The sequence below is a fragment of the Streptomyces sp. NPDC004788 genome, from assembly GCF_053601115.1.
The window spans coordinates 1-51,153 of record NZ_JBSGBF010000057.1; the positions used below are offsets into that span (position 1 = coordinate 1).

36 protein-coding genes and 2 pseudogenes are annotated in these 51,153 nt (G+C 71.4%); 13 read left to right on the plus strand and 25 right to left on the minus strand.

Annotated features, from left to right (window positions below; all coding sequences use genetic code 11):
* The first annotated feature begins 759 nt into the window (after positions 1-759).
* Positions 760-951, plus strand: coding sequence for a hypothetical protein (locus ACWEJX_RS23535; protein WP_451609383.1), 192 nt, complete (start codon positions 760-762; stop codon positions 949-951).
* Between the two features lie 4 nt (positions 952-955).
* Here ACWEJX_RS23535 and ACWEJX_RS23540 read toward each other — a convergent pair.
* A pseudogene (locus ACWEJX_RS23540) lies at positions 956-1,237 on the minus strand (mobilization protein); the annotation flags it as partial.
* Positions 1,238-1,463: 226 nt separating this feature from the next.
* On the opposite strand from ACWEJX_RS23540, the gene ACWEJX_RS23545 reads away from it, so the two are divergent.
* Positions 1,464-1,988 carry an AAA family ATPase gene (locus ACWEJX_RS23545; protein ID WP_451609384.1) on the plus strand — a complete coding sequence of 175 codons (525 nt, stop codon included), beginning with the start codon at positions 1,464-1,466 and terminating at the stop codon, positions 1,986-1,988.
* A gap of 510 nt (positions 1,989-2,498) precedes the next feature.
* Here the strand turns inward: ACWEJX_RS23545 and ACWEJX_RS23550 are convergent.
* The 4 genes from ACWEJX_RS23550 to ACWEJX_RS23565 all read right to left on the minus strand — a co-directional run bounded on the left by ACWEJX_RS23550 (position 2,499) and on the right by ACWEJX_RS23565 (position 7,136).
* A complete protein-coding gene (locus ACWEJX_RS23550; protein WP_451609385.1) occupies positions 2,499-2,999 on the minus strand; it encodes a universal stress protein in 501 nt (166 codons plus the stop codon).
* A 5-nt stretch (positions 3,000-3,004) separates the two neighbouring features.
* Positions 3,005-4,261 carry an SLC13 family permease gene (locus ACWEJX_RS23555; RefSeq protein ID WP_451609413.1) on the minus strand — a complete coding sequence of 419 codons (1,257 nt, stop codon included), beginning with the start codon at positions 4,259-4,261 and terminating at the stop codon, positions 3,005-3,007.
* Between the two features lie 436 nt (positions 4,262-4,697).
* Positions 4,698-5,090, minus strand: a complete 393-nt coding sequence (locus tag ACWEJX_RS23560; protein ID WP_451609417.1) for a hypothetical protein — start codon at positions 5,088-5,090, stop codon at positions 4,698-4,700.
* Between the two features lie 153 nt (positions 5,091-5,243).
* On the minus strand, positions 5,244-7,136 hold the full coding sequence (locus ACWEJX_RS23565) for an APC family permease (protein WP_451609386.1): 1,893 nt from the start codon (positions 7,134-7,136) through the stop codon (positions 5,244-5,246).
* 373 nt (positions 7,137-7,509) lie between these two features.
* Here ACWEJX_RS23565 and ACWEJX_RS23570 point away from each other — a divergent pair, with 373 nt between their 5' ends.
* Positions 7,510-8,973 (plus strand): glycosyltransferase family 2 protein, encoded by a 1,464-nt coding sequence (locus ACWEJX_RS23570; RefSeq protein WP_451609387.1) that lies wholly within the window; start codon positions 7,510-7,512, stop codon positions 8,971-8,973.
* A 275-nt stretch (positions 8,974-9,248) separates the two neighbouring features.
* Here the strand turns inward: ACWEJX_RS23570 and eno are convergent, their stop codons facing one another.
* A complete protein-coding gene (gene eno / locus ACWEJX_RS23575; protein WP_451609388.1) occupies positions 9,249-10,529 on the minus strand; it encodes a phosphopyruvate hydratase in 1,281 nt (426 codons plus the stop codon).
* A 183-nt stretch (positions 10,530-10,712) separates the two neighbouring features.
* On the opposite strand from eno, the gene ACWEJX_RS23580 reads away from it, so the two are divergent.
* Entirely contained in the window at positions 10,713-11,135 is a 423-nt protein-coding gene (locus tag ACWEJX_RS23580; RefSeq protein ID WP_403788531.1) for a MarR family winged helix-turn-helix transcriptional regulator, read from the plus strand.
* 129 nt (positions 11,136-11,264) lie between these two features.
* On the opposite strand, the gene ACWEJX_RS23585 is transcribed toward ACWEJX_RS23580, so the two are convergent.
* Positions 11,265-17,438 carry an RHS repeat domain-containing protein gene (locus ACWEJX_RS23585; RefSeq protein WP_451609389.1) on the minus strand — a complete coding sequence of 2,058 codons (6,174 nt, stop codon included), beginning with the start codon at positions 17,436-17,438 and terminating at the stop codon, positions 11,265-11,267.
* A 229-nt stretch (positions 17,439-17,667) separates the two neighbouring features.
* The gene (locus tag ACWEJX_RS23590; RefSeq protein ID WP_451609390.1) at positions 17,668-21,786 is read right to left on the minus strand and encodes an FG-GAP-like repeat-containing protein; all 4,119 of its coding nucleotides are present in this window, start codon (positions 21,784-21,786) and stop codon (positions 17,668-17,670) included.
* A gap of 88 nt (positions 21,787-21,874) precedes the next feature.
* Here ACWEJX_RS23590 and ACWEJX_RS23595 point away from each other — a divergent pair, with 88 nt between their 5' ends.
* Positions 21,875-22,276 carry a hypothetical protein gene (locus ACWEJX_RS23595; RefSeq protein ID WP_451609391.1) on the plus strand — a complete coding sequence of 134 codons (402 nt, stop codon included), beginning with the start codon at positions 21,875-21,877 and terminating at the stop codon, positions 22,274-22,276.
* Positions 22,277-22,350: 74 nt separating this feature from the next.
* Here ACWEJX_RS23595 and ACWEJX_RS23600 read toward each other — a convergent pair whose 3' ends face one another.
* Entirely contained in the window at positions 22,351-28,773 is a 6,423-nt protein-coding gene (locus ACWEJX_RS23600; RefSeq protein ID WP_451609392.1) for an RHS repeat-associated core domain-containing protein, read from the minus strand.
* Between the two features lie 180 nt (positions 28,774-28,953).
* Here ACWEJX_RS23600 and ACWEJX_RS23605 point away from each other — a divergent pair, with 180 nt between their 5' ends.
* Positions 28,954-32,802 (plus strand): FG-GAP-like repeat-containing protein, encoded by a 3,849-nt coding sequence (locus tag ACWEJX_RS23605; protein WP_451609393.1) that lies wholly within the window; start codon positions 28,954-28,956, stop codon positions 32,800-32,802.
* A gap of 325 nt (positions 32,803-33,127) precedes the next feature.
* On the plus strand, positions 33,128-33,517 hold the full coding sequence (locus ACWEJX_RS23610; RefSeq protein WP_451609394.1) for a hypothetical protein: 390 nt from the start codon (positions 33,128-33,130) through the stop codon (positions 33,515-33,517).
* Positions 33,518-33,623: 106 nt separating this feature from the next.
* Here ACWEJX_RS23610 and ACWEJX_RS23615 read toward each other — a convergent pair whose 3' ends face one another.
* The 9 genes from ACWEJX_RS23615 to ACWEJX_RS23655 form a co-directional block, all read right to left on the minus strand.
* Positions 33,624-33,758, minus strand: coding sequence for a hypothetical protein (locus ACWEJX_RS23615; RefSeq protein WP_451609395.1), 135 nt, complete (start codon positions 33,756-33,758; stop codon positions 33,624-33,626).
* Between the two features lie 30 nt (positions 33,759-33,788).
* A complete protein-coding gene (locus ACWEJX_RS23620) occupies positions 33,789-34,811 on the minus strand; it encodes a hypothetical protein (RefSeq protein WP_451609396.1) in 1,023 nt (340 codons plus the stop codon).
* A gap of 371 nt (positions 34,812-35,182) precedes the next feature.
* Positions 35,183-35,536, minus strand: a complete 354-nt coding sequence (locus tag ACWEJX_RS23625) for an ArsR/SmtB family transcription factor (protein ID WP_451609414.1) — start codon at positions 35,534-35,536, stop codon at positions 35,183-35,185.
* 370 nt (positions 35,537-35,906) lie between these two features.
* Positions 35,907-36,320: an STAS domain-containing protein gene (locus ACWEJX_RS23630; protein ID WP_451609397.1), complete on the minus strand. Its 414-nt coding sequence runs from the start codon at positions 36,318-36,320 to the stop codon at positions 35,907-35,909.
* Positions 36,321-36,357: 37 nt separating this feature from the next.
* Positions 36,358-36,576, minus strand: coding sequence for a hypothetical protein (locus tag ACWEJX_RS23635; protein ID WP_451609398.1), 219 nt, complete (start codon positions 36,574-36,576; stop codon positions 36,358-36,360).
* Positions 36,573-36,986, minus strand: a complete 414-nt coding sequence (locus ACWEJX_RS23640) for a pyridoxamine 5'-phosphate oxidase family protein (protein ID WP_451609399.1) — start codon at positions 36,984-36,986, stop codon at positions 36,573-36,575. Before ACWEJX_RS23640 ends, ACWEJX_RS23635 begins: the two co-directional genes overlap by 4 nt.
* Positions 36,983-38,704 carry a SulP family inorganic anion transporter gene (locus tag ACWEJX_RS23645; protein ID WP_451609400.1) on the minus strand — a complete coding sequence of 574 codons (1,722 nt, stop codon included), beginning with the start codon at positions 38,702-38,704 and terminating at the stop codon, positions 36,983-36,985. The genes ACWEJX_RS23640 and ACWEJX_RS23645 overlap by 4 nt, the downstream gene beginning before the upstream one ends.
* On the minus strand, positions 38,701-39,042 hold the full coding sequence (locus tag ACWEJX_RS23650; RefSeq protein WP_451609401.1) for an ArsR/SmtB family transcription factor: 342 nt from the start codon (positions 39,040-39,042) through the stop codon (positions 38,701-38,703). Before ACWEJX_RS23650 ends, ACWEJX_RS23645 begins: the two co-directional genes overlap by 4 nt.
* A gap of 129 nt (positions 39,043-39,171) precedes the next feature.
* Positions 39,172-39,528, minus strand: coding sequence for a zinc ribbon domain-containing protein YjdM (locus ACWEJX_RS23655; protein ID WP_451609402.1), 357 nt, complete (start codon positions 39,526-39,528; stop codon positions 39,172-39,174).
* Positions 39,529-39,838: 310 nt separating this feature from the next.
* Between ACWEJX_RS23655 and ACWEJX_RS23660 the strand changes: the two genes are divergently transcribed.
* Complete coding sequence (locus tag ACWEJX_RS23660; RefSeq protein WP_451609403.1) at positions 39,839-40,717, plus strand: GNAT family N-acetyltransferase; 879 nt, start codon at positions 39,839-39,841, stop codon at positions 40,715-40,717.
* A gap of 71 nt (positions 40,718-40,788) precedes the next feature.
* Here the strand turns inward: ACWEJX_RS23660 and ACWEJX_RS23665 are convergent, their stop codons facing one another.
* Complete coding sequence (locus tag ACWEJX_RS23665) at positions 40,789-42,243, minus strand: alpha/beta hydrolase family protein (RefSeq protein ID WP_451609404.1); 1,455 nt, start codon at positions 42,241-42,243, stop codon at positions 40,789-40,791.
* 6 nt (positions 42,244-42,249) lie between these two features.
* Here ACWEJX_RS23665 and ACWEJX_RS23670 point away from each other — a divergent pair.
* Both ACWEJX_RS23670 and ACWEJX_RS23675 read left to right on the plus strand, forming a co-directional pair.
* Positions 42,250-43,779, plus strand: a pseudogene (locus tag ACWEJX_RS23670) (DUF7134 domain-containing protein); the annotation flags it as partial.
* 78 nt (positions 43,780-43,857) lie between these two features.
* Positions 43,858-44,520, plus strand: coding sequence for a response regulator (locus ACWEJX_RS23675; RefSeq protein WP_451609415.1), 663 nt, complete (start codon positions 43,858-43,860; stop codon positions 44,518-44,520).
* 128 nt (positions 44,521-44,648) lie between these two features.
* Here the strand turns inward: ACWEJX_RS23675 and ACWEJX_RS23680 are convergent, their stop codons facing one another.
* The 4 genes from ACWEJX_RS23680 to ACWEJX_RS23695 are packed head-to-tail and all read right to left on the minus strand — an operon-like array spanning position 44,649 to position 46,706.
* Complete coding sequence (locus tag ACWEJX_RS23680) at positions 44,649-45,131, minus strand: N-acetyltransferase family protein (RefSeq protein ID WP_451609405.1); 483 nt, start codon at positions 45,129-45,131, stop codon at positions 44,649-44,651.
* A 53-nt stretch (positions 45,132-45,184) separates the two neighbouring features.
* The gene (locus tag ACWEJX_RS23685) at positions 45,185-45,601 is read right to left on the minus strand and encodes an arsenate reductase ArsC (RefSeq protein ID WP_451609406.1); all 417 of its coding nucleotides are present in this window, start codon (positions 45,599-45,601) and stop codon (positions 45,185-45,187) included.
* Complete coding sequence (locus ACWEJX_RS23690) at positions 45,598-46,317, minus strand: aquaporin (RefSeq protein WP_451609407.1); 720 nt, start codon at positions 46,315-46,317, stop codon at positions 45,598-45,600. The genes ACWEJX_RS23685 and ACWEJX_RS23690 overlap by 4 nt, the downstream gene beginning before the upstream one ends.
* The gene (locus ACWEJX_RS23695; protein WP_451609408.1) at positions 46,314-46,706 is read right to left on the minus strand and encodes an ArsR/SmtB family transcription factor; all 393 of its coding nucleotides are present in this window, start codon (positions 46,704-46,706) and stop codon (positions 46,314-46,316) included. The genes ACWEJX_RS23690 and ACWEJX_RS23695 overlap by 4 nt, the downstream gene beginning before the upstream one ends.
* 89 nt (positions 46,707-46,795) lie before the next feature.
* Here ACWEJX_RS23695 and ACWEJX_RS23700 point away from each other — a divergent pair, with 89 nt between their 5' ends.
* Positions 46,796-47,233: an ArsI/CadI family heavy metal resistance metalloenzyme gene (locus ACWEJX_RS23700; RefSeq protein WP_451609409.1), complete on the plus strand. Its 438-nt coding sequence runs from the start codon at positions 46,796-46,798 to the stop codon at positions 47,231-47,233.
* On the opposite strand, the gene ACWEJX_RS23705 is transcribed toward ACWEJX_RS23700, so the two are convergent.
* On the minus strand, positions 47,208-47,966 hold the full coding sequence (locus tag ACWEJX_RS23705) for a pyridoxamine 5'-phosphate oxidase family protein (RefSeq protein WP_451609416.1): 759 nt from the start codon (positions 47,964-47,966) through the stop codon (positions 47,208-47,210). The two genes, ACWEJX_RS23700 and ACWEJX_RS23705, sit on opposite strands and share 26 nt — an antisense overlap.
* 77 nt (positions 47,967-48,043) lie before the next feature.
* Entirely contained in the window at positions 48,044-49,354 is a 1,311-nt protein-coding gene (locus ACWEJX_RS23710; RefSeq protein WP_451609410.1) for a globin domain-containing protein, read from the minus strand.
* A gap of 475 nt (positions 49,355-49,829) precedes the next feature.
* Between ACWEJX_RS23710 and ACWEJX_RS23715 the strand changes: the two genes are divergently transcribed.
* Positions 49,830-50,606: an AfsR/SARP family transcriptional regulator gene (locus ACWEJX_RS23715; protein WP_451609411.1), complete on the plus strand. Its 777-nt coding sequence runs from the start codon at positions 49,830-49,832 to the stop codon at positions 50,604-50,606.
* 2 nt (positions 50,607-50,608) lie between these two features.
* Positions 50,609-51,153, plus strand: a 545-nt coding sequence (locus tag ACWEJX_RS23720; RefSeq protein WP_451609412.1) for a thioesterase II family protein, incomplete at its 3' end; no start/stop codon positions are given.

Here is a 51,153-nt window from a genome sequence, read left to right on the forward strand (position 1 = left end):
GCAAGCTGGGTGATGAAGGCCGGCATCCACTCGTCCATCATGAGCGGCGACACCTTCGTCTGCCGCTCGCTGTCGGCGTAGGCGGCGCGGGCCGACGAACGTCACACGCAGACGTACAGTGCGCCACACCTGTACCCGTGCGGGTGCGAGGGCAGGCGGCTGTCCTCCGCGGTGCCGATGGGCTGACGGAAGGTCGGTCTGGGCCAGAGAGCCGGAGCGCCGAGCGGATCCGGTGCAGCAGTTCCCGGAGTACAGCTCCAAGGGTGCGGAGCCGTTGGCGATCTGAACCGAGAGGGCCGGCTGGGTCGGCGTGTGGCACGCTCCGCCGTCGCCGAGGTCGACCTTGGTCACCTCGCCCGTCCCAGTGGTGCCCGAGGAGATATACGCGCCCTCCTGAAGCGGAGGCCGGCCGGCAGCGTTCGCCGCTCCGGCGCCCGCGACCCGCGCGTCGTCCAGGTGCTCTGCAGCCAGTCGACGACTGTCGCACATCCTGCTCGGGTGTTCATCCTGAGAAAGTGCGCCCTGCCCCCGCTGGTTCACCTTCTCCTTTTCGTACGCGGTCCCTGTTCGGGCGGCCGGAACACGTTTCGCACACACCACGCTGCTCCGAGCCTCCACCCGACATGTGCGGCACAGACATGTGTCAGCCCCACATCGCGTCACCGGCTTGACAGGTGACGTGGGCTGGTGCACGCTGACAGTACTCGCCGCAGGCGACCAGCAGGACACGATCCACGAGCGACGAAGTGGAGCACGGTCATGAAGAAAGAGATCGTCACGGACGCCGCCGCGGCGGCACGGCACGCGCGCTTCGGCAAGCTCCCCGAGCGGATCCGCTTCGAGGAGATGACCACCGAGGCGGACGTCGACCCGGGCTCGGGCGGCGCCGCGTACAACCCCGAGAACGCATGGAAGTACTACTCGTGCTTGGCCCTCGACCTGGGCCTTTAGCCCTCGTCCGGCTTTGGGCCCCGGGGAGAGCTCGGCCCTGGTCGTGCAGCAACAACATCGGCGTAGTAGCGGCCTGATGACAGGCAGTTCGCAGATGCTCGGCGGCCTGTCGGGACGTGTAGGCGTGCCGGGTGTGACCGCGAGCGGAGTGCCAGCGGGCGGCGGCGGAGGCGACGAGCACCAGGGTGGAGAAGATCATGGCGGTGGTGCCGCAGTCCTCACCCCGGCCGACCGCGCCGCCGGCCTGGACGATGCCTCGGGCGGCCGAGCGGAGCGCCCTGGTGTGGAGGCCGGCCGGCGGGCTTCGACAAGGAGAGATACGAGCGCCGCAACGAGGTCGAGCGCACGATCAACTGACTCAAGCGCTTCCGCACCGTGGACACACGCTACGACAAGCGCCCCTTCGCCTTCCATGGCACTGTCACCGTGGCCTCCATCCGCCTGTGGCTCAGCCCGTGATCGGGCAGATAAAGCGGTGGTCGTCTGATTGGCTTCTCTGCCACGATCTGGTTGTGACCACGTTATTCCTGATGGTCGGCCTGCCCGGGGCCGGGAAGACCACGCGGGCTCGAAAGATCGCCGCGGAGCACGGCGCGCTCCGCCTGACGCCCGACGACTGGATGATTCCACTGTTCGGCAAGGCGGAGGCGGACGGGAAGCGCGACGTGCTGGAAGGGCGCATGCTCTGGCTCGCCCTGGAGGCGGTCAAACTGAGCACCAACGTCGTCGTGGACTACGGCTGCTGGTCACGGAACGAACGGTCTGCGATCCGCTCGCTGGTGGAGGCCGAGAAGGCGTGCTTCCGCATGGTCTACCTGCCGGTGGACGAGGAGACCCAACGCGCCCGTATCGCCCACCGCTGGGCGACCGCCCCCGAGGAGACATTGCCGATGTCGGAGGCCGACATCCTTCACGGGCGCGCCCATTTTGAGGAGCCCGACGCGGCGGAGCTGGAGGGCCGCAGGAGCGCCGGCCCGCCGCCCGGCTGGGTCGACTGGCGGGAGTGGGCCGCCGACCGGTGGCCGTCGTTCACATGACTGATGCGGCCCACGACACAGCCGTACCGGGAGTGCCTGCACTGGCCCGAGAGGATGCGCGGACAGCCCCTAAGCGTCAGGTTGGACGGGCCCGACGATCTCCCGGCGACTGGGCCCGTGACCGCAAGACGTTCCGCACCTACGGAACGCGCTGACATCGTCGGCAGGACGCGAGAGCACGAGCCACCCACCTGCCGGCCCGCAGCACCCACGACACCTACGTCGTCGAACCGCCGTGGGATCCCGCCTTCACCGCAGCCGGCCTCGACCCGACCCGCACCTCGCCGCCCGTGCCGGAGATCCTCGCCGACATCCGCCGCTTCCGGGGCGGCCTGCCCTGTCACGTCGCGATCAAGACCAACGACCAGATCGCCCACGACTCCCTGGCCCGCTCAGCACTTCCCTTCGCGGACTGCTGGCGAAGCTGGCCTGGCCGTCGCCATCGCCATCGCCATCGCCATCGTCGTCGCCGACGGGGGCGACACTGCGGAGCAACACGCGGCCGGTGCACTAGCGGTGGTGCGGAGGGTGGGGTGGTGGCGGCGGGATGGTGGCCGTGCCGGGGGCGGTCCCTGGCCAGACCAGGAGGACGGGGCAGGGGGCGTGGTCGACGACGAATCGGCTGGCGGGACCGAGGCTGCGGGGGCCGAGGTGGGAGCGGTCGCCGTCACGGGCGAGGACGAGCAGGTCGGCGCCTTCGGCGGCGGCCACGACTTCCCGTTCGACGCGGCCCGAGCGCTCGCGCCGGGTGCACGGGCGTCCCAGCCGCTCGGCCGCGCCCGCCAGGAGCTGTTCGCCCGCGGCGGCGGCCAGGTGCTCCACGCGGGTACCGGGATCGCGGTCGGGGCGGGCGCGGCCGAGCAGCCCGGCGTAGGCGCCGTGCGCGGCGCCCGGCGCCTCGGGGCCGGTGACGTGGAGCAGCACCACGTCGGCGCCCTCGGGCGCGTGGGTGCGCGCGGCGTCGACGCAGGCGGGCCAGGTGCCTTCCACGATCCAGACGATGACGGTCATCGTGTTCAGCCTCCGATCGTTTGGAGTGACACCCACAGTGCCACCGCCGAGAGCAGCAGCGCGGTGGGCACGGTGAGCAGACCGAGCCGGGTGAACTCGCCCAGCTCCACGTCGGTGTCGTGTTCGCGCACGATGCGTCGCCACAGCAGGGTGGCCAGGGATCCGGCGTAGGTGAGATTCGGGCCGATGTTCACGCCGAGGAGCACGGCCAGGACGGCGCCGGGCCCGGTGGGGGCGGTCAGCGGCAGCAACACCAGGACGGCGGGCAGGTTGTTGATGACGTTCGCCAGTACGGCTGCCAGTGCCGCGACGGCGAGGAGGGCCGCCAGGTCGGTGCCGTCCGGAACCAGGTGGCCGAGCGCGTCGGCGAGGCCGTTGTCGACCACCGCCCGGACCACGATGCCCAGCGCCAGCACGAAGGCGCAGAAGGGGAGGGACGCGGCCCGCACGATCGCCATCGGGGTGGTGCGACGTCGGACCAGGGCACGGATCGCCAGCACGCCCGCGCCCGCGGCCGCCGCCCAGGCCGGGTCGATGCCGAGCGCCGAGGTCAGCACGAAGCCGGCCAGGGTGCCCGCCACCGTGAGCAGGGCGAACAGCGGCAGTTCGCGGGGCTCGGGGGCGGGCGGCGCCTCGGCGCCCGCGTCCAGGTCGGTGGCGAAGAAGCGGCGGATCACGACGTACTCGGCACCGATGGCGACCAGCCAGGGCAGCGCCATCAACGCCGCGAAGCGGGTGAAGCTCAGGCCGCTCGCGGCGAACGCCAGCAGGTTGGTGAGGTTGGAGACCGGCAGCAGCAGCGAGGCGGTGTTCGACAGGTGGGTGCAGGCGTAGACGTGCGGTTTGGCACGAGCGCCCAGCCGGGCGGCGGTGGCGAAGACCACCGGGGTCAGCAGCACCACCGTGGCGTCCAGGCTGAGCACCGCGGTGATCAGCGAGGCCGTCACGAAGACGAGGACCAGCAAGCGGCGGGGCCGGCCGGCCGCCCGGCGGGCCATCCAGGCACCACAGGCATGGAACAGCCCCTCGTCGTCGCACAGCTGAGACAGGACCAGGACGGCCGCGAGGAAGCCGATCACCGGGCCCAGCCGGGCGGCCTCGTCCGCCACGTGGTCGAGCGAGATCGCGCCCGTGGCGATCACGATGCCGGCGGCGGGGACGGCCACGGCCGCCTCCGGCCAGCCCCACGGCCGGATCACCGCGCAGGCCAGCACCGCCAGGAGCAGGACGACGGACAGTGCTTCGGCGAGTGAGGCGTTCAGGGCCGGAGCCTTCCGAGGGGTTGCGGACGAGAAACGTCATACACCTTCGCGCACTCTCCTGCACGTCACGGTCATGGTCACGGTCACGGTCACGGTCACGACATCATCCACGCCTGGCAAGGATCTGCAGGCCTCCGAAACGACTCGGCGTCAGATGTCACCCCTCTGTCCCCGATCCCGCGCCGGTGGTGCCGGCGGCCTCCGGCAGAACGGGGAAGCCGATGCCCCCGAGGATGACCGCGGCGGCGATCGGAAGGGTGACCAGGGATCCATCCTGGTCCGTGGAGGACGTCATCCGCGATCGGGCGGCGTTCGCCGGGCAGGTCGCGAAGGGGGCGGAGGCGAGCCTCTCGGGTCAGGGGCCTTCGCCGAGGGCGGCGGGCGCCTGCGCACATTGCTCCGCCGGGCCCGGGGACTCGGTGGCCACTGGTGTCGGTCAGTTCGGGTCTGCGTGGACGGTCGGGTCGGGGAGCTCCAGGCCGGTGCAGCCGCGGCGGTCGGCCTGGTCCGTCGCGAACGCGTTGAGCAGGCTCCGCACGTCGCTCATCGGCAGCACCGACCGGGAGCTGTCCGAGGCGTAGCCGTTGGCGAGGAAGTTGGCGGATTCGCCCGCGCACCGGGCCTTGGCGCGGCCGAATTCTTCGCCGAGCAGCGCGTCGCGGGAGCTGTGTCCCTCCGGGATGCGCATGTTGGCTTCGAGCAGCCTTGTGAACGGCGCGTCGGCCCAATCTCCGTACCATCCCGAGAGATGCACGGCGGGCTTGCCCGTTCCGGAGTCGATCAGCGAGCAACTGGTGATCGTGGCCTGCTCGTCCGTGGGTGCGACCACCTGCCACTCCTTGCCCGGGGACGGAGCTCGGGAAGATCTGCGGCGTTCGGTTGCGTTCGGCGATGCCGAGGACGACGACGTCGGCCGAGGCGCCGAACCGCCTCCTCGACCGCCAGGGCCGTGTTCCACACGGCAGGGCGCCGTGGCCGGCGGTCAGTGCGCCTCGGTGTCTCCCGGCCGCAGAGCGTCGTCGAGCTGGTACGGAACGCTGGTGACCATCACTCCGGGCATGAACAGCAGCCGGGTCTTCAGCCGCAGGGCGCTCTGGTTGTGCAGCAGTTGCTCGTACCAGCGGCCCAGCACGTACTCGGGGACGATCACGGTGACCACGTCGCGGGGGCTTTCGCGCCGGATGCGGCGTACGTAGTCGAGGACCGGCCGGGTCACCTCCCGGTAGGGGGAGTCGAGTACGACCAGCGGCACGTCCAGGTCGTGCTCGTCCCACTGGCGCTTCAGCTCGTCGCTCTCGTGCGGTTCGACGGAGACGTTGAGCGCCTCGACGTCGTCCGGATGGATGGAGCGCGCGTAGCCGAGGGCACGCAGGGTGGGGGCGTGGATCTGGGAGACCAGCACGATCGCGTGGTTGCGGGACGGCTGCTGAGGGCGGGTGTCCGGGGGGACCGCGAGTTCTCTCGAGACGCGGTCGTAGTGGCGGCGGATGCCCTGCATGGCGAGGAACAGCAGCGGCATGGCGATCGTGACGATCCATGCGCCGTGGAGGAACTTCGTCGCGAGCACGATGATCAGCACGACGCCGGTGAAGAACGCTCCGACGGCGTTGATGGCCTGTGACCTGCGGATACGGTGCCGGGCGGCCGGGGCGGTCGTCTCGGCGAGTTCCTTGCTCCAGTGCCTGACCATGCCCGCCTGGGAGAGCGTGAAGGACACGAAGACGCCGACGATGTAGAGCTGGATGATCGAGGAGACGTCCGCGTCGAACGCGATGATCAGCCCGATCGCGGCAAGCGCGAGCAGGATGATGCCGTTGGAGAAGACCAGCCGGTCGCCGCGGTTGTGCAGTTGGCGGGGCAGAAAACGGTCCTGGGCCAGCAGGCCGGCGAGCAGCGGGAAGCCGTTGAAGGCGGTGTTGGCGGCGAGGACGAGGATGCCCGCGGTGAACGCCTGCACGTAGTAGAAGAGGAACGTGGCGTCGCCGAACGACGCCTTGGCGATCTGGGCGAGCGCGGTGGGCGTGGAGGCGTCGGCGGGCAGGCCCAGCTCGGTGGGACTGTTGGTGACGTGCACGTCGTAGAGCAAGGCCAGCACGGTGATGCCGGCGAACATGCTGATCGACATGAGCCCCATCACGGCCAGCGACGTCGCGGCATTGCGGCTCTTGGGCTTCTGGAAGGCGGGCACACCGTTGCTGATCGCCTCCACGCCGGTCAGCGCGGTGCAGCCGGAGGCGAAGGCCCGCATGCCGAGGAAGACCAGCGCGAAACCGGCGTAGGTGCCGGTGGCCTGGATGCTCAGGGAGGCGGACTCGGCGCGGATCGTCTCACCGCCGGCCAGGCGCACCGCGGCGAACGCGAACATCACGTAGATGCCGAGCACGAAGCCGTACGTGGGGATGGCGAAGACGCGACCGGACTCCTTGACCCCGCGCAGGTTCATCAGCGTCAGCAACCCGACGGCGGCCACGGACAGCTCCACCGCGTAGCCCGACAGCGAAGGTGCGGCCGACGTGATGGCGGCGACTCCGGCGACCACGGAGACGGCGACGGTCAGCACGTAGTCCACCAGCAGGGCGCTGGCCGCGGTGAGGGCGGCCGTACGGCCGAGGTTGTCCGCGCTGACCGCGTATGCTCCGCCGCCGCTGGGGTACGCGTGGCAGGTCTGCCGGTAGGAGGAGATCACCACCACCAGCAGCACGATGATCGCGGCGGCGACGTACCACGCGACGTGCAGCAGCTGGGTGCCGCCGAAGGCCAGGATCAGCAGGATCTCCTCGGTGGCGTACGCGACCGAGGAAAGCGGGTCGCTGCAGAAGACCGGGATGGCCAGCCGCTTCGGCAGCAGGGTCTCGGTGAGCTGGCTCGTCCGCATGGGACGACCGACGAGCATGTGTTTGGGCAGCAACCTCACACGTCGCGATGGTACGAGCGCCGTCGGCGCATCAGGCTGTGCCACACCTCAGAGAGCCATATTTTGAGAGCATCGAAACGCGCGTTCTGCTTCGTGGTCGTTTCGGCGGATTCCATGGCTGCTTCCGGGCGGTCGTTCCGCCGGTCGACGAACTCCGTACGTGGCGAACGTGGGAGGGTCTCGTAGCCGCCTTCCGTCGGGGCCGGCAGACGTGCCCTGCGAAGCGCTCCACCGCCCTCCTCCTCACCGCTCACACAGCGCCCTCGCCCTTCCGCGATCTGACTGATCATTACACTGGCCTTGATCATTTGCGCGCCGAGGAACGGGTGGCACGGTGGAGACAGTCCGCGCGGGCGTGGACGCGATCGAGGAGCTGGCAGGCCGCGGGCCCGAGGCGCAGGACCGGTTCCTGACGGAGCGGTCGTCGGTGGTGGCCGACGTGATGGCCAACGGATTCACCCGCCGGTACCCGGACCTGGCGGCGAAGCCCGGCTTCGCGCGCTGGCAGCTCGTGGCCCTGGCGGTCGCCGTCACCGCCGTCGCGGCGGTGGTGGTGTTCGCGCCACTGGTCGCCCTGACGCTGCTGACCGCGGTGGTGACGGCCTACAGTCTGCTGCACGCCCTCATCGCGGTGGCCGGCCTGCTGCACCGCAGGCCCGGAGCGGCTCCGGCGGATCCGCCGGTCCCCGACACGGAACTGCCCTCCTACACCGTGCTGGTACCCGCCTACCAGGAGGCCGAGGTGATCGGCGGCCTGGTGCGGCACCTGGCCGGACTCGACTACCCGCCGGACCGGCTGGAGGTGCTGATCCTGGTGGAACGGCACGACCCCGAAACCCGCCGGGCCGTACTCGCCGCGGATCCGCCGCCGTTCGTCCGCATCGTCCAGCTGCCGCCCGGACCGCCGCAGACCAAACCCCGCTCGGTGAACCTCGGCCTCATGCTGGCCCGCGGCGAGCTGCTGGTGATATTCGACGCCGAGGACCGCCCCGACCCCGCCCAACTGCGGTGCGTCGCGGCACGCTTCGCCGCACGCGACGGGCGGACGGCCTGCGTCCAGGCGCAGCTGCTGTTCCGCAACGCCACCGGGAACTGGCTGACCAGGCAGTTCGCCATGGAGTACGCCCTGCGGTTCGGGCTCGCCCTGCCCGGCCTTGAGCGGCTGCGGCTGCCGATCCCGCTCGGCGGCACCAGCAACCACTTCCGCACCGACACCCTGCGCGAGCTGGGCGGCTGGGACGCCTGGAACGTCACCGAGGACGCCGACCTCGGCATGCGCTGCGCCGCAATGGGCTACCGCACCGAGACCATCGAATCGGTCACCTGGGAGGAGGCCCTCGACACGGTCGGCCCGTACGTCCGGCAGCGCACCCGCTGGCTCAAGGGCTTCCTGCTCACGGCCATGGTCCACACCCGCCACCCCGGCCGGACCCTGCGCCGGTTCGGCGCCTCCGGGACACTCGTGCTGCTCGGTGTCGTCGCCGCCGCTCCCGTGACCGCCCTGCTCCAGCCCGTACTGAGCGCCCTCACCGTACTCGCCCTCTCCGGCCCGGTATGGTCCTCGACCGGCGCCGGGCTGGTCGTCCCCGCCCTTGCCGCCCAGGGCGTCTCGATCGCGGTGTGGATCGCCATCACCTTCGTCGCCGCCCGGCGGGCGGGACTGGCGGCGCCCTGGCACGCGGTGTTCAGCCCGCTCGTCCCGGTGCTGTGGTCGGTCGCCGCGTGGCGGGCCGCGCACCAGCTGGCGTTCTCCCCGTTCAGCTGGGAGAAGACCCCGCACCGGCCGAACACGGACTGAGGATGCCTGCCGGAAGGCATCCACGAACCGCCGCCGGTGCCCACCAGCCGGTCGGCGGACTGGCCGGACAGGATGGCGTGGGGAGCTCCTGGGCGAGCGGCGGTGAGGCGGAACCGCACGCCGGCGGCGGTCGGCACCGGACTGGCCATCGCAGGGCCCGACCACGATCGCGCCCACCTGCGGTACGAACGGGAGGGCCAGGCCGGCAGCCACGGCAGCTCCGGCCTTGACGTCGGTGAGCGCGGTCATGAGAGGAACGATCCGCCGGACGGTCTCTAACGGCGTCGCAGTGCTTCCGCGCCCGCGTACCGCGCGCTGCCCCCCAACTCCTCCTCGATGCGGATGAGCTGGTTGTACTTGGCGGTGCGGTCGGAGCGGGACAGCGATCCGGTCTTGATCTGGCCGCAGCCCGTCGCCACTGCCAGGTCCGCGATCGTCGTGTCCTCCGTCTCTCCCGAGCGGTGCGACATCACGACCGTGTAGCCCGCCCGGCGGGCAGCGCTGACCGTGGACAAGGCCTCGGTCAGGGTGCCGATCTGATTGACCTTCACCAGCACCGAGTTGGCGACGCCGGAATCGATGCCCTCGCGCAGCAGGGTCTCGTTGGTGCAGAACACGTCGTCACCGGTGAGCTGGCAGCGCACACCGACCCGCGCGGTCAGGTTTCGCCACCCCGTCAGGTCGTCCTCGGCCATCGGGTCCTCGATCGACACGATGGGGTAGGCGTCGATCAACTTGACCAGGTACTCGGCGTGTTCGGCGGGTGTACGTCGCACCCCTTCCCCGGTGTAGTCGTAGACGCCGTCGCGGAAGAACTCGGACGAGGCCGGGTCCATGACCAGGCCGATGTCCGTGCCCGGCCGGTAGCCCGTCCGCTCGACGGCGGCCACCACGAAGTCGAGGGCCTCCTCGGCGGTGCGCAGGGCGGGTGCGAAGCCGCCCTCGTCGCCCACTCCCGTCGAGTGCCCGGCGGCGAGGAGGTCGCGGCGCAGGGTGTGGAAGATCTCGGATCCCATCCGCACGGCCTCGGCGAAGGTCTCCGCGCCGATCGGGGCGATCATGAACTCCTGGAAGTCCAGCGGGTTGTCGGCGTGCGCGCCCCCGTTGACGATGTTCATCATCGGTACGGGCAGCAGCCGGGCGTCGGAGCCACCGACGTAGCGGTAGAGGGGAAGGCGGTGGGCCGCGGCAGCGGCCTTCGCGGCGGCCAGGGACACCCCGAGGATCGCGTTGGCGCCGAGCCTCGACTTGGTCGGGGTGCCGTCCGCGGCGACGAGTGCGGCGTCGAGGCCGGCCTGGTCCTCGGCCTCACGCCCGACGACGACGGCCGCGAGCTCCGTGTTGACGTGCCTTACCGCCTGGTCGACACCTTTGCCGTGCCACCGGGCCGGGTCGCCGTCGCGCAGTTCGACGGCCTCACGGGCGCCGGTCGAGGCGCCGGAGGGAACCGCGGCCCGGCCGAGGGATCCGTCCGCGAGCTCCACATCCACTTCGACGGTGGGGTTGCCCCTGCTGTCGAGGACGCGGCGGCCGGTGACGGAGGCGATGGCGGTCATGGGAGTCCTCCCCGTTGTCGCATACGCGCCGGGTTCGGGTGCGGCGACGGTGGCGCGGGACCCGGCAGAGAAAGACTCTACAGCAATGCTGCACAGTTCTGCTGTTCAGTTACGCTGCACAGCCTCGCTGCACAGCCTCACTGCTCAGTCCCGCTGCGCAGGTGAGCTGCGTTAAAATCCGGTATGCCCCTTCCGGAATCCGCCACCATCGCCGCCGAGCTACGCACCGTGATGGGAAAGCTCACCCGGCGCATGAAGCTCGAGGACCAGATGCCGCTCGGCCAGGCGTCCGTGCTCGGCGCGCTGGACCGCAGCGGTGCGATGACGACCAGCGAACTGGCCGTCGATCAACGGGTGCGCCCCCAGTCCATGGCCCGAGCCGTCGGACTGCTCATGGACCAAGGGCTGATCACGCGCCGTGCGCACCCGACCGACGGCCGCAAGAGCCTCGTCGAGCTCTCCCCTGCCGGGCAGGCGCTGCTGGAGGAGGAGCGGGGGCGCAGGGCGGATTGGCTCGCGCGGGCGATCGAGGCGGAACTCACGGGCGAGGAGCGGGAGTTGCTGGCCCGAGGGATCGAGCTGGTGGAGCGGCTGGCGGCGCACTAGTCCTTCCCCGGACGGTCAGCAAGGCCGGTGGGTGGGCGTCTGGACGGGGGGCCGGGCATGCCGATGCCCCGGCGGGTCTCCCGCCGGGGCATCGGTTCGTGCGTCCCTCTCAGGAGGCGGTCGCGCGCGTCAGCATCCCGACACGCAGCGCCCGTCCGTCCAGGTCTTGTTGATCGTCGGGCCCCAGAAGGGGGCCGAGTCCATGCCGGTCTCGCTCGCCATGCGGTCCGTGGCGATCACGCGCGGCGCCTGGTTGGTCCGGTACTGGACGACCTCCATGTCCGGGTAGGCGTCGCCCGTCCGGTTGACGGTGACGGACGTCTCCGTCGCCTTGACCTTGATCGTCTGGTCGACGGCGAAGAAGTTCATCAGGCTGTTGACGGCGTGCACGCCGACGTCCAGCTGATCGGAGTTCGTCGTGTGCCCGAGGTTGGTGGTGTCCACGACGTTGTCGCCGCCCCAGGTGTCGCCCGGCCATCCCTCGAGCACCAGCGGGTTGGCGGGGAGCATCTTGCTCGGAGTGCCGGGGACCATCTTGCTGGGACCGCCGATCCGGCTGAGGACACCGGGCTGATCGACGTGGGCCGGCCCCGGCGTGGTGTGGGACGCGGTCACCGTGAAGGTGCAGTCGCCCGACTCGGTGTTCCACACCAGGGACATCCGGTAGGGCTTGTGCGGGTCGATGGACGCGTCACGGTCGTCGCCGAGGAGCGCGCCGAGCGCGGCCACCTTCGTGTGGATGAAGAAGGTGACGCGGATGATTCCGCGGTTCGGTCCCTTGCCCACGTTGAAAGGCTTGCGGACCGAGCCGTCGGGCATCTTGCCCCAGCCGGCGTCGAGGACGTCGTCCATCATGTCGTCGACGATCGGCTGAGGATCCGGGTCCTTGGGCGTCTCGTCCATCACGGGCCTGCCGCCCTTGCAGGCGATCGTGCCGTTCCAGCACTCCTCCAGCATCCGGCCGGTCGGGTCGCCGTTGGTGGCCGGGTTGTTGTTGCCGTAGGTGTAACCCTGGGACTGCTGCGGGTCGTTGAGGTCGATCTCGGGGTCGACGCTGATGAACCGCCCGGTGGTCGGGTCGTATTCGCGCGCCCCGAGGTGGACGAGCGCCGTGGGCTCGTCGTTCGTGCCTCCGACGAAGCCCTTGTCGCCGGTCCAGCCGGTGGGCCCGGTGCCGCGCGTGGCCCCGAAGGGGGTGGTCTTGCGGCGGGTGACGGTCTGTGCGGCGTCGGCGGTCACCTGGGTGGTGCCGGTGCCGTGGTGGTCGGCGAAGGTGAAGGTGAGCTTCCCTCCGGTCCGGATGGCCACATTGCGACCGTCGGCCGTGTAGTACCGGGTGCCCGTGGCGGTGGTGGCGCCCGTGGGCAGGTGCAGCTCGTTGCCGAAGGAGAGGTAGAGCGTCGTGCCGGTGGCGTCGTGCTCGACGAGCCGCTGCCCGTCGGTGTCGTACACGTAGGAGACCTTCTGGTTGGTCCCCTCCCGCACCGCCGCGAGGTGTCCCTCGTCGTCCCAGGTGAAGGTCTCGCCCGGGGCCGCGCCGCGGGTCCGCGTCTCCAGGTTTCCGGACTTGTCGTAGCCGAAGAGCTCCTGGTGCGGGTCGGTGCCGCTCTGCGTGACCTTGGTCAGGTCGTGCTTGCCGGCCGTCGGCGCGTCATAGCCGCGCACGGTGTCGGCGGCCGCGCCCGTCGCGGCCTTGTGGTCGGTCTCCGTCCTGCGGTTGCCCACCGCGTCGTAGGTGTACGAGGTCCAGTAGGGGTCCTGGCCGCCGACGGCCGCGTCCGAGGGCGCGGCGGAGCAGGCCGTGTTCTTGTCGGTCCACGCCTCGGTGACGCGCCGCAGGGCGTCGATGCCGAAGCACTGGGTGTCGGTGGTGCGGGCCGCGTCCTGGCCGTACGAGGTGGAGACCGACGTGACGTTGCCCGCCGGGTCGTACCGGTAGTGGGCGTCCTCGACGCGCTGCGGCGCGACGTCCCGGTCCAGGTAGCTGTCGGTCAGGGAGCCGGTGTGCTCGTCGTAGACGTACGAGGTCGTCAGCGTCTTGCCGAACTCGCCGTACTTCTCGATGATCCGGCGCCCGTAGTGGTCATAGGTGGTGTCGTTGACCAGCGGGTCGGTGCCCGCGCCGACCGTGGTCAGCAGACCGGCCTGCGCGCTGTAGGTGTTGGTGATCTTCTCCGCCGGCAGTCCGCCGATGGCGGGCTGCTGGGTCCACATCGCCTGGCCGGAGTTGGGGTTGTAGGAGGTGGTCCACTTGTACGTGCCCGCGAGGGCGCCCTCCGAGACCGGGATCGTCGTCTGGGTGACGACGGGCTGGTAGAGGCTGTTGTAGGTGGTGACCGCCGACACGTACGCGTTGCCGTTCACGTACCGCGTGGACTTGGAGACCTGCCCCTTGGCGACGGTGTCGTACTCCCACGCGGCGAGGGTGACGCCGTCCTTCTTCAGGGCGGTCCGGCGGCCGAGCTCGTCGAAGTCGGTGTGCAGGGTCACGCCCCGGGCGTCCTGGACGTCCGTGATGCGGTCCCCGTCGTCGAAGGTGGACTTCACGACGCCCTTGTCGGGGTCGTCGGTCTGGATCTGGCGGCCGCGGACGTCGTACGTGTACCGCCAGGTGGCGCCGGACGGGTCGGTGACCTGGGCGAGCCGGCCATGGTCGTCGTACGTCCGCCGGGTGCTCTGGGACGTGGTCCGCGCCGCGTCGGTGTACTGCCGCACCTCGACGGTGCGGCCGAGCGCGTCGGTCACGACCGTGCTCGCGATGCCGCCGGCGGGCGGGATCGTGGTGGTCGTGTCACCGGTGTAGCGGGTGGTGGTGCGCTTGGTCTCGTCGCCGAAGCGCTTGGAGATCACGGCGGTGACGCGGCCGGCGCCGTCGTACTCGGTGTCCGTGGACGCCGGGTAGTTCAGTTCCTGGCCGGTGACCAGGACGGGCTCGGGCGCGCCGGAGGCGAAGAAGATCCCGGAGTTGCGCCAGGCGAGACCGCGGGTGTCGTAGAAGGTCTCCGTGACCAGCCGTCCGGCGAGGTCCGGGGAGGGCTTCTGGGTCTGCCGCTCGCGCAGCATGCCGTCGTGGATGGAGTACGAGACGGCGTACTTGGCGTCGTGGGTGAGGGTCTTCGTGGTCACGACGAGCGGGCCGTCGTTGCGCACGAGGTACTCGAACGCGATGCTCGGCGAGTCCGGGTACGTGACGGCCGACCGGGTCGGCTTCCAGACCTTGACGAGCCGCCCGAGGGCGTCGTACACGGTCGTGGTGACCTTCCCGTTGGCGTCGGTGATCCGGGTGGACTGACCGCGCAGCGGCTCCGTGTCGGTGGTGACCGTGTGGCCCTTGGTGTTGGTGACCACGTTCTGCGTCGGCACCTCGCCGGTGGCGGGGGTGTACGCGGTGCGGGTCACCTTGCCGTAGGCGTCGGCGACGCTGAGCGGACGGCCGTAGATGTCGTAGTCGGCGACGGGCGTCGACTGGACGGTGGCGTATCCGGTGCCGGAGCCGTTGATGCGCTCCTTGCGGGTGACCAGGCCGCGGCTCGGGGCGTCGCCGGGCTCGCCTCCGTCGTAGGCCGTGCGGACGTCGTCGATGACGTCACGGGGCCGGGACACCGGGGCGCCGCAGGGCACGGCCACGGTCTCCACGCGGCTGACCTTGTCGACGATCGGGCCGGTGCCGCGGGCGTAGGAGGTGGTGGTGCACTGCTCGTCGCCGGACTTGGCCGTGTCGCCGCTCTCCGAGACCTGGTCGACCATGCCGTAGGCGTCGAAGTGGCGGGTCTTCTCGGTGGTGCGGACGCCGCCGTTGACGGTGGTGCGGGTCGACTCCTTCTCCGTGCCCGTCTTGTACGACACGAGGTCGGGCAGGCCGGGACGGGTACGGGTGTTGCCGGGGTCCGAGCGCCACGGGGTGTACGAGGTGGCGGAGACGAGCTTGCCCGTGTCGTCGCCGTCGTAGGTGGCGTCCTCGCGGACCATGCCGGCGAACTGCTCGCGGTCGGTGGCCGGGACGCCGGCCGAGTCGTTCACCGTGGCGCCGTCGATCCCGCGGAAGAAGCGCTTCTCCTCCAGGGTCCTGGCGTCGAAGGCGGCACCGGCGCGGATCTGGACCCGCTCGTAGCCGCGGGCGACGGAGTAGGTGAGGTCCTCGGGCTTGGCGAACTCGTCGGTGCTCTTCGCCCAGCCGGCTCCGCCCAGGTACGCGTAGGAGGTCACCTTGTCCGGGGACTCGGCCAGGTTGTCACCCTCGACGACCTGGGTGACGACGTACTTGTTGAACCAGTCGAGCTTGGCCGTGTCACCCTCGTACGCCCACTTGACCGGGTAGCAGAGGGTGGTGTTGGTGGCGTCGGGGGCCGGCAGGGTGGTGTCGGTGCACTCGGGCTGCGAGTAGCTGACGCCGATGGTGCCGCCGGTCTCGGTGGTGATCTGGTAAAGGCGCAGGCGGATGAACGCGGCCAGGCCGTCGCCGGTCTTGTCGACGCGGTTGGCCCGCTGCTCGCCCGCGAACGTCACCGGCGGCAGGGGGATCGAGCCGCCCGCCTTGCCGGTGCGCTGGATGGACTTCAGCCACATCGGGGTGGAGATGCCGTCGCCGGAGGCGGGGAAGTCCTGGTCGAGGGTCCAGCTGTCGACGTCCTGGTAGGTGCCGCCGGTGAGGATCCTGGTGGTGATGGAGGTGAGGCGCTTGCGCGACCAGAAGGTCGGCGAGTACTTGTCCTTGCACTCGGTCGAGCCGTCCGCGCAGTACTGGTCGAACGGGACGTCCGGCCAGTTCTTGGCGTGGGCCTCGTCGAAGGTGCCGCAGTCGGTCAGACAGCGCTCGGAGACGCCGAAGTCGACCCGGCCCATCGCCTTGCCGCCGTACACGGCGTCGGAGCGCAGACCGTAGTCGATGTGGTCGAGCCAGCCGCCCCGCACATAGGGCGTGACCGTGGCCTTGCCCGTGGTGGCGTCGACGTTCCGGCCGTAGTTGTTGGACTCGGTGTTCCAGTAGAAGGCCATGGCGTCGCCCTGCGGGTCGACCACGTAGTCGAGCTGCCAGCGCCATGCCTGCTGGCACCAGCCGTTCGCGAACGAGGAGTTGTAGCAGGGCTCACCGGCCTGGTTGCCGAAGACCGGCACCGTCCACGCGGAGTTGGTGACCGGGTCGTCGGCGGCCGCGCCGTGGTCGCTCCAGCCGGGCAGCCGGTTCAGGCCGAAGAAGTACTGGGTGCCGTCGGTCGTGGTGACCTTCCAGTGCTCACCGTTGTCGTCGCCGTTGGCGGCGCCGGTCAGCTTCTCGACCTTCTCGCCCGAGTCGCTCGCGGGCACCCAGCCCTTGCCGTCCTGGTAGACCAGTTCGGTGTTCTTGCCGCCGAGCGACAGGGTGGCGTTGTCGTTGTACCAGCACAGGTCGCCGACCTTGGTGGTGTTGGTGCCACCGGTCTTGTCGAGTTCGCACGGCTTGTAGCGGCGCTCGATGAAGCCCGGCTCCCAGTCCCAGCCGTCGCCCAGCCAGGACGGCTGGTTGTTCGAGGCGGCCGTGCGGCCGTCCACCGACTGCGAGTTGTAGCCGAGCTGGATCTTCGGCGCGAGGTTGCCGGGGACGCCGGGCACGCCGATCGGATGGGACCAGGTGAAGGCGCCGGTGGACCCGCCCGCGCTCCACGAGCCCGAGGCCTGGAGCCCGGTCGCCTTGTAGTCGCCGGTCGGGCCGGCGGCCCCTGCGGTCGCCGCGAGGACGGTGGCGCCGGACGCCATCATCGTACGGGCGGACAGCGTGCCGGCCTTGACGTCGTTGGTCGTCGGCAGCGGCTTCGCCGTACGGCACTGGGGATCGCGCGGTGTGGTGAGCGCGCAGGCGGGCAGCTCCACGAGCCGCAGCCGGGCGGCCCAGTCGCCGCCGTACGCGCCGCGGAAGGACGCGTAGTCGACGCCGACACGGGCCGGGGTGGGCTTCTTCGCCCCGTCGGTGCGGCCGAGCGTCAGGAGCACGCCTTCGACCCCGGCCGCGCGGGCGGCCTTGCGGGAGGCGAGGGCGACCTTCACCTTCACGGGCGCGGCAGCCTTCGCCGGTGCCTGGCTCTTCGCCGGCGCCTGGTTCCCGGGCGCGGCCGGGACGGCCTTGCGCGGCTTCGCGGTGTCCGCGCTCACCGTGACCGGGAGGGTTCCCGCCCGGCCGCCGGTCGCGAGCGACACCTCGGCGGCGCCCGGAGCGGGCCAGCTCACCTTCGGGGCCTTCTTCGCCCAGGAGTTGGCGGCTGCCGCGTCCGGTCTCTTCTTTCCGCCCAGGGCGACTCTCTCGACGGGGACGGCCTTCGGCTGTCTCACGTCGGGAGGTCGTGTCCCGCCGTCCGCTCCTGCGGCGAACGCGGCGCTGGGAATCACGCTCGCGAGTACCGCCGTGGTGACGAGAATCGGCAGGCCGAGCTTGCCGAATCGTTTCACTTCTTCCCCCTCCAAAAACAGGTGATCGAATGTGCGCGGTGCGCATGCCTCCCGGCAGGTGCGGAGGTCCGCACCTGCCGGGAGGAGAACTTCGGGGTGGGGCGCCCGGAGGTCAGAGGATGACGTCCAGGGGGCCCCAGCCGGAGCCGATGAACTCACGGCCGCCGGGGAGGTAGTCGTACAGCTCCCCGCCGTTGGTCACGCCCACGGACTCGGCCGCACCGTCGCTGTCCAGGTCGGTGGCGAACGGGTTCCAGTAGCCGTTCCACCAGCCGTTGCCGTTGAAGTAGCGGGGGCCGAAGCTGATGGCGTCAGGGCTCGTCGTGGTGTTCGGGTAGACGAAGAGGTCGCCCCCGTCGGTACGGCCCATGATGTCGACCTTGTGGTCGCCGTTCATGTCGGCGAACCGGATCGTGGTCCAGGAGGCCGGCCACCAGCCGTTGCCGATGAAGACCCGAGGGCTCAGGGTCTCGGTGCCGGTGCCGCCCGAGTGCGGGTAGACCCAGAGGTCACCGTTGCCGTCCCGGCCGATGACATCGGTGCGGCCGTCGCCGTTGATGTCGCCGAAGCCGAGGGTGTCGTACATGTTCCAGCCGATGCCGACCAGGACGGGGCTGCCGAAGGAGTAGGGGTCCGTCCGGCCGGTGCCCGGATAGAGGACGAGGTTGCCGTCCTTGTCGCGTCCGACGATGTCCGTGTTGCCGTCGTTGTTGAGGTCGGCGGTGTAGGCGTTGGTCCAGTAGTCCCGCCACCAGCCGTTGCCGACGAAGTAGCGGTTCCCGAGCCTGCTGGTACCCGAGCCCGCGGTGCCGGGGTAGACCCACATGTCACCGTTGCCGTCACGGACCAGCACGTCGGTGTAGCCGTCGGCGTTGTAGTCGGGCCGGCTCTGCGAGCCGCTCGTCCACTGGCCCTGGCCGAGCGCGTTGTAGATGACCAGGACACCGCGTCCGAGCAGCACGGCGTAGCCCTTCGGCTTGCCGTTGGTCCCGCTCGCCCACAGCGCGGTGGAACCGTCCGCGGTGTAGACGACGAAGTTGCCGTCCGTCTGCATGCGCGCGAAGGCACCGGTGTGACCGTTGGTGTGGGTCGCCCACACCCGCTTGTCCCGGGTGAACAGCACGAGGTCGCCGTCGGTCTGCATGACCAGCCTGGAGTCGCCGCTGGTGTACGACTGGCCGGAGGCCAGCGTGGTTCCGGAGGGGATCCGGGCGCCGGCCACGCCGTCGATCTGGAACCCACCGGAGAAGGAGTTCACGCTCCCGTCCCACGCCTGCCCGTACCAGCCGAACATGGTGTTGTCGGCCTGGCGGGCCCACAGGTCCGTCACCCCGTCACCGGAGAGGTCACCGGACGAGCCGACCTGCGGGTAGAGGGCCTTCGTGACGCCCACGCCGACCCGGGTACGGGGCTCGGCGCCCCAGGTGGCCAGGTCGACCGTCTTGCCCTCCGCGCTCTTGCGGCCGTAGCTGCGCAGGATGTCGCCGTTCGCGTCGTCCCGCAGCCAGAGGTCGGGGATCGCGTCGCCGTTGAGGTCGCCGGGGGTGATGACGGTGTACTTGTCCCAGTCGTCGCCGCCGACGAGCACGGGCGCGCCGTGCGTGTCCAGGGTCAGGCCGGCGCGGTCGCCGAAGTAGGCCCAGAGCCGCTTGCCCTGCTTGACGAGCAGGTCGGACTGGCCGTCGCCGTTGAGGTCACCGGCGCTGAGGATCTGGGAGGCTCCCTGCCAGTGGTCGTCGCCCTCCTCCGTACAGCCGCTGTCGGGGTCCTGGACCGGGCAGGAGACGGTGATCTGCACCCGCTTGCGGGCCTGGACGTAGCCGAGGCCGTTGTTGGGGTACATCCACAGCTTGTCGGACTTGTCGACCGTGTCGTTCTCCAGCGTGACCAGGTCGTTGTAGCCGTCCTGGCCCCAGTCGCCGGAGACGACGGCCTGCGAGCCGCCCAGGCTGACGCCGCCGTTGGTGACCGAGGAGAAGGTGGCGTTGCCCTGGCCCGCGTACGTCACGAGCGTGCCGAAGGAGTCCTTGCTCCAGATGTCGCGGTTGCCGTCGCCGTTGACGTCGTAGGCCACGTCCCGGGTGAGGGAACGGCCCGCGTAGAACAGGTAGGTGGCGGTGTCGGAGCGGTTGCCCGCGGCGTCCTGGCTGAAGGCGTAGACGAAGTGCGGTCCGACGCCGGGCGGGGTGAGCGAGACCGAGGTCTGTCCGCCCGCCGCCACCGTGACGGTCTTCACCTCGGGGTTCCAGTCGGTGTAGTACGCGTAACGGACCACATCGGCGACGCCGTTGGCGGAGAGGGTGAACGAGCCGGGCGTGCGGGCCTTGCCGGTGCCGGCGGGCCAGCCCGCGTCACCGTTGGGGAAGTCGGTCGAGTCGACCTTCGGTGCCTTCTCGGGCCGGGTGCGGTCGACGGAGAAGGTGCAGGTCTGGCTCCAGTCGGAGTACTCGCTCTGGTCGTACGCCCGGACCCGCCAGGTGTAGCTGCCGGTGGGAAGTCTGTCGTCGGGGACGACGAGCGTGGAGACCCGGTCCCGCAGGCCCGGGATCCACGAGTCGACGACCATGTTCCCGTCCTTGAAGACCTGGAACTGGGCGGATAGGTTGCCCGCGTTGGGGTCGGTGACGAAGGCGTAGAGGCTGATCGTGGTGTTGCCGATCAGGCCACCGGCGGAGCAGTCCGTCCGGGGGTTGGTGCCGAGGCCGGTCGGGGTCGCCGGCGGGTTGTTGTACTCCGTCTCCAGGACCGCGGTCTTCGGGTCGAACTTCTTCCAGCCGTACGTGTCGCTCTCGTTGGCGGCGTACAGACCGAGGGTGATGCTGGAGTCGCCGGCCGCGGCGACACGCTGCATCTTCCAGGTCAGGTCGAACTCGAGGTTGCCCGCGGCGCAGGACGAGCTCCAGCCCTTGGACTCGTTCACGTCCGCCAGCCAGTCGATCTTGTCGGGCTGGTTGTTCCAGGTGGTCTTGTTGTTGATGCCCTTGGTGTGCCACAGCTGGACGGTGCGGGGCTGGCAGGACCAGGACCAGGTGTTCTTGATCCGGAACGTGGAGCGGGTCACCTTCGCCCAGCGCACGTTGGAGGTGTCCATCTCGAAGAACGAGCGCGACAGGCCGCCGGTCTCGTTCTCGTAGCCGACCCGGGCCACCTCGTTGGCGTTGAGGAAGTTCTGGTTCGGGTACTTCTTGAACACCCGAGTCCAGTTGTTGCGGCCGCCCCAGGCCCAGGAGGGGTCGATGTACACCGGGTAGGTGGTGTCGGCCGCCTTCAGCAGGGTCTGGTCCGGGGTGATCTGGAGGCTGTTGCCGCTCACCGTGGTCGGCATCACGGCTTCCTTGGCACCGGCGGGCTGCTCGAAGGCGCTGCCGGGGGCGGGCGCGGGGTCCGTCGCGGTCGTCTCGTACGAGGCGAAGGAAGCCGTGGTGGCGGTCGTGGCGGGAGCCGTGGTCGGCGGCTCGGTGGCCGTGGTGGAGTCCCACATGACCGGCGACGGGCTGGTGAAGACCGTCTGCCCGGCGGGGTCGGTCGCGGTGACCGCGCCGGTCGTGGAGTCGGTGCTGACCGTCACGCCGACCGTGGACATCGTGTACTTCAGCGTCGCCAGCTGGGGGTTGGCGGCCGCCTCGGGCGTCTTGACGACGATCAGCTGCGAGAAGCCCTCGACCTCGGACTTCAGCTGGAGGTCGACGCCCGGCAGCACCTCGGCGTACGTGGCCACGTTGCCGTTGAGCGTGGGCTTCGGGAGCGCGGTCGGCCAGGACAGCGACAGCGTACGGCCGTTCTTGACGCCCGTGAGGATGGGGCCGGTGCCTCCGCCGGAGAACGAGACGACGACCGAGGTGGCCTTGGGGCGCACCGATCCGTCGGCGGCGAACTCCAGCGTCGGGTCGGTGGGCACCCAGGCGCCGTCCCGCATGATGCGCACCGGAGTGCCGTACCGCTTGACGACGAACGTCCCGTTGGGGTTGACCCAGGTGTCGGACAGTTCGGTGCGGTCCTTGGTCAGCTCCACCGGCTGCCCGGTCGCCTTGGCGTCCTGCAGCGCCTTGTCCTCGGGACTGACGCTGCCGTCGTCGCCGGTGACGGCGACCGACGGCACGACGGCGGACGCCGTCGGGGCGATCGCTCCGGCGGAACCCAGGGCGGCCACGGCGACGAGGACCGTCGCCCGGCTCAGCGCCCGTCTCCAGCGGCCTGAGCCGTGGTTGGTGTACGTGCTTCTTGCTGACACTCTCTTCTCTTCCTCTGTTCTCTGTCTGTTCGAATGAACCGGCGGGCCGGGTCCATGTGGGTCACGGCTCGCCGGGATACTTGGGCGCATGAGCAGATACACCGAGGTGATCGTGCTGGCGCGAGGGGCGGAGGAGGTGATGGAGCCGCTCACCCGGCCCGACGAGGAGCGCGCCTGGCACCAGTGCTTCACGCGGGTCGGGGACAACGTGTTCGCCGGGTCCGGAACGCCGTCCGACGAGTGCTACGCCTGGGTGATCCAGTTCGGCCGGCAGAACTGGGGCGGGCTCCTCTCCCACCTGGAGTCGCTGCCGTGGCCGGACCCGTGGTCGGTGCAGGTGCTCCTGCGGGACGAGGACGACGACTGTTTCGGGCTGTGGATGCTGCACGACGGGCGGCTCGTGGAGGTGCCGCTTCCGCGCACGCGGCGGGAGCCCTTCTCGGACACGCTCACCGGTGTGCTGTCGCGCACCGACCGCCCGGGGCGCTGACGGACCATGTGGCGGGGCGTCCGGCCGATGAAGACCGGTCCGGGCGCCCCGCCACCGTCAGGTCCGGGCGGCGCTCACGCGCAGTTGGGCCCTGACGGATCGCAGGTGGTCGACGGCGGGTCGCTGAAGAAGGGGTCCGGTTGCCCGTCGGTGACGCCCAGCGGGTCCATGCTGTCCTTGAACATCTCCCAGCCGCCGCGCGTCCAGCCGTACTGCCTGATGTATCCCGGCGCCTGGAGGGTGGTGATGATCGGGCCGAACAGTCCGAAACCGCGCACCTTGGGTCCCTTGGGGCCCTTGATCGGGGGGCCGGGCTTGATCGTCGCCCTCGGCACCGGCGGGGCCAGCCGGCGGCTGTCGAAGTCGCCGGCCGGGAAGATCACCCGGACGTTCGGGTTGTTCTGGTAATAGGCGGCGTACTCCGCCGCCTGGGACATGTCCTTGGCGACGAACACGACAGTGCCGGTCTGGTTCTTCAGCTTCTTGTCGATCGTCCCGTGGTTCTCGCCGACGCTCCGCGTGGACTCCGTGGCGTCCGCGGTCTCGACGTCCGTGATCTTGCCGTTCTTCCAGGTGACCTTCACGAAGTCGGCGGTGGTCTCGGCGTTCACGGTGTTGCCGTCGACGTCCTTGATCGGGGCGTCCTTGCGGACGGTGGTCTTGCCGGCCTGTGAGTCGTCCTGGAGCAGGTACTGCACGCCGTTGCCCGTCTTGGGGTCGTAGTACATCCCGGCCCGCTTCAGGTCGTCGTTCAGCGTGTCGAAGGCCTTCGCGGCGGAGGCGTCGGGCTTGTCCGTGGTGTGGTGCGGGACGCCCTGCTTGTCGTAGACCGTCGTGATCTTGCCCTTACCGTCCAGGTCGGCGGTGAGGGGCTTGCTCTCGTCGATGTGCTTGAGCCGACCGCCGGAGCACTGGTCCGGGTTGGCCGTGCAGTACGCCATCAGGTCCGGGTCGTACAGACCCGTCGGGTCGCTGCGCGTGACCGGGTTGTTGTGGCTGTAGCCGTACCCGTCGAGCTGGAGCGGATCGGTGAGGTCCATGACCGGGTCGACGGAGACGAACCGGCCGATGGCCGGGTCGTACTCGCGCGCCCCGAGGTGGACGAGACCGGTGTCCGCGTCCCGGGTCCCGCCGACGAAGCCGCGCTCGCCCGCCCATGCGGTGGGCTGCGCTCCGCGCGGTCCGCCGAAGATGCCCGTCCTGCGGCGGACGACCGCCTGGGTGGCCGCGTCGACCTGGGTGGTGCCCGTGCCGTGGTGGTCGGCGAGGAGGAAGACGAGCTTGCCGCCGGTGCGCAGGGCGACCGTGGTGTCGCCCGCGCTGTAGTAGCGGGTGCCGGTGACCGTACCGTCCTTGGCCAGCTTCAGCTCGTTGCCGCCCGGCAGGTACAGCGTGGTGCCCGTCGAGTCGGTGCGCAGCAGCCTGCCACCGTTGACGTCGTAGACGTATCCGGTGGTCACGGAGCCCTGGGTGGTCCTGGCGAGGTGGCCCTCGGCGTCCCAGTCCAGGACCTGTTCGGCCGCGGAGCCGATCTTGCGGCTCGTCGTGGCACCCGTCGCGTTGTACGCGTACGACTCGGTCACCTGGCCGCCGGGGCCGTTCTGGGTGACGGAGGTGAGCGCGTGCTTGCCGGCGACCGGGTCCGCGTAGGTGCGGGTGATGTCACCGGCCGGACCCGACGGCGTCTGGTGCTGGACCTCGGTCTTCCGGTTGCCGGTGGGGCCGTAGGAGTACGTGGTCCAGTACGCGTCGGGGCCGCCGACGGTGGCCGCCGACGGGGCGGCGGCACAACCCTGGGACACGCCCGGGGCCACCGTCCACGCCTCGGTGATCTGGCGCAGCGCGTCGAGCGTGAAGCACTGCGTGTCGGTGACCTGGTCGGCGTCCTGCCCGGAGACGGTGCCGATCGACGTGATGTTGCCGGACGGGTCGTAGGTGTAGTGGGTGTCGTCGATCCGCTGCGGGGCGAGTTCGCGGTCGGTCACCGAGCGGGTGAGTTCGCCGCTGTGCTCGTCGTATTCGAAGGAGTTCCACAGCTGCTTGCCGAAGGCGCCGTACTCCACCCGGGTGGGGCGGCCGTAGTGGTCGTAGGTCATCGCCGCGACCAGCGGGTCGGTGCCCGCGCCCACGCTGTTCAGCTGGCTGCCGGTGGCGTTGTAGGTGTTGGTGACCTTCTCCGAGGGGAGGCCGCCGCCCATGAGCGGCTGCTGCGTCCACATCACCTGGCCGGTGTTGGCGTTGTAACTGGTCGTCCACTTGTACGTGCCCGCGAGGGCGCCGGTCTCCGGGGTCACCGGGATGGTGACCTGGGTGCCGACCGGCTCGTACAGGCCGTTGTAAGAGGTGACCGCCGACTCGTAGGCCTTGCCGTCGAGCCAGCGGGTGGTCTTGCCGAGCTTGCCCTTTCCGTTGGTGGCGGTGTCGTAGGTCCAGGTGGCGAGGGTGGTGGCGCCCTGCTTCAGCGCGGTCTGGCGGCCGAGCTCGTCGTAGTCGCTGTGCAGCGTGATGCCGCGGGCGTTGGTGACGTCGGTGGCGCGGTCGCCCGCGTCGAAGGTGGTGTCGGAGCTGCCCTTGTCCGGGTCGTCCAGGTGGTTCTGCCGGCCGCGGACGTCGTAGCCGTACTTCCACACCGCGCCCGACGGGTCGGTGACCTGGGCGAGCAGGCCGCGCTTGTTGTACGCGTACCAGGTCGACTCGTAGGCGGAGCGGTTGGCGTCGGTGTACTGCCGGACCTCGGTGGTCCGGCCGCGGGCGTCGGTGAGGGTGGTCTTCGCCGTGCCGCCCTGCGGCGGGACGACGGTCACCGAGTCGCCGGTGTACGTGGTGGTGGTGCGGGCGGTCTCGTCGCCGAACCTGCGGGAGACGACGGCGGTGACCCGGCCGGCGCCGTCGTACTCGGTGTCGGAGGAGGACGGGTACTTCAGTTCCTGGCCGGTGACCAGGACGGGCTCCGCCTTTCCGTCGGCGTAGAAGGTGCCCGAGGTGCGCCAGCCGAGACCGCGGGTGTCGTAGAAGTCCTCGGTGACCAGCCGGCCCGCGCCGTCGGGCGAGGGCGCCTGGGTCTGCCGGGGCCGGAGCAGTCCGTCGTAGAAGGTGTACGTGTTCCGGTAGACGGAGTTGTGGTCCAGCGAGGACGTGGTCACCACGATCGGGCCGTCGTTGCGGACCGTGTACGCGAAGGTGTGGCTGGGCGAGTCCGGGTAGGTGGTGGCGGACCGGGTCGGCGTCCAGACCTTCACGATGCGGCCCAGCGGGTCGTACCTGGTGGAGGTGATCCGGTTGTTGGGGTCCGTGACGGTCAGCGGCTGGCCGCGCAGCGGGTCGGAGACCGTGGTGATCTGGTGGCCGAGCGCGTTGGTGTTGACCGTGCTGGTGGGCACCTCACCGGTGGCCGGGGTGTAGACGGTGGTGCTCTTGCGGCCGTAGACGTCCGTGGTGCTGAGCGGCCGGCCGTAGATGTCGTAGTCGGCCACCGGGGTGGTGCTGGTCACGTCGTAGCCGGTGCCGGTGCCGTTGATCTGCTCCAGCCTGGTGACGTCGCCCCTGGTCGGGGCGGCGGCCGGGTCGGTGGCGCCGTCGAAGTAGCTGCGGTTGTCGGAGATGACGTCGGCGGGGCGGCTGATCGCGCTGTCGCACGCGCCGGCGACCACCTCGGTGCGGTACACCCGGTTCAGCAGCCACGTGTCGGTGTTGCGGGCGAAGTAGGCGTGGGTGCAGGCCTCGTCGCCGGTCTTGTCGAGGTCACCGAGGTCGGAGACCTGCTCGACCATGCCGTACGAGTCGAAGGTGCGGGTCAGTCCCGTGCGGCGGCTGCCGCCGGTGACGGTGGTGAGCGTCTCCTCCTTCTCCACGCCCGTCATGAAGGACTGGAGGTCGGGCAGGCCGGGCCGGGTCCGGGTGGCCGTCGCCGCCGAGCGCCACGGCGTGCTGGACGTGGCGTTGACCAGCTTGCCGGTGTCGTCACCGTCGAAGACGGCGGAGGCGCGGGGCATGCCCGCGAACTGCTCGCGGTCGGTGGCCGTCCGGCCCGCGTAGTCCGCGACCTGCGCTCCGTCGATGCCCCGGAAGTACCGGGTCTCGGTGAGGGTCTTCGGGTCGAACGCGGCGCCGGTGCGGGTCTGCACCCGGCCGTAGCCGCGCGGGACGGAGTAGGTGCGGTTCTCCGCCTTGGTGAACTCGTCGGTGCTCTTGATCCAGGCGGCGCCGTCCAGGTAGGCGTACGAGGTCACCTTGTCCGGGGACTCCGCCAGGTTGTCGCCCTCGACGATCTGGGTGACGACGTAGCTGTTGAACCAGTCCTGCTGGGCGGTCTGCCCCTCGTACGCCCACTTCACGGGGTAGCAGCGGGTGGTGTTGGTGCCGTCGGCCGGGGGCAGCGTGGTGGCGGTGCAGTCGGGCTGCGAGTAGTACGCGCCGATCGTGCCGCCGGTCTCCGTGGTGATCTGGTACATGCGCAGCCGGACGAACGGGGCGAGGCCGTCGCCGGTGCTGTCGACGCGGTTGGCGCGCTGTTCGCCGGCGAAGGTGACCGGGGGCAGCGTGAGGTCGCCGCCCACCTTGCCGGTGTGGGTGATGGACTTCAGCCACATCGGGGTGGAGATGCCGTCACCGGAGGCGGGGAAGTCCTGGTCGAGGGCCCAGGAGTCGACGGCCTTGTAGCTGCCGCCGGTCAGGACCTTGGTGGTGATGGTGGTGAGCCGCTTGCGGGACCAGAACGTCGGGGAGAACTGGTCCTTGCAGTCGTCGCCGTCCTTGCAGTTCTGGTCGAACGGGGTGTCGGGCCAGTTCGCCGCGTTGGCCGCGTCGAAGGTGCCGCAGTTCGTCAGACAGCGTTCGGCGACGTCGAAGGAGACCTGGCCCATCGCCTTGCCGGTGTACACGGCGTCGGAGCGCAGGCCGTAGTCGATGTGGTCGAGCCAGCCGCCCCGCACGTAGGGGGTGGCGGTGCCCTTGCCGGTGGTCGAGTCGAAGGCCCGGGCGTAGTTGTTCTTCTCGGTGTTCCAGTAGTACGCCATGGCGTCGCCGTGCACGTCGACGACGTAGTCGAGCTGCCAGCGCCAGGCCTGCTGGCACCAGCCGTTGGAGAAGGAGGAGTTGTAGCAGGGCTCGCCGGACTGGTTGCCGAAGACCGGCACCGTCCAGGCGGAGTTGGTCACCGGGTCGTCGGCCGCGGCGCCGTTGTCGCGCCAGCCCGGAAGGCGGTTGAGGCCGAAGTAGTACTGGGTGCCGTCGGTGGTGGTGATCTTCCAGTACTCACCGTCGTTGTCGCCGTTCGGCGCTCCGGTCAGCCGCTCGACCTTCTCGCCCGAATCCGCTTCCGGATGCCATCCCTTGACCGGGTCGTGGACGAGCTCGGTGGTCTTGCCGCCCAGCGACAGCGTGGCGTTGTCGCTGTACCAGCACTGGTCGAACTCCTTGCCGGTGTTCGTCCCGCCGGTCTTGTCGTCCTCGCAGGAGGCGTAGCGGCGCTCGATGAACCCGGGTTCGTACGCCCAGCCGTCGCCCAGCCAGCCCGGCTGGTTGTTGGACGCCGCCGTACGGCCGTCCACGGACTGCGAGTTGTAGCCGAGCGCGATGCCGGGCAGGAGTCCGCCCGGCACGGAGGGCACCTTGACGGGGTAGTTCCAGCTCAGCGCGCCGGTCGAACCGCCAGCGCTCCAGGAGCCCGATGCCTGCAGGGGGCTGGCCTTGTAGTCGCCCGAGGAGCCGCCGGAGCCGGCCGTCACGGCGAGTACGGTCGCGCCTGCGGCCACGGCCGTCGACCGCTGGGCGCCGGACGGGCCGGCGAACGCGGCGGTGGCCGAGGCGGAGCCGAGGTCGGCCGAGACCCGGCGCCGCTCGGTGTCGTTCCGGCCGGTCAGCGGCAGACGGCGCCGGCACTCCGCCTTCTCCGGCGTGGTGAGGGCGCAGGCGGGCAGTTGCACCAGACGCAGCCGGGCCGCCCAGTCACCGCCGTACGCGCCGCGGAACGACGTGTAGTCGACGGCCACTTCGAGCCCGCGGTGGGCGGCGGGCGCGCGATCGCCGTCGCGCACGGAGAGCAGGACGCCGTCCACTCCGGCGCGGAGTGCGGCCTTCCGGTCGGCGACGGTGACCTCGACCTGCGGCTGCGTGGCCGAGCCGGCGGGGCGGGTGGTCCTGGACGAGGACCGGAGCGGGGCGCCGGACCGGGTGACCGTGACCGGCAGCGAGCCGGCCCGGCCGGCGGCCGAGCGCCGGGCCCCGACGGCGGCGTCGGGGTCGAGCGTGGTGTGTCCCGGCGCGGGCCAGGTGACCCTGGGCGCCCCCTTCCAGGGGTGCGCGGCGGCATCGTCCTTGCGATGCGCGCCTCCTGCGGCGACCGGTGTGACCGGTACGGGCTTCGGCTGCCTGAGTTCCGGCAGCGAAAGCCCCTTGTGCGTACCCGTATCGGCAATGGACGACGCCGGCAGCGCCCCCATCAACACGGCTGCGACGACCGCCGCCGTGATCCCCCGCCCGATGGAACGTCTCACCATGTACCTTTCAAGTATCAGGATGGTCCACGTACAGTAACAGCCGCCTCACCACGCCGGATGATCTTGTCGAGGAACATCAGGGCAACATCCGGATTCACGGGAAACGCGCCGAACAGGCGGCATGGGAACAGTTGTTGATCTCGCTAGAGTCCCGCCTCGGAATCACACCGAGGAGGATGCATGCAGCATCTCGTACCCCGCCGGTCCGACCGGCACAGACGCACGCTCGCACGGGCCGTCGCGCTCGTCCTGGCCGCCGGGATGACCGCCACCGGCCTCTCCGTCGTCACGGCGGCGCCGGCGGCCGCGGTCATGGTCGAGCCCGACCCCGTCGCCGACGGCTCGCTGAGCGAAGAGGACTTCGCCCTCCAGCGGGCCAAAGAGACGGGCCAACCCTACGAGTTGGTGTCGGCACGCACGGAGTCGTCCGACACCTGGGCCCTGCCGACCGGCTCGTGGACCGTGAAGCGCTACGGCACCCCGGTCCGGGTGCTGCGGGACGGCGCGTGGGTGCCCACGGACCCGACTCTGCAGTTCACCGCGGACGGAGCGGTGACCTCCAAGGCGGCCACGGTGTCCGTCAGGTTCTCCGGCGGCGGCACCATGCCGCTGCTGACCGGCGTGAAGGACGGTCGCACGCTCTCGCTGTCATGGCCGACGGCGCTGCCGAAGCCGACCCTGAACGGGAACGTGGCCACCTACGCCGACGTACTGCCGGACGTAGACCTGCAGTTGAAGGCGGAGGTCGAGGGCTTCTCCCAGCTGCTCGTCGTCAAGACCGCGGCGGCCGCACAGAATCCGGCGCTCGACTCGCTGAAGTTCAAGCTGGACACCGTGGGTCTGACCGTGTCCGCGGACGCGGCCACCGGAGCCCTGACCGCCGTCAACCCCGCCGGCCAGACCGTGTTCACCAGCCCGTCGCCGCTGATGTGGGACTCGACCACCGTCGACTCGTCGGCCGGCTCCGGAACCGCGCCCGCCACCGCCATGCTCGCGGCGGCGACGGACGACACGGGAACCGGCGGCGAACCGACCGCGCCCGGCGCCGTGTTCACCCCTCCGGCGGGTGCCCAGGACGCCCACATGGCCACCACGGTGTCGGGCGGCACTCTCGAAATCAGCCCGGACCAGGCGCTGTTGAACGACAGCTCGACCAAGTACCCGGTGTTCATCGACCCGTCGTGGGCCTGGGGCGAACGGCAGAACTGGACCCGGGCGTACAAGAAGTACCCGAACACCTCGTACTGGAACAGCAAGGACGACGTCCGGGTGGGCTACGAGGCCGAGACCAACGGACTGTCCCGCTCCTTCTTCCAGATCGACACCGCCAACATCCGAGGCGCGCAGGTCAAGAAGTCGACCTTCCGGATCCGCAACACCTGGTCCTGGTCCTGCCAGGACCGGCCGGTCGAGCTGTGGAGCACCGGCCCGATCTCCTCCGGAACCACCTGGAACAACCAGCCCGCCCGGCAGACCCGGCTCGACACCGTCAACGACTCCAAGGGGTGGAGCTCGTCCTGCGCGGCGGGCAACCTGGAGTTCGACGCGACCGCGCTCGCCCGTCAGGCGGCGGCGGGCCACTGGTCGAGCGTGAACCTGGGCCTGTTCGCCTCCAACGAGTCCGACACGTTCGGCTGGAAGCGCTTCGACCCCAAGACGGCCGTCCTGGAGACGGAGTACAACAACCCGCCGCGCACCCCGTCGGACCTGGGCACCGACCCGGCGACGTCCTGCGCGAACGGCGGCCTCGTCGGCAACGCCCGGATATCGGTGCACGCGCTCGTCGACGACCCCGACGCGGGCAACCTGAACGCGGAGTTCCAGGTGTTCCATGCCGGTTCGGGCACCCCGTCCGCCACGGCCTCCATCCCCGCGAACCGCGGCCGGGTGGCCACCTGGTCCGTGCCGGACTCGACCCTTCCGACGGGTGACTACCGCTGGCGGGTCCGGGCCGTGGACGGCGACGGACTGACCTCCGACTGGTCCCAGACCTGCGCGTTCTCCGTGGACCGCACCCGGCCCGACCGCCAGCCCGTCATCGGCTCCACCGACTTCCCGAACGGCGCGAACGGCTGGCCCGCCACCACCGGACGGGCCCGCACCCCGGGCACCTTCACCTTCGGGGCCAACGGTGTCACGGACGTCAAGGAGATCCGCTACTCGACGGACTTCGACCCCCGCACCCGCTCGGTGGCCCCCGGCGGCAGCGTGGCCATCACGCCCCCGGGGTACGGCCCGCACTACGTGTACGCCTACAGCGTCGACGCCGCGGGCAACCGCTCCGACCTCGCCGCCTACCTCTACTACGCCACCCGCTCCAAGGACCGGGACGAGCCCGGCGACCTGAACGGCGACGGCAACCGGGACATCTGGAGCCTGGACGGCGAGGGCCGGCTCTTCACCTACGCCGGCCAGGGCGGCGGCCAGTTCTCCGCCGCGGGCAACGGCGGCATGGTCTTCGACGGCGCCCAGACCGAGGCATCCGGCGACTGGGGGCAGGACGGCTACAACGACCTGGTCTCCCTCACGTACGTCGCGACGGACAAGCGGAAGAAGCTCTTCGTCTACCCGAACAACGGCCAGGGCACCGTCACCGACAACCCGGTCGAGCTGACCGTCTCCTGCCCGGTCAAGGACGTGGACCTGGGCTGCGACTTCGGCCCCGACTGGAACGGCGACGACCACTGGTCCGACGCCGACCAGATCGTCCACCCCGGCGACATCAACGGGGACGGCACTCCCGACCTCCTGGTCAAGGAGGGCAAGCAGCTGTGGGCCTACTACGGCAACCGCGCTGCCAAGTCGCTCGACAACGACGGCGGCCCGGTCCTCGTCGGCAACGGTGACTGGGACAAGTTCACGGTCATCGCCCCTGGCGACGTCAACGCCGACGGGATCCCCGACCTGTGGCTGCGGGACAACACGACGGGCGACATCCTGCGCTCCTACGGACGCGCCGGCACGAACGGGCGCCTCGACCCCGCGACCTGGGGCACCGCCGACCGCGTGAAGATCGGCTACGCGATCACCCCCGCCGACTACCCGACCGTCGGCTCGGTCGGTGACGTCACCGGCGACGGCCTGCCCGACCTGTGGGCCCGCAAGGCCGACAACACCGTCATCGGCTGGCCGGGCAAGCAGCCGGACGCCGACGGCCACGCCTTCGGCGCCGACTTCGTCATCGACGGCAAGCGCGCCCGCACTCCCGTCGCCGCCAACGAGGTCGGCAACAGCAACGACCGCGTCAGGTGGGCCGACTGGGACGGCGACGGCAAGCTGGACTACGTCACCATCGCCGATGACGGCAAGGTCGGCGTGTGGCTCAACCAGGGCGGGGACGGCGCCGGCGGCTGGAAGTACACCGGCATCGTGGCCACCGGGGCGACCACCGACCGTTCCCGGGTGCGGCTCGCGGACTTCGACGGCGACGGCAAGGCCGACTACATCATGATCAACCCCAACGGTTCGGTCGTGGTCTACCTCAACCAGGGCGGCGACGTCGGCGGCGGGTGGAAGTACCTCGGCCAGGTCGCCACCGGCGTCACCGGCGACCAGTCGAAGGTGCGGTTCGCGGACTTCGACGGGGACGGCCGGGCCGACTACCTGAACTTCGACGACGGCGGCCAGGTGTTCGCGCACCTCAACCGGGGCGGCGACGTGGGCGGCGGCTGGCAGAGCCTCGGCCGGATCGCCACCGGACTCACCTCGGACCGCTCCCGGGTCCGGTTCGCCGACTTCGACGGCGACGGCAAGGCCGACTACCAGGTGATCTGGTCCGACGGGCATCTCGACGCCTGGCTCAACCGGGGCGGCGACGTCGGCCAGGGCTGGGACTTCGTCGGCACCGTCGCCACGGGCGCGACCACCGACCACACCCGGGTCCAGCTCGGCGACTTCACCGGAGACGCGCACGCGGACTACATCATGGCGGGCGACGGCGGCAGCGCCGAGGTGTACGCCTGGAACGGCGGCGACATCGCCAGCACCCACGGTTGGATCTGGCTCGGCCGGGTCGCGACCGGCGCCTGACCGTTCCCCCTCCCCCAAGAAGGGACGGCCCGCGCACCCTCGGCGGATGCGCAGGCCGGGGAAACCGGACGGCAGCACGGCGAGTCCGCCCCCGGGTCGGCCACGACCCGGGCGGCGCCGTCGACCGTGCCGGACGGGCGGGACGTGTGCGCGCCCGTCCGGCGGGTGAGCGGGACGCAGAGTGAGCCGCCGCCTGTCGTTGCACCGGCTCCCCTACCGAAGTCGCCTTCCCTATGTCGTGCACGCCCGCAAGCCGAACTGCCGGAGGAGATTCTGAGTACGAACACGGATACGGCCGACGGGCGGGACACGGTTGGCTTGGGGCATGAGCATCCTTGTCTCGCCCTCTGGTGATCACGGCCCGCACCTCACGGTGGATCCCGAAACCTCCGAACACGACGACGAAGATCTGCCCAGCCACCAGGCGCGGACGGGCACGTTCTCACTGTTCGTGGGCGTTCTCGCGGTGACGATAGGCGGATGCCCTTGGCTGCCGGCCGCCGTTTTCCCCGTGTGGCTGCGGTACTTCCCGCTCTACCTGATCATGCCGCTTGGAATCAGCGCTCTGATCTCCGGCATCGGTGCACTGCATGACATGCGCGGCTGGCCGACTCCGGCTCGCCGACGGGCGCGGGCCGGAATCGCCCTCGGCGCGGTCGCCGTGATCGTGCCGGTCGGCATCGTCGTGTGGGGCGTCTGGGTGCTCAGCGTCTGAGGCCGCACCGAGTGCCGCGCCGCCCACGCCGCACAGGCGTGCCCGTGCGAATAGTCCGCCGCGAGGGCGAACGCACCTTTCCCGGTGGGCGTCTTGCCGTCGGCCGTCAGCCGCGGCTTGATGTGGCGTTCTTCGCGCCGGCGTCGGCTTCGGTGGCGGCGGGGCCTCGGGCTGCGATCGTGGTGAGGGCGGCGGCCAGGAGCGCAGCCCCGGCGGCGCGGCGGTTGATGCGGTGGTTCACGTTCCGAGTTTCCTCCCCTTGTTGAACGCCTTATAGGTCCCGGGAGGCGCCCGAGACGTCGTCCACGGCGTTCGCGAGCAGTGCGCGGTAAGTGGCGGGATCGCGTTCGAAGTCCGTCCAGGCGGCCAGTCCGGCCGGATCGGTGTCCTGTCCCCGCAGCAGGTCCACCGAAGCCTGGGCGAACCGTTCCAGGAGTCCCGCCCGCTCGGCCTCCTCCAGGAGTGGGTGCAGTTCGGCGACTGCGGTCCGAGCCCGTCGGCGCGACTCGGGGCCGGCTCGCAGCATGGCGGCGTACGACGCGGCAGGAGCCGCGTCCGCGAGGAGTTCGTCCAGCCGTCGGGCCAGGTCTCTGCCCGCCTCCGCCACCGCCCCCGCCTCGGGGCCGGCCTCCGCGAGTACCCGTAGCGCGGTGACCAGCTCCGTACCGCGCGCACCCGACCGGTCCTGCTCCCAGCTCGCGTCGACCGGTGTGTCCCCCCATGCCCGGCGAACCGCCCCAAGGGCCCGCTGGTGGTCCCGGGCCACCCACACGGCCGCGTCCTGCAGCCGGGCCGCGCGGCGGAGCAACCGCGACTGCACGCCGGCGACACGGGACAGCGCGCGCACGTTCCCGCCGACCAGCCCACCGGCGGCCAGCAGCAGGCCCAGCCCCAGCAGGTCATCGGAGAGCGCGGTCCGCCAGTCCTTGCTCGCCACCCCGGGGGACTCGCCGGCCCGAGGGTACTCGTACAGCTCGCCACGATGCGGGTTCTCGGTGCGGATGAAACCGCTCTCCCAGCCGTAGCCGGAGCCGTTCCCGTACTGAGGAGCCTTCAGGCTGTCGGACCGGGTGGGGTCGCAGTGGAACGGCGCCTCGCGGTCGCGGCGTTCGAAGGGGTCGGACCACTGCACCCGGCACGTCCCGTCGGGCCTCTCCTCGAGCACGACCAGGTCGATCTGCCGGGTCTTGGGAAGCGGCGCAGGATCCGGCGTGGCCTGGTACAGCCCGAACGACCCCGCGATCAGCACCATGCCGGCCGTGACCACCCAGCGGAAGAAGGGTCTGTGCCTCATCCTGCCTCACAAGCTTCGCTCCGCCCGCCCTCCGTGGACGAGCCCCGGAACCTGATTCTGCGGATGCCCGCCCGCAGAGATCAGTGGGAGACACGGGCAGCCTGCGGGCAGCCGCAGTTGCCGGAGACCGGCAGGCCGACGACCCTCCGCGGCCGTACTCCGTTCACGGGCAGAACTGTCGACGCCCGTCCGCCCGGTCGGAGCGATTTCCGGGCACCTCGGAGCCACCTGACGACGAGCGACCGTCACTCTGCGCACGTGGGACGGCGTACGCCATGTCACTGAGAGACCGGCGGTGACGCTCCCTCAGGTCCTTCCGGTCGCCGCTGTGGGCGGCAGGGCTGATGGATGTCTCCGTAGCCGGAATCCCGTCAGGCGGGCGGCTTCGCCTCCCGCGTGACGGTGGCACGCAGATCGGCGAGGAGTTCGGCCTGCCCCGCCAGCACGCCCGAGAGGATCGATCGCGCCACCGCGAGCAGTTCGGCGACCTGAGGGTTGGTCAGGGAGTAGTGCACGCCCGAGCCCTCGCGCCGGGCGACGACCAGGTTCGAGCGCCGCAGCACCGCAAGCTGCTGCGAGAGGTGGGCGGGTTCGACCCCGATCGCGTCCAGCAGCTCCGCCACCGCGTGCTCGCGTTCACTCAGCAGTTCGAGGACCCGGATGCGCACGGGGTGTCCGAGCGTCTTGAAGAACTCGGCTTTCAGCTGGTACAGCGGCGCGCTCACCGGCCGTGCCCCCGGCCCGTGGAGGTCTCTGCGGTAGCCCCGCAGGGCCGCCGCCGTGTCCACACCGTGCATCGCATCCATCCGGAACTCTTCGCCATGGGGACCATCTTCGCGCCTGTGCGCCGACCTGATGGCCTCTTGAATTTCTGAGATTAGCAATTCTGAAGGTGCCTCGGGAGGGGCTGCTGCCCCACGTCCGCGTGGCGGCGGCCGCGGCAGCGGAACGTCGGTCTTCGATCTGTCCGGCCGGTCGGCCGGACCGGCGCCGTGCCGTGGGTCAGCCGCCCGGCTGGATCGGCAGGACCTGGACCCCACCTCCCGCCGCACAGACGGGGGGTGGGGCCCAGGAGATTCAGGTGCCGGCGGTCGGTCATGTCCGGCGCGGGCTCACGGTGCTTCGCGTGCCCGGCCATGCGTCGCTGCACCACTCGCGCTGCTCGCCGCCCCCACTGTGGTGGGCGGCGAGGGCGGCGGTCAGGTCGGCGTGGACCGGGATCTCCGGGTGGTCGCCGGTGGGGACGAGGGAGCCGTCGGCGGGGATGGCGGCGAGTTCGAGACGGCGCCCCTCCCCCGCGAGGCGCCTTGCGGCCTCCGCGACCGCGAGCTGACCACCGGCCGACCAGCCGCGCAGGGCGGTGAGGTCGAGCACGACCGGCCCCGTGCCGCGCGCCAGGACCCAGCCCACGGCTCCGTCGAAGCGTCCGACCGCTTGGGCCCCGAGGAACCCGGAGAGGGAGAGCACGCCGAGGCCAGGGTGGGTGGTGTAGCGCCATTCGATGGTCATCGTGCTGCCTTCGTCTTCGACTGGGGTGGACCGGGTTTCACAGGGGGAGGGTGATCCATACGCTCCCGCCGCCGCCGTCCGCGTCCCTGCGTACGACGCAGGTGCCGGGCGCCGGCCCCATGGTGGGATGCGCCGCCGCGATCCCCCACTCGGCGCAGGCCGTCTCGGCCGTCTCTCGTACCGGCCGCACCGTCTCGGGCACCGTGGGCGCGGTCAGGACGTGCCTGTGCCGGAGGGATTCGACGCCCGCCGTCACGTCGGCCCCGTCGAGCCGAGCCGGTGGCCGGTGACGGTCTGCGGGGTGACGCGCAGCAAGGTGTCGTGCGGCCCGTACGCCCAGCCCGGCAGGGTACGCAGGTGGTGCGCGGCCTCCACGGGGTCGGTCACGGGCTCGGCGGGCCCGGTGACGGTGACGTTCCAGCCGCTGCCGGCCGGGAGCCGGATCTCGTCGGCCTGGTAGGTCAAGAGCGGTCGATCGGTGAGCAGTTCGGACTGCACGGGGGCGCGGACGATGAGCCGGCCGTACTCCAGGACGTGGACGGCGGGCCGTACGACGCACTGGTCGCGCAGGACGTAGACGAGACGCCCCTGGGCCGCGCCCTGGAGGAGCCACAGCGCCTCCGCGCCGGACACCTCGGCCATGCGGCGGGTCGTGGGCGTACTCATCGAACGGGCTCCTCGACGCTCGTGCGAGCGGCCTGGACCGGGGCATCGGCCAGGACGCCGGCGCGGTGGAGGTGGGTGCGGGCGCCGGCGATCGCCTCGGGGGTGGTGGCGTACTCACGTCCGCCGTGGCGCAGCAGTTCCAGGGCGCCCACGGAGTCGAGGGCGCGGCGCTGTTCGGGTCGTATCCCGGAGGTCATGACGACGATCCCACGGCGGTTCAGCTTCTCGACGGCGTCCTTGAGGACGAGTGCGCCGGTGGCGTCGATCGTCGTGACCCGGGACATGCGCAGGATGACCACGCGGACGTCGGCGACCTCGGTGAGTTCGAGGAGGAAGCGATGGGCGGCGGCGAAGAAGAGCGGGCCGTCGATCCGGTAGGCGACGATGTGCTCGGCGAGCAGCGCGTGCTCCTCCTCGCTGTGTTCGCCCGGCAGGTCGGGGCGGAAGTCGACCTCGGCGAGCCGGGCCTGCTTCGCCACCGCGCGCAGCGCGAGGGCGCCCGCGACGACCAGGCCGATGATCACCGCGTACACGAGGTCGAGCGCGAGGGTCGCCACGGCGGTGAGGACGAGCACCACGGCGTCGGAGCGGGTGGCTCTGGCCATGGCCCGCAGCGAGCCGACCTCGACCATCCGGACCGCGGTGGCGAGCAGCACGCCGGCGAGGGCGGCGAGCGGGATCCGCGAGACGAGCGGGGCCGCGGCGAAGACGATCACGGCCAGGATCGCCGCGTGGGTCAGGGCCGCGAGCCGGGAGGAGGCGCCGGTACGGACGTTCACCGCGGTACGGGCGATGGCGCCGGTCGCCGGGACGCCGCCGAAGAGCGGTGCGGCCAGGTTCGCCAGTCCCTGCCCGAACAGTTCGCGGTCCGGGTCGTGTTTCTGGCCGACGGTCATGCCGTCGGCGACCTGGGCGGAGAGCAGCGACTCCAGGGCGGCGAGGGCGGCGACCGCGACGGCGGGTGCGAGCAGCGAGCCGAGCCGCGAGAGGTCCAGGAAGTCGAGGGAGGGGACCGGGAGGCCGGCCGGCAGATCGCCGATGGGCTTCGCCGCGTCGAGGTGGAACGCCTGTGCCACGACGGTGGCGACGATCACGGCGACGATCGAGAAGGGGATCGCCGGCCGCAGGCGGGCCCCGACCAGCATGATCGCGGCGACACCGAGGGCGAGGGCGACGGCGGTCCAGTTGGGCGCCTTGGCGAACTCCTCGACGGCCCGCCAGGTGACGACGAGGACCCGGTCGCCCTCGGGCCGGGCGACGCCGAGCGCGTTGGGTATCTGCTGGAGGCCGATCACCAGCGCGATGCCGAGGGTGAAGCCCTCGACGACCGAGGCCGGGATGTAGGCCATGTAGCGGCCGGCCCGGGCGAGGGCCAGGGCGATCACGATCAGGCCCGCCAGGAGTCCTACGGTGAGGACGCCGCTCGGCCCGTACCGTGCCACGATCGGCACCAGGACGACGGTCATCGCCCCGGTGGGCCCGGACACCTGCAGGTTCGAGCCGCCGAAGAGCGCGGCGAGCGCGCCCGCGACGACGGCGGTCGCGAGACCGGCCTCCGCGCCGAGCCCGGAGGAGACCCCGAAACCGAGGGCGAGCGGCAGCGCGACGATGGCGACCGTCAGGCCCGCGAGCAGGTCGCGCTGCGGGTTGCGGCCCATCGCGGCGATGTCGGCGCGGCCGGGCAGCAAGGGCCGGATTCTGGTCAGCAGCGTCTTCATCGCGCTGCGACCGTGGCCTCGCGCAGTTCGGTGAGCAGCTCGTTCTGCCCCGCCAGCATCTCGGTGAGGATGCGCCGCGCCGCCTGCATCAGGTCGGCTACGTCTCCGCCGGCGAGCCGGTAGATCACGGTCGCCCCCTCGCGGGTCGAGGTCACGATCCCGGACCGCCGGAGCACCGCGAGCTGCTGCGACAGCGCCGGTGGCTCGACCTCGATCGCCGCGAGGAGATCGCGTACCGCCATGGGTCCCTCTTGCAGCAGCTCGAGGACCCGGATGCGGACGGGGTGGCCGAGCATCCGGAAGAACTCGGCCTTGGCCTGGTACAGCGGAACCGACACGGCCTCGTCCTCTCGTCATGGAGTGGTGCTGTGCCCGCGGCTACCTGCGGGCACAGCAAATCCATCATGTAGTGAATTGCCAAATTATGCAATTCATGGAAACGCGTTGCCGATGTGCGGGTGGGCCGGTCAGGCCTTCTTGACCACGCTGGACTTGAGCTGCATGGGGCCGAAGCCGTCCACCTTGCAGTCGATGTCGTGGCCGTCGACCCCGTCGACGAGACGGATGTTCCGGACCTTGGTACCGGCCTTGATGCCGGTGGGGCTGCCCTTGACCTTGAGGGTCTTCACGACGGTGACGGTGTCTCCGTCGGCGAGGACGTTGCCGACGGAGTCCTTGATCACCTTCTCGCCGCCGGCGGCATCGCCGGGGGCGTCGGTGGTGGCGGACCATTCATGACCGCACTCGGGGCAGACGAGCAGAGCGCCCATCTCGTAGGTGTAGGCGCTGGAGCACTTGGGACACGGGGGGAGGTTCTCGTTCATCCCCTGATCTTACGTTCCGTCGTGACGCCGGCCCGTTCCCGCTTCGGGGCCACCGCTCCATGTCCTGGCCACCGCTCCATGTCCCGTTCGCCAGGGGTCCCCCTGCCGAGTGGCCGTGACCCCGCACGCACGCGCGCCACCTTCCCGTTAACCCGTTGCCCAGGAGTCGATCGGGCGGCTAGGTTCACCCGGCCGCCCGCATCGAAGCAGGCCGGCGCCGTCGACGAGGAGGTGTGGAGCACATGCGCAGGAGTGCCCAGGAGTTGAGCTCGCGTACTGATCTTTGCCACCTCCTCACGACGGAGACACCTTGTCCCTTCGCATCACCCCACTGACCGACCCCGCTCACGGGCCGCACGGGCGGCGTCTTGCCTGGTTGGCGTCGGACGCGGATTCCATCCCTGCCGGGACGGCCTTTCTGCGCCTGTTCGACGGCGGACAGGAGCACCTGGCCGAGCTCGACCTCCGGGTTCACCCCACGGAGCGCCGCAAGGGCGTCGGCTCCAGGCTCCTCGACATCGCCGTGGCCACGGCCCGGGACAACGCCCGGCGCTGCGTGGTCGCGCAGGCGGAAGCCGGATCGCCCGGCGACCACTTCCTGGCGGCGCGCGGTTTCCGCAAGGTCCTCACCTTGAGGTTCACCCGCTTGCCACTGGCCGACGTGGATACCGCGGTCCTCGACGAGATCATCGAGCGTCCGCATCCCGGCTACCGGCTGATGTCATGGCGGGGAACCGTCCCCGACGACCTCGCCGAGACGTTCGCCGCCTCACGCCGCGCCATGGACGACATGCCCCTGGACGACAGCGACTCCGGCACCCTGACCTGGGACGTGGAGCGCGTACGGGCCGCGGCGAAGGCCGTCGAACAGCGCGGCGACCACCTGCACACCGTCGTCGCCGTCGACGCCTCCAACGGCTCGATCGCCGGGTTCACCGAACTCGTCGTCCCCGGCGACGGCGCAGGTGACGGCCAGCACTACGGCACCGGTGTGCTGCCCGAGCACCGTGGACACGGCCTCGGCCGATGGATGAAGGCCGAATCGATCCGACAGGCCCACCGGGACTATCCGGAGCTCGGTGGCCTCCTGACCGACACCGCCGACAGCAACACGCACATGAGACGGATCAACGACCGTCTCGGCTACACACCCACGCACACGACACACCAGCATCAGCTCGACCTCTAGCGGAGAGCGGACGGGCCGGACCGGGGCATCACCCCGCCCGGCCCGCCCGTTCCCCCTCCGCGTCCGACAGATCACCGCGTTCTTCCCGCCCCTGATGCCGAGACGGTGCCGAAGGCCCGGAGCGTGTCGGCCGGATCACCGGGGCGGCCTCGCAGGGAGGCGTCCAGGAAGGCGAGGGTGGCCGCGGCGACGACGCGCGGGCTCTCGGTGCGGCCCAGGGTGCCGACGATCGAGGGCACCGGCGGCAGGTAGAGCGGGCCGTCCATGAAGGTGAGGTGCCCGGCGCCGGGGACGGTGAGCCGGTAGCTCGTCGCGGTGTTGTGCGCGAGGGCCTCGGTGAGCCGGGGAACGTAGCGCGGGTCGGTGCCGGCGGTGATCTCCTGGGTGAGCGCGAGCGCCGGCTGCTCGAGGGCGGGCGTGGTGGGGCCGTGGGGGTAGCCGTCCAGGTCGACGACGGCGTCGAACCGGCGGTCCTGCCGGGCCGCCTGCAGGGCGGCGGCTCCGCCCAGGGAGTGGCCGGCCACCGCGGCGCGGCCGGTGTCCAGGCGTCCGGTCAGCGGGTCGGCGGTCGCACCGCGGTCCAGTCGCTCCAGTTGGGTGAGGACGAAGCCGAGGTCGGCGGCCCGGACGGCGGTCCAGCCGGCGGCCAGCTCCTCGTCCCTGTCGCGGTCCCCGGAGGAGGCGGTGGTGGCCCGGATCGTGCGGCCGTCGGCGAGGACGACGACGGCGGAGTCGTACGGGTGGTCGAGGGCGGCGACCAGGTAGCCGTGGCTGGCCAGCTCCTCCGCCCAGGCGGTGTTCTGGGACCGCACCCCGCCCGACCCCGGGGAGAAGAGGACCACCGGGAACCGTTCTCCCCCGCCGGCCACCGGGGCGTCGACGACCGCGCGGCTGCGGGCCCTCGGGACGCCGTCGACGAGAAAGCCGGGCAGGCCGGCCTCGCCGGCGAGGGCCTCGGAGACGGTCCGCGCCTCGTCCTGCGTGCGTCCCAGGTACTGGGCCCGAGGGACGCCCGCAGGGCTCTTCCGCGCCGGGTACCAGAGCTGGACCACGACCGTGCGCCGGTCGTCCGGATCGGCGGTGAAGCTCTCGGGGCGGAGCGGGTCGGTCCACTGCACCACCCGGGTGCCGACCGCGAAGTCGCCCGTCGGCTCGGGGAAGACGGGCACGGGGAAGGCCCAGGCGGCCACCGGGCCGGTGGCGATCAGGCCGGCGCAGGCCAGCGATCCCGGCAGGGCCAGCCACCAGCGGGGCCGCCGCGCCGGCCGACCGGTACGGCGCCGCAGCAGGGACGGGAGGGTGAACGCCGAGGCGACGGCGGCGCCGGCCAGAACCGGCAGCATCTGCCAGCGGATCCCCACGATGCCCAGCACGATCGCCGACGGTACGAGGACCGCCCCGGCCGCGACGGTGCCGGGCCGGCGGGCGGCCGGCGGGAGCCAGCGCGCCAGCAGCAGCGCGACGGCGCCCAGCAGGACGAGGACTTCCGGAAGGGACAGGGACAGCCCCGGGATGGTTTCGGTCACCCGGCCATGCTCGTCGCCGGGCCCGCGCCGCCGCATCGGCCTCCGGGGCGCCGCCGACTGCGACCGGGGTGGCGACCGGCGTGGGCCGCGGTGCGCCCGGAGTCGCAACCAGGACGGGCCGCCGTGCGCCCGGAGTCGCAACCAGGGCGGCCTGCGGTGCGACCGGAGCGGCAACCGGGACGGGCCGCCCTGCGACCGGAGTCGCAACCAGGACAGGCCGCCGTGCGACCGGAGCGGCAACCACGGCGGCCTGCGGTGCGCCCGGGGTGGCCACCGGGCACCCCGGACCGGCGGCGGCCTGCGACCGCGGGAGGTGGCGGGTCTCCTCCTGTGGTCGTACCCCTGCCTGGTGCGCTCCGACGCCGGGCTCATGTGCGGGCGCGGACCCGCGGCCTAGGCTGCGGCTGTACGCGGTGGCGGCCCCGGCGGGCCGCCACGACGGCCGATCGGCGGAGAGGTGTGACGGTGCGCCACCGGGACCGGGTACCGCCCCTGGTGTGGGACTCAATCCTGCCGGCGCTGCTCCTGCTCGACGTCGTGGCCACGTACCGGGCCCGGGAGCTGCCGGTGGCGGCGGCGCTCACCGCCGCCCTGGCGCTGCCCCTGGTGTGGCGGCGCCGGGCCCCGCTCGTGGTGTTCGCCGCCGTGGTGGCCGCGGCCTTCGTCCAGTGGCTGGCCGATGTCCAACTGCCCGCGGACGTCGCCGTGCTGGTGGCCCTGTACACGGCGGCCGCGCACACGGGCCGGCGCGGCACGCTGCTCGCCGCCGCCGTCGTGGAGGGCGGGGCCGTGCTGGCCTGCCTGCGCTGGGCATCGAACGGCGCGTTCCTGACCCCGTTCGTCGCGCTCTCCGCGACGGTGGTCGCCGCCGCCGTCCTCGGGGTGAACGTGCGGACCGGCCGGGCCTACCTCGCCGCCGTGCAGGAGCGGGCCGAACGGCTGGCGCTGCACCAGGAGCAGCAGGCGCTGCTGGCCGTGGCCGAGGAGCGGGCCCGGATCACCCGCGAGATGCACGACATCGTCAGCCACAACCTGTCGGTCATGGTCGCGCTCACCGACGCCGCCGTCCACGCGCAGCCCAGGTCCCCGGAGCGGGCCACCGCCGCGATGCTGCGGATCTCCGAGACGGGCCGACAGGCCCTCACCGACATGCGGCGCTCGCTGGGCGTCCTGCGGGCCGACGAGCCGGACGCCGAGCGGCACCCGCCGCCCGGCATCGCCCAGCTGGAGGCGCTCGCCGACCAGATGACCGCCGCCGGGCTGCCGACCGGCCTGGAGGTCCGCGGCGGCCACGCCCATGTGCCGGCCACCGCACAACTCACCGTCTACCGACTGGTGCAGGAAGCGTTGACCAACGCCCTCAAGCACACCCCCGCCGGTACCCGCGCGACGGTCCTGGTCGAGTGCTCGGCCGGGAGCGTCGGCATGGAGGTCACCGACAGCGGCCCCCGGTCGGCGACGCCTCCCGCCGCCGCACCGTCCGGCCACGGCATCCCCGGCATGCGCGAGCGCGCGGCCGCCTACGGGGGGACGCTGCGGGCCGGACCGCTTCCGAGGCGGCGGCTGGGGTGTGCGGACCCGGCTCCTGCTGGGCAGCGGCGGGAGGGGCACCGCATGACGATCCGCATCCTGATCGCCGACGACGAGGCGCTGCTCCGGATGGCCTTCGGCACGGTCCTGGAGACCCAGCCCGACATGGCGCCGGTCGGCGAGGCCGCGGACGGAGCCGAGGCCGTCCGCCTCTCCCGGGAGCTGCGGCCCGACGTCGTACTGATGGACGTCCGGATGCCCGGGACCGACGGGATCGAGGCGACCCGGCAGGTCGTCGAGGTCTCCCCGGGGAGCAGGGTGCTGATCCTGACCACCTTCGACCTGGACGCGTACGCCTTCGCCGCGCTCGGCGCCGGGGCCTCGGGCTTCCTGCTGAAGAACACCCGGCCCGAGGAGCTGCTCACCGCGATCCGCAACGTCGCGGCGGGCGACGCGGTGCTCTCCCCTCGGATCACCCGGCGCCTGCTGGAGGACTTCCGTCCGCGGCTCGCCGACGGGGGCACCGCCGTCCGCGACGAGCGGCTCGACCGGCTCAGCGCCCGGGAGCGCGAGGTGCTCGTCGAGGTCGGTCGCGGCCTGTCCAACGCCGAGATCGCGGCCGCCCTGCACCTCGCGGAGGCGACCGTGAAGTCCCATCTGGGGCGGATCCTGCTCAAGCTGGAACTCCGCGACCGGATCCAGGCCGTGGTGTTCGCCCATGAGAACCGCCTGCTCCCCCCGGCCTGACGCCGACCGGGACCTCGGAAGGCCGTGACAGCGGGACGCCGTGTGAGCGGGAGGCCGTGACGGACCCCGACGGTAGCCCCCGGCCCCCGGCCGAAGGCCGGGCACCGAAGCCGTGGGACCACCGGGCGTCAGACGATGACAGCCGAACGGCGCTCCACGAGGACGACGTCGCGCCAGACGCCGTGGTGGCGGCCGATGCGCTCGCGGGTGCCGACGGCGCGGAAGCCGGCCCGCTGGTGGAGGGCGAGACTGGCGGTGTTCTCGGGGAAGATGCCGGACTGGACGGTCCAGATGCCCGCCGCCTCGGTGGAGGCGAGGAGGGCGGTCAGCAGGGTCAGGCCCACGCGGCGGCCTCGGGCGTCGGGGTGGACGTAGACAGAGTGCTCGACGACACCGGCGTAGGCACAGCGGTCGGAGACCGGTGTCACGGCGGCCCAGCCGAGCACGCGGCCGGCGCTGTCGCCGTCGTCCAGGGCGACCAGGCGGTGCTCGGGCGACTTGGCCGCGTCGAAGGCCTGCCACGTCGGGGCGGCGGTCTCGAAGGTGGCGTTCCCCTCGTCGATGCCCCGCTGGTAGATGGCGAGGACCTGATCCGCGTGCTCCGGCCCCATGGGTGCGACGCGGATCCCCGGCCCGGACGCGGGGGCGGAGGGAGAGGCGGGGGTCATACGCGGGCCTCGACGCCGAGTTCGGTGAGCAGGCCGCGGACGCGGCGCTCGATCTCGTCGCGGATGGGGCGCACGGCCGCGACACCCTGGCCGGCGGGGTCGTCGAGCTTCCAGTCGAGGTAGCGCTTGCCGGGGAAGACGGGGCAGGCGTCGCCGCAGCCCATGGTGATGACGACGTCGGACGCCCGCACCGCTTCGGTGGTGAGGACCTTCGGGGTCTCGGCGGAGATGTCGATGCCGGCTTCGCGGAGGGCTTCGACCACGGCCGGGTTGACGGTGTCCGCCGGGGCGGAGCCCGCCGAGCGGACCTGCACGCGATCGCCGCCGAGGTGGGTGAGGAAGGCAGCGGCCATCTGGGACCGCCCGGCGTTGTGCACGCAGACGAACAGGACTGAGGGGGTGGCGGCGTTCATGAGGTCAGGACGCTTTCTGCGGCGACGGGGTTACGGGCAGGGGCCGGGCGGCGGCCGAAGGTGATCGCGACCAGGGCGAGCCCGACGGCGGCCCCGAGCAGCTGGGCCGCGACGAACGGGGCGACAGAGGCGGGGGCGATCCCGGCGAAGGTGTCGGTGAAGGCGCGCCCGATCGTCACCGCCGGGTTGGCGAAGCTGGTGGAGGAGGTGAACCAGTACGCCGCGCCGATGTACGAGGCCACGAGGACCGGGGCCAGGTGGGTGCGGCCCGCGCGGGTCAGCCCGAAGACCAGCCAGACCAGCCCGGCCGTGGCCACGGCCTCGGCCAGCCACAGGTGCCCGGCGAACCGTTCATGCGTGGAGAACTCCACCAGCGGCCGGCCGAACATCGCGTCCCCGAGCACCGCGCCGGCGACCGCCCCGGCGATCTGGGCGGGCACGTAGGCGGCCACTTCGCGGAGCGCGAGGCCGTCGCCGTCGTACCAGGCGGCGATCGTCACGGCCGGGTTGAAGTGCGCGCCGGACACCGGCCCGAGCAGGGCGATCAGCACGCCCAGGCCGAAGACGGTCGCCAGACAGTTGGCGAGGAGCTGGAGGCCGACGTCCTGGGTGAGTCCGGTGGCCTGGATGCCGGAGCCGACCACCACGGCGACCAGCGCGGCCGTACCGATCCCTTCGACGGCCGCCCGCCGTATCAGCGGTACCCGGGCGCTCACGCCGGGGCCTTCGCCGACGCGCCGGGGATCTGCAGCAGTGCGGACAGCTGGGACAGGGCGTCGGGCAGCACCCAGTAGTAGACCCAGGTCCCGCGCCGCTCGGAGCCGACGAGACCGGCTTCGCGCAGCACCTTCAGATGGTGGGAGATGGTCGGCTGGGACACGTCGAACGGGCCGGTCAGGTCGCAGACGCACGCCTCGCCGCCCTCGTGGGAGGCGATCAGCGACAGGAGTCGCAGCCGGACGGGATCCCCGAGGGCCTTGAACATCCGCGACAGCTCGATCGCGGCCTCGTCGCCCAACGGCTCGCGGACCATCGGCGCGCAGCACACCACCGTCTCGTCGTCGTCCTGCCCGACCAGAGGCAGCAGACCAGCTTGTTTCGACATGCCTCAATATTGACAGCCATCGATCCCGGTGGCAACGTCTTCTGTATCGACAGACGTCGATACAAGCCGCTCCCCAAGGGAGACCCGCCATGTCCCGTGTCCAGCTCGCCCTGCGCGTCGCCGATCTCGAAGGTTCGATCGCCTTCTACGCCAAGCTCTTCGGCACCGAACCCGCCAAGCGCCGCCCCGGCTACGCCAACTTCGCCGTCACCGAGCCCCCGCTCAAGCTCGTCCTCATCGAGGGCGAGCCCGGCGAGGACACCCGCCTCGACCATCTCGGCGTCGAAGTCGCCACCGCGGCCGACGTCACCGCCGCCACCGACCGCCTCAAGGGCGCCGGCCTGGCGACGTTCGAGGAGAACGACACGTCATGCTGCTACGCCCTCCAGGACAAGGTCTGGGTCACCGGCCCCGGCAGGGAGCCCTGGGAGGTGTACGTCGTCAAGGCCGACGCCGACACCCTGGAGAAGGCCGGCACCGCCCCGGGCACATGCCGCGCCCTCAGCGCGAGCCGGAGCCGCGACTGAACCAGCCGCTGAACTCCCGCGCCCCGGCCGCGGCACCAGCCTTCGCCAGCACTGTCTCCGCTGCCGCGCGCCAGGTCCCCGCGTCGGCTCGGGGCGGCGGAACGAACGGCCCGCGCCCGGCGGCTTCGGCGGCCGCGCCGAAGAAGTCACCGCCCTTGCGCTTGGCGTCGTCCGTGCCCCAGGACCGGCCGCCGCCGTGGGCGGGGGCCTTCTGGAGATGGGGAATGTGCTTGGCGCAGTGGATGTACGCCTCGTCGACGGCGATCTCGACCCACACCAGGGCCCGCCGGCCGGGCACCGGGTCGACGGCGAGCCCGGCGTCGGGGTGGGCGCGGCGCATCTCGTCGTCGGCGACCACCCTGGCCCGGCCGTTGACGTGGAGGCCGATGCGGTCACGGAGGAAGTCCACGATCAGGACGCCGACATGCGGGTTCTCCTCGATGTTGCCGAGGCTGGCGTGGACGCCGTTGCCCCGGTACTCGGGGTAGGCGAGCGTCCTGTCGTCGAGGACGTGGAGGAAGCCGGGCGGGCCGGCGCGGAAGGTGCTGTCACAGGCTCCGTGACGGTCGGCGGTGGCCAGGAAAAACATTTCCTGTCGGGCCGTGAACTCGCGCATCCGGGGGTTCAGCCGGTCGAGGACCTGCTCGGCGTAGAACCGGTCGGCGCGTTCGGTGGTGCCCAGGCGCCACTGGACGAGGTGTTCTCCGTCGCTGCCCGGCCGGGTGGTGCGCAGGGGTGCCGTCCGCCGTTCGGTCTGCTCGAAGGTGCTCCGGTCCTGCTGGAAGGTGCTCTGGTCGTGTGGGAAGGTGCTCACGTCGTTGCCCCGGCCAGTTCCTCTAGGGAGTCGTGTCGTATGCGGTGCGTGGGGATGCCGACGCCCACCAGGGCCTCGACACCGTGGCGGATCATTCCGGGCGGGCCGGACAGATAGGCGTCGTGGGTGTGCCACGGGCCGTGCTCGCGGATGGCGTCGGGCAGTCCGCCGGAGGGCAGGCCGCCGGGGGCGTCGTCCAGGACGGGCCGGACCGAGAGCCAGGGGTGCGACTGCCGGAGCCGGAGCATCGTCTCGATGTCGTACAGGCCGTGGTTCTCCCGGGCTCCGTAGAAGACGTCGACGGTACGGCGCCTGCCGTGCCGGGCGACGTCCTCCACGAGGGCCTTGATGGGTGCGATGCCGGTGCCTCCGCCGAGGCACAGCAGCCCGTTGTCGGTGGTGTGGTCGACGGTCATGGAGCCGGCGGGGGGACCGAGCCGGATGACATCGCCCGGACGGGCGCGGCGCACGAGGGCGGTGGAGACCCAGCCCGCCGGGACGGCCTTGACGTGGAAGGAGAGCAGCCCGTCGGAGCGGGGCGCGGAGGCGAAGGAGTAGTGCCGCCAGACGCGCGGCCACCACGGGGTCTCCAGCGCGGTGTACTGCCCGGCGAGGAAGGGGTACGGCTGGTCCGGCCGGACCGTGACGACCGCGATGTCCGGGGTCCGCGTCTCGTGGGCGACCACCTCCGCCTGCCACCAGGCGGGCGAACGGAGTTCGTCCTCGGTCGCCGCGTCGATCATGACCTGCGAGATCGTGGTGTAGGCGGCCACCCAGGCCGCCTCGGTCCTCGGCCCCCAGACGGACGAGGCGTAGCGGGTCAGGGCCCCGATCAGGGCTTCGCCGACGGCGGGGTAGTGCTCGGGGCGGGTGCCGTACTTGCGGTGCCCGCGGCCGAGGTGGGTGAGGTACGTGGTCAGGGTGGCGGGGTCGTCCGCGTGGGTCGCGGCGGTGAGCAGCGCCTTGAAGAGGCGGTCCCTCTGGGTGTCCATCGCCACGGGGAAGAGCTCCCGCAGCTCGGGGTGGCGGAGGAAGAGCAGGGCGTAGAAGTACGAGGTGACCTGGTCGGCGACCGGCTCGATCTCGGCCATGGTGCGGCGCAGCAGGGCCGCGTCCGACTCGTCCGACGGACCGCTCCCCGACGGACCGCTCCTCGCCGGGCCGCCCGCAACCGGGCCGCCCGCAACCGGACCGGCCGCAACCGGACCGGCCGGCGTGCGGAGCCCCTGGGGCTGAGGTGGCCTTCGCCTGAACCAACCCGCGCCTTCGCCTGCTCCGTCGGACGACGGAGTGGTCGGAATTCCCATCGGTGTGCCTCGCCTCGAATTGCCTCGCCTTCACGCCCACCCGTTTGAGGGCGGCCCGACCATACATCGGCCGTCCGAATGGGCGGGACAGCCGCGACAGACCACCCCCTGAATCCGTTTGCCCAGCTCAGATACGGATTACCAACGAGTTCGACAGGTACGTATGCACGTTCGACGAGCTGCCGGCGGCGAATCCCCGACGGAAAAGTCACGCGACCATCAGAACTCCTCCATAACCCTCCTGAAGAAATTCTCCTCGGTGACCGACGTTCTTGGACGCGACGAGGCGGCTCGCCCCCCGCCCGCCTCGGCGGGCCGGGCGCGGGCCCGGGCGACGGCCTCCCGTCATACCGGGTCGCGTGTTTTCGGCCATTCGGCGTACGTACGTACTTTCCCCGATGCGTGGACACGGCCCATCCACGGAGAGTGAAGCCCTGGCACACGCCCAACTTTCCGCCATGCCACGGGGGTACCGATGCGCTACGAACTGCTGGGACCGCTGCTCGTCTCGGACGACACCGGCGTTCATCACTCCTTGAGCGCTCCCAAGATGGAGATGACACTGGCCACCCTGCTGATCTCCGCCGGGCGCGTCACCACCAAGGAACAGCTCGCCGCCGAACTGTGGAGTACCGCCCCGCCCCGCCGGGCCTCGGCCGCCGTCCACGTCTACCTGTCCCAGTTGCGCAAGTTCCTCGCCGCCGCCGGGGACCACGAGGGCACGGCCATCGTCACCAAGCAGTCCGGATACGTCCTGCGGCTCGACGGCGCGGGCTTCGACGTCGACGACTTCCAGGAGCTGATGCGCACGGGACGCGCGCATCAGCACGCCGGCCGGTACGAGGAGGCCCTGGAGGCGTTCGAGGGCGCGCTGCTGCTCGTCCGCGGCCCGGTGCTCGACGGGACCGCCGAAGGACCTGCGCTGTCGGCGTTCGCCACCTGGGTGGAGGAGGAACGCCTTGACTGCCTGGAGCTGTCCGTCGAGGCGCGCACGGCGCTCGGCCGGCACCGGGAGGTGATCAGCCTGCTGACGGGGCTGATCGCCCAGTACCCGCTGCGCGAGTCCTTCTACCGGCAGTTGATGCTCGTGCTGTACCGCTCCGACCGGCAGGCCGAGGCGCTGCGCGTGTACCGCTGCGCACAGCGGGTCCTACGGTCCGAACTGGGCCTGGAGCCCTGCCGGTCGCTGCGCCGGCTGCACCAGGCGATCCTCACCTCCGACCGGCTCCTCGACCTTCCGATGGCGGGCTGACCGTGATCCGGGCCGAAGAGGAACAGGACATCTGGTTCCGGCGGTTCCACCCGTCCCCGGACGCCGGTGCGGAGCTGGTCTGCTTCCCGCACGCGGGCGGTTCGGCGGCCTACTGGTTCGGCCTCTCCCGGCTGCTGACGCCGGACGTCGAGGTGGCGGCCGTGCAGTACCCGGGGCGGCAGGAGCGGTACCGCGAGGAGCCGGTCGGCGACCTCCATCTCCTGGCCGAGCGGATCGCGGCCGCGCTGCCCGCGCCGGGCACCCGCCCACGGCTCTTCCTGGGCCACAGCATGGGGGCCTCCCTCGCGTACGAGGTGGCCGTCCGCCTGGCGCGCCGCACCGGCGGCGGGGCCGCCGGCCCCCCGGGGAGGGGGGGGCGGCCGCCCCACCGGCCCCCCCCCCGGGGGGCCCCGCGGGGCCGCCCCCGCGGCCAGCGGGGGGGGGGGGGGGGGGGTAGGAGTTGCAGGTTTTGTGGTTCCTGCGGGGGGGGGGGGGGGGGGGGGCGGGGGGGGGGGGGGTGGGGGCGAGGGTGGCGGCGGCGGTCAGC

What these genes read in the sequence shown, in the direction of transcription:
- ACWEJX_RS23535 (WP_451609383.1), top strand. Translation starts at nt 760, where the DNA reads ATGAAGAAAGAGATCGTCACGGACGCCGCCGCGGCGGCACGGCACGCG.
- ACWEJX_RS23550 (WP_451609385.1), bottom strand. Translation starts at nt 2,999, where the DNA reads ATGACCGTCATCGTCTGGATCGTGGAAGGCACCTGGCCCGCCTGCGTC.
- ACWEJX_RS23565 (WP_451609386.1), bottom strand. Translation starts at nt 7,136, where the DNA reads ATGCGGACGAGCCAGCTCACCGAGACCCTGCTGCCGAAGCGGCTGGCC.
- eno (WP_451609388.1), bottom strand. Translation starts at nt 10,529, where the DNA reads ATGACCGCCATCGCCTCCGTCACCGGCCGCCGCGTCCTCGACAGCAGG.
- ACWEJX_RS23580 (WP_403788531.1), top strand. Translation starts at nt 10,713, where the DNA reads ATGCCCCTTCCGGAATCCGCCACCATCGCCGCCGAGCTACGCACCGTG.
- ACWEJX_RS23595 (WP_451609391.1), top strand. Translation starts at nt 21,875, where the DNA reads ATGAGCAGATACACCGAGGTGATCGTGCTGGCGCGAGGGGCGGAGGAG.
- ACWEJX_RS23600 (WP_451609392.1), bottom strand. Translation starts at nt 28,773, where the DNA reads ATGGTGAGACGTTCCATCGGGCGGGGGATCACGGCGGCGGTCGTCGCA.
- ACWEJX_RS23605 (WP_451609393.1), top strand. Translation starts at nt 28,954, where the DNA reads ATGCAGCATCTCGTACCCCGCCGGTCCGACCGGCACAGACGCACGCTC.
- ACWEJX_RS23610 (WP_451609394.1), top strand. Translation starts at nt 33,128, where the DNA reads ATGAGCATCCTTGTCTCGCCCTCTGGTGATCACGGCCCGCACCTCACG.
- ACWEJX_RS23620 (WP_451609396.1), bottom strand. Translation starts at nt 34,811, where the DNA reads ATGAGGCACAGACCCTTCTTCCGCTGGGTGGTCACGGCCGGCATGGTG.
- ACWEJX_RS23630 (WP_451609397.1), bottom strand. Translation starts at nt 36,320, where the DNA reads ATGACCATCGAATGGCGCTACACCACCCACCCTGGCCTCGGCGTGCTC.
- ACWEJX_RS23640 (WP_451609399.1), bottom strand. Translation starts at nt 36,986, where the DNA reads ATGAGTACGCCCACGACCCGCCGCATGGCCGAGGTGTCCGGCGCGGAG.
- ACWEJX_RS23645 (WP_451609400.1), bottom strand. Translation starts at nt 38,704, where the DNA reads ATGAAGACGCTGCTGACCAGAATCCGGCCCTTGCTGCCCGGCCGCGCC.
- ACWEJX_RS23655 (WP_451609402.1), bottom strand. Translation starts at nt 39,528, where the DNA reads ATGAACGAGAACCTCCCCCCGTGTCCCAAGTGCTCCAGCGCCTACACC.
- ACWEJX_RS23675 (WP_451609415.1), top strand. Translation starts at nt 43,858, where the DNA reads ATGACGATCCGCATCCTGATCGCCGACGACGAGGCGCTGCTCCGGATG.
- ACWEJX_RS23680 (WP_451609405.1), bottom strand. Translation starts at nt 45,131, where the DNA reads ATGGGGCCGGAGCACGCGGATCAGGTCCTCGCCATCTACCAGCGGGGC.
- ACWEJX_RS23685 (WP_451609406.1), bottom strand. Translation starts at nt 45,601, where the DNA reads ATGAACGCCGCCACCCCCTCAGTCCTGTTCGTCTGCGTGCACAACGCC.
- ACWEJX_RS23695 (WP_451609408.1), bottom strand. Translation starts at nt 46,706, where the DNA reads ATGTCGAAACAAGCTGGTCTGCTGCCTCTGGTCGGGCAGGACGACGAC.
- ACWEJX_RS23700 (WP_451609409.1), top strand. Translation starts at nt 46,796, where the DNA reads ATGTCCCGTGTCCAGCTCGCCCTGCGCGTCGCCGATCTCGAAGGTTCG.
- ACWEJX_RS23710 (WP_451609410.1), bottom strand. Translation starts at nt 49,354, where the DNA reads ATGGGAATTCCGACCACTCCGTCGTCCGACGGAGCAGGCGAAGGCGCG.
- ACWEJX_RS23715 (WP_451609411.1), top strand. Translation starts at nt 49,830, where the DNA reads ATGCGCTACGAACTGCTGGGACCGCTGCTCGTCTCGGACGACACCGGC.